The organism is Mycobacterium sp. MAA66 (assembly GCF_041261665.1).
Taxonomy (GTDB): domain Bacteria; phylum Actinomycetota; class Actinomycetes; order Mycobacteriales; family Mycobacteriaceae; genus Mycobacterium.
On sequence record NZ_JBGCCC010000004.1, the window covers coordinates 227958 to 282532 of the forward strand.

Annotated in this window: 65 protein-coding genes and 4 tRNA genes (2 of these 69 cut by a window edge); 38 read left to right on the plus strand and 31 right to left on the minus strand. The window is 64.4% G+C overall.

Features of this window, described 5'->3' with window-relative positions:
• From ABIA30_RS15345 to lmeA, 7 genes are all read right to left on the minus strand, one after another.
• Positions 1-127, minus strand: partial view of an FABP family protein gene (locus ABIA30_RS15345; protein ID WP_370066772.1) — the 5' end (the start) only. Its footprint begins 551 nt before the window's first position; only the first 127 of its 678 coding nucleotides appear in the window; its start codon is at positions 125-127; its stop codon lies off the left edge, out of view.
• A 227-nt stretch (positions 128-354) separates the two neighbouring features.
• Positions 355-657, minus strand: a complete 303-nt coding sequence (locus tag ABIA30_RS15350; protein ID WP_370066774.1) for a DUF1416 domain-containing protein — start codon at positions 655-657, stop codon at positions 355-357.
• A 1-nt stretch (position 658) separates the two neighbouring features.
• Positions 659-1495 (minus strand): sulfurtransferase, encoded by an 837-nt coding sequence (locus ABIA30_RS15355; RefSeq protein WP_370066776.1) that lies wholly within the window; start codon positions 1493-1495, stop codon positions 659-661.
• A 36-nt stretch (positions 1496-1531) separates the two neighbouring features.
• Positions 1532-2014 (minus strand): DUF4395 domain-containing protein, encoded by a 483-nt coding sequence (locus tag ABIA30_RS15360; RefSeq protein ID WP_370066778.1) that lies wholly within the window; start codon positions 2012-2014, stop codon positions 1532-1534.
• An 81-nt stretch (positions 2015-2095) separates the two neighbouring features.
• The gene (locus ABIA30_RS15365; RefSeq protein ID WP_353961945.1) at positions 2096-2188 is read right to left on the minus strand and encodes an Ms5788A family Cys-rich leader peptide; all 93 of its coding nucleotides are present in this window, start codon (positions 2186-2188) and stop codon (positions 2096-2098) included.
• A gap of 29 nt (positions 2189-2217) precedes the next feature.
• Positions 2218-2646 carry a TlpA family protein disulfide reductase gene (locus tag ABIA30_RS15370; protein ID WP_370066780.1) on the minus strand — a complete coding sequence of 143 codons (429 nt, stop codon included), beginning with the start codon at positions 2644-2646 and terminating at the stop codon, positions 2218-2220.
• Positions 2643-3440 carry a mannan chain length control protein LmeA gene (lmeA, locus tag ABIA30_RS15375; protein WP_370066782.1) on the minus strand — a complete coding sequence of 266 codons (798 nt, stop codon included), beginning with the start codon at positions 3438-3440 and terminating at the stop codon, positions 2643-2645. The genes ABIA30_RS15370 and lmeA overlap by 4 nt, the downstream gene beginning before the upstream one ends.
• A 142-nt stretch (positions 3441-3582) precedes the next feature.
• Between lmeA and ABIA30_RS15380 the strand changes: the two genes are divergently transcribed.
• The 3 genes from ABIA30_RS15380 (at position 3583) to pstS (ending at position 6562) form a co-directional block, all read left to right on the plus strand.
• On the plus strand, positions 3583-4365 hold the full coding sequence (locus ABIA30_RS15380; protein WP_370066784.1) for a winged helix-turn-helix domain-containing protein: 783 nt from the start codon (positions 3583-3585) through the stop codon (positions 4363-4365).
• A complete protein-coding gene (gene mshD, locus ABIA30_RS15385; protein ID WP_370066786.1) occupies positions 4362-5243 on the plus strand; it encodes a mycothiol synthase in 882 nt (293 codons plus the stop codon). The genes ABIA30_RS15380 and mshD overlap by 4 nt, the downstream gene beginning before the upstream one ends.
• A 200-nt stretch (positions 5244-5443) precedes the next feature.
• Positions 5444-6562, plus strand: a complete 1119-nt coding sequence (gene pstS / locus ABIA30_RS15390; protein WP_370066788.1) for a phosphate ABC transporter substrate-binding protein PstS — start codon at positions 5444-5446, stop codon at positions 6560-6562.
• 7 nt (positions 6563-6569) lie between these two features.
• Here pstS and ABIA30_RS15395 read toward each other — a convergent pair whose 3' ends face one another.
• Positions 6570-6725 (minus strand): hypothetical protein, encoded by a 156-nt coding sequence (locus ABIA30_RS15395; RefSeq protein ID WP_370066790.1) that lies wholly within the window; start codon positions 6723-6725, stop codon positions 6570-6572.
• Between ABIA30_RS15395 and pstC the strand changes: the two genes are divergently transcribed.
• Genes pstC through ABIA30_RS15415 form a run of 4 tightly spaced genes read left to right on the plus strand, consistent with a single transcriptional unit; the run spans position 6691 to position 10155 of the window.
• Positions 6691-7662 (plus strand): phosphate ABC transporter permease subunit PstC, encoded by a 972-nt coding sequence (pstC, locus tag ABIA30_RS15400; RefSeq protein WP_370066792.1) that lies wholly within the window; start codon positions 6691-6693, stop codon positions 7660-7662. The two genes, ABIA30_RS15395 and pstC, sit on opposite strands and share 35 nt — an antisense overlap.
• 1 nt (position 7663) lies before the next feature.
• Positions 7664-8566: a phosphate ABC transporter permease PstA gene (pstA, locus tag ABIA30_RS15405; RefSeq protein ID WP_370066793.1), complete on the plus strand. Its 903-nt coding sequence runs from the start codon at positions 7664-7666 to the stop codon at positions 8564-8566.
• A 19-nt stretch (positions 8567-8585) separates the two neighbouring features.
• A complete protein-coding gene (gene pstB / locus ABIA30_RS15410; protein WP_370066795.1) occupies positions 8586-9362 on the plus strand; it encodes a phosphate ABC transporter ATP-binding protein PstB in 777 nt (258 codons plus the stop codon).
• 58 nt (positions 9363-9420) lie between these two features.
• Complete coding sequence (locus ABIA30_RS15415) at positions 9421-10155, plus strand: winged-helix domain-containing protein (protein WP_370067116.1); 735 nt, start codon at positions 9421-9423, stop codon at positions 10153-10155.
• A 6-nt stretch (positions 10156-10161) separates the two neighbouring features.
• Here ABIA30_RS15415 and ABIA30_RS15420 read toward each other — a convergent pair whose 3' ends face one another.
• Positions 10162-11136, minus strand: a complete 975-nt coding sequence (locus ABIA30_RS15420) for a zinc-binding alcohol dehydrogenase family protein (protein WP_370066797.1) — start codon at positions 11134-11136, stop codon at positions 10162-10164.
• Between the two features lie 76 nt (positions 11137-11212).
• On the opposite strand from ABIA30_RS15420, the gene ABIA30_RS15425 reads away from it, so the two are divergent.
• A complete protein-coding gene (locus ABIA30_RS15425; RefSeq protein ID WP_370066799.1) occupies positions 11213-11719 on the plus strand; it encodes a MarR family winged helix-turn-helix transcriptional regulator in 507 nt (168 codons plus the stop codon).
• A 3-nt stretch (positions 11720-11722) separates the two neighbouring features.
• Here ABIA30_RS15425 and phoU read toward each other — a convergent pair whose 3' ends face one another.
• The 3 genes from phoU to ABIA30_RS15440 all read right to left on the minus strand — a co-directional run bounded on the left by phoU (position 11723) and on the right by ABIA30_RS15440 (position 14685).
• Positions 11723-12391 (minus strand): phosphate signaling complex protein PhoU, encoded by a 669-nt coding sequence (gene phoU, locus ABIA30_RS15430; RefSeq protein WP_370066801.1) that lies wholly within the window; start codon positions 12389-12391, stop codon positions 11723-11725.
• An 84-nt stretch (positions 12392-12475) separates the two neighbouring features.
• Positions 12476-13669, minus strand: a complete 1194-nt coding sequence (gene dusB / locus ABIA30_RS15435) for a tRNA dihydrouridine synthase DusB (protein WP_370067118.1) — start codon at positions 13667-13669, stop codon at positions 12476-12478.
• Positions 13670-13683: 14 nt separating this feature from the next.
• Positions 13684-14685, minus strand: coding sequence for an acyl-ACP desaturase (locus tag ABIA30_RS15440; protein WP_370066803.1), 1002 nt, complete (start codon positions 14683-14685; stop codon positions 13684-13686).
• A gap of 177 nt (positions 14686-14862) precedes the next feature.
• Here ABIA30_RS15440 and ABIA30_RS15445 point away from each other — a divergent pair, with 177 nt between their 5' ends.
• Positions 14863-15336 (plus strand): hypothetical protein, encoded by a 474-nt coding sequence (locus ABIA30_RS15445; RefSeq protein WP_370066805.1) that lies wholly within the window; start codon positions 14863-14865, stop codon positions 15334-15336.
• Here the strand turns inward: ABIA30_RS15445 and ABIA30_RS15450 are convergent.
• Positions 15330-15917, minus strand: coding sequence for a TetR/AcrR family transcriptional regulator (locus tag ABIA30_RS15450; protein WP_370066807.1), 588 nt, complete (start codon positions 15915-15917; stop codon positions 15330-15332). The two genes, ABIA30_RS15445 and ABIA30_RS15450, sit on opposite strands and share 7 nt — an antisense overlap.
• A 51-nt stretch (positions 15918-15968) precedes the next feature.
• On the opposite strand from ABIA30_RS15450, the gene ABIA30_RS15455 reads away from it, so the two are divergent.
• Positions 15969-16997, plus strand: coding sequence for an oxygenase MpaB family protein (locus ABIA30_RS15455; protein ID WP_370066809.1), 1029 nt, complete (start codon positions 15969-15971; stop codon positions 16995-16997).
• Positions 16998-17077: 80 nt separating this feature from the next.
• On the opposite strand, the gene ABIA30_RS15460 is transcribed toward ABIA30_RS15455, so the two are convergent.
• Positions 17078-17692 (minus strand): NADPH-dependent F420 reductase, encoded by a 615-nt coding sequence (locus ABIA30_RS15460; protein ID WP_370066811.1) that lies wholly within the window; start codon positions 17690-17692, stop codon positions 17078-17080.
• Between the two features lie 3 nt (positions 17693-17695).
• A complete protein-coding gene (locus tag ABIA30_RS15465; RefSeq protein ID WP_370066813.1) occupies positions 17696-18022 on the minus strand; it encodes a putative quinol monooxygenase in 327 nt (108 codons plus the stop codon).
• A gap of 82 nt (positions 18023-18104) precedes the next feature.
• On the opposite strand from ABIA30_RS15465, the gene ABIA30_RS15470 reads away from it, so the two are divergent.
• The 5 genes from ABIA30_RS15470 to ABIA30_RS15490 all read left to right on the plus strand — a co-directional run bounded on the left by ABIA30_RS15470 (position 18105) and on the right by ABIA30_RS15490 (position 21302).
• Positions 18105-18947, plus strand: a complete 843-nt coding sequence (locus ABIA30_RS15470; protein WP_370066815.1) for a MarR family transcriptional regulator — start codon at positions 18105-18107, stop codon at positions 18945-18947.
• Between the two features lie 318 nt (positions 18948-19265).
• Positions 19266-20042, plus strand: coding sequence for a TIGR04255 family protein (locus tag ABIA30_RS15475; RefSeq protein ID WP_370066817.1), 777 nt, complete (start codon positions 19266-19268; stop codon positions 20040-20042).
• A 260-nt stretch (positions 20043-20302) separates the two neighbouring features.
• Positions 20303-20554: a hypothetical protein gene (locus ABIA30_RS15480; RefSeq protein WP_370066819.1), complete on the plus strand. Its 252-nt coding sequence runs from the start codon at positions 20303-20305 to the stop codon at positions 20552-20554.
• Positions 20551-21009, plus strand: coding sequence for a hypothetical protein (locus ABIA30_RS15485; protein ID WP_370066821.1), 459 nt, complete (start codon positions 20551-20553; stop codon positions 21007-21009). The genes ABIA30_RS15480 and ABIA30_RS15485 overlap by 4 nt, the downstream gene beginning before the upstream one ends.
• Positions 21006-21302 carry a hypothetical protein gene (locus ABIA30_RS15490; RefSeq protein WP_370066823.1) on the plus strand — a complete coding sequence of 99 codons (297 nt, stop codon included), beginning with the start codon at positions 21006-21008 and terminating at the stop codon, positions 21300-21302. The genes ABIA30_RS15485 and ABIA30_RS15490 overlap by 4 nt, the downstream gene beginning before the upstream one ends.
• Here the strand turns inward: ABIA30_RS15490 and ABIA30_RS15495 are convergent.
• Both ABIA30_RS15495 and ABIA30_RS15500 read right to left on the minus strand, forming a co-directional pair.
• Positions 21299-21619 carry a DUF732 domain-containing protein gene (locus ABIA30_RS15495; RefSeq protein WP_370066825.1) on the minus strand — a complete coding sequence of 107 codons (321 nt, stop codon included), beginning with the start codon at positions 21617-21619 and terminating at the stop codon, positions 21299-21301. The two genes, ABIA30_RS15490 and ABIA30_RS15495, sit on opposite strands and share 4 nt — an antisense overlap.
• The gene (locus ABIA30_RS15500) at positions 21619-21921 is read right to left on the minus strand and encodes a DUF732 domain-containing protein (RefSeq protein ID WP_370066827.1); all 303 of its coding nucleotides are present in this window, start codon (positions 21919-21921) and stop codon (positions 21619-21621) included. Before ABIA30_RS15500 ends, ABIA30_RS15495 begins: the two co-directional genes overlap by 1 nt.
• 107 nt (positions 21922-22028) lie before the next feature.
• On the opposite strand from ABIA30_RS15500, the gene ABIA30_RS15505 reads away from it, so the two are divergent.
• The 4 genes from ABIA30_RS15505 (at position 22029) to ABIA30_RS15520 (ending at position 26620) form a co-directional block, all read left to right on the plus strand.
• Positions 22029-22199 carry a hypothetical protein gene (locus ABIA30_RS15505; protein WP_370066829.1) on the plus strand — a complete coding sequence of 57 codons (171 nt, stop codon included), beginning with the start codon at positions 22029-22031 and terminating at the stop codon, positions 22197-22199.
• A gap of 44 nt (positions 22200-22243) precedes the next feature.
• Complete coding sequence (locus ABIA30_RS15510) at positions 22244-22456, plus strand: hypothetical protein (protein WP_370066831.1); 213 nt, start codon at positions 22244-22246, stop codon at positions 22454-22456.
• Positions 22457-22569: 113 nt separating this feature from the next.
• On the plus strand, positions 22570-26076 hold the full coding sequence (locus ABIA30_RS15515; protein ID WP_370066833.1) for a phage tail tape measure protein: 3507 nt from the start codon (positions 22570-22572) through the stop codon (positions 26074-26076).
• Between the two features lie 49 nt (positions 26077-26125).
• Entirely contained in the window at positions 26126-26620 is a 495-nt protein-coding gene (locus tag ABIA30_RS15520; RefSeq protein WP_370066835.1) for a restriction endonuclease, read from the plus strand.
• Here ABIA30_RS15520 and ABIA30_RS15525 read toward each other — a convergent pair whose 3' ends face one another.
• From ABIA30_RS15525 to ABIA30_RS15565, 9 genes are all read right to left on the minus strand, one after another.
• The gene (locus ABIA30_RS15525) at positions 26621-26860 is read right to left on the minus strand and encodes a hypothetical protein (protein WP_370066837.1); all 240 of its coding nucleotides are present in this window, start codon (positions 26858-26860) and stop codon (positions 26621-26623) included.
• Between the two features lie 1281 nt (positions 26861-28141).
• A complete protein-coding gene (locus tag ABIA30_RS15530) occupies positions 28142-28861 on the minus strand; it encodes a hypothetical protein (protein ID WP_370066839.1) in 720 nt (239 codons plus the stop codon).
• A gap of 68 nt (positions 28862-28929) precedes the next feature.
• Positions 28930-29187, minus strand: a complete 258-nt coding sequence (locus ABIA30_RS15535) for a WhiB family transcriptional regulator (RefSeq protein WP_370066841.1) — start codon at positions 29185-29187, stop codon at positions 28930-28932.
• Between the two features lie 321 nt (positions 29188-29508).
• A complete protein-coding gene (locus ABIA30_RS15540) occupies positions 29509-31200 on the minus strand; it encodes a hypothetical protein (RefSeq protein ID WP_370066843.1) in 1692 nt (563 codons plus the stop codon).
• The gene (locus ABIA30_RS15545; protein ID WP_370066845.1) at positions 31197-31523 is read right to left on the minus strand and encodes a DUF2742 domain-containing protein; all 327 of its coding nucleotides are present in this window, start codon (positions 31521-31523) and stop codon (positions 31197-31199) included. Before ABIA30_RS15545 ends, ABIA30_RS15540 begins: the two co-directional genes overlap by 4 nt.
• Entirely contained in the window at positions 31520-31693 is a 174-nt protein-coding gene (locus ABIA30_RS15550; protein WP_370066847.1) for a DUF6011 domain-containing protein, read from the minus strand. Before ABIA30_RS15550 ends, ABIA30_RS15545 begins: the two co-directional genes overlap by 4 nt.
• Positions 31693-32067: a hypothetical protein gene (locus tag ABIA30_RS15555; RefSeq protein WP_370066849.1), complete on the minus strand. Its 375-nt coding sequence runs from the start codon at positions 32065-32067 to the stop codon at positions 31693-31695. Before ABIA30_RS15555 ends, ABIA30_RS15550 begins: the two co-directional genes overlap by 1 nt.
• Positions 32064-32288 (minus strand): hypothetical protein, encoded by a 225-nt coding sequence (locus tag ABIA30_RS15560; RefSeq protein ID WP_370066851.1) that lies wholly within the window; start codon positions 32286-32288, stop codon positions 32064-32066. Before ABIA30_RS15560 ends, ABIA30_RS15555 begins: the two co-directional genes overlap by 4 nt.
• An 89-nt stretch (positions 32289-32377) precedes the next feature.
• On the minus strand, positions 32378-32590 hold the full coding sequence (locus ABIA30_RS15565) for a helix-turn-helix transcriptional regulator (RefSeq protein ID WP_370066853.1): 213 nt from the start codon (positions 32588-32590) through the stop codon (positions 32378-32380).
• Between the two features lie 110 nt (positions 32591-32700).
• Between ABIA30_RS15565 and ABIA30_RS15570 the strand changes: the two genes are divergently transcribed.
• Both ABIA30_RS15570 and xerC read left to right on the plus strand, forming a co-directional pair.
• Positions 32701-33297 (plus strand): hypothetical protein, encoded by a 597-nt coding sequence (locus ABIA30_RS15570; protein ID WP_370066855.1) that lies wholly within the window; start codon positions 32701-32703, stop codon positions 33295-33297.
• Positions 33287-34456, plus strand: coding sequence for a tyrosine recombinase XerC (xerC, locus tag ABIA30_RS15575; protein WP_370066859.1), 1170 nt, complete (start codon positions 33287-33289; stop codon positions 34454-34456). Before ABIA30_RS15570 ends, xerC begins: the two co-directional genes overlap by 11 nt.
• 24 nt (positions 34457-34480) lie before the next feature.
• On the opposite strand, the gene ABIA30_RS15580 is transcribed toward xerC, so the two are convergent.
• A tRNA-Lys gene (locus ABIA30_RS15580) sits at positions 34481-34553 on the minus strand.
• A 132-nt stretch (positions 34554-34685) separates the two neighbouring features.
• On the opposite strand from ABIA30_RS15580, the gene ABIA30_RS15585 reads away from it, so the two are divergent.
• The 3 genes from ABIA30_RS15585 (at position 34686) to ABIA30_RS15595 (ending at position 34996) form a co-directional block, all read left to right on the plus strand.
• Positions 34686-34758 (plus strand) — tRNA-Glu (locus ABIA30_RS15585).
• A 34-nt stretch (positions 34759-34792) separates the two neighbouring features.
• A tRNA-Asp gene (locus ABIA30_RS15590) sits at positions 34793-34869 on the plus strand.
• Positions 34870-34919: 50 nt separating this feature from the next.
• Positions 34920-34996: transfer RNA gene (locus ABIA30_RS15595), tRNA-Phe, on the plus strand.
• A 144-nt stretch (positions 34997-35140) separates the two neighbouring features.
• Here the strand turns inward: ABIA30_RS15595 and ABIA30_RS15600 are convergent.
• A complete protein-coding gene (locus ABIA30_RS15600; protein ID WP_370066861.1) occupies positions 35141-37750 on the minus strand; it encodes a cellulase family glycosylhydrolase in 2610 nt (869 codons plus the stop codon).
• A 265-nt stretch (positions 37751-38015) separates the two neighbouring features.
• Here ABIA30_RS15600 and ABIA30_RS15605 point away from each other — a divergent pair, with 265 nt between their 5' ends.
• Entirely contained in the window at positions 38016-39680 is a 1665-nt protein-coding gene (locus ABIA30_RS15605; RefSeq protein WP_370066863.1) for a methyltransferase regulatory domain-containing protein, read from the plus strand.
• Between the two features lie 9 nt (positions 39681-39689).
• Here ABIA30_RS15605 and ABIA30_RS15610 read toward each other — a convergent pair whose 3' ends face one another.
• The 3 genes from ABIA30_RS15610 to ABIA30_RS15620 all read right to left on the minus strand — a co-directional run bounded on the left by ABIA30_RS15610 (position 39690) and on the right by ABIA30_RS15620 (position 41865).
• Positions 39690-40445: a hypothetical protein gene (locus tag ABIA30_RS15610; RefSeq protein ID WP_370066865.1), complete on the minus strand. Its 756-nt coding sequence runs from the start codon at positions 40443-40445 to the stop codon at positions 39690-39692.
• Positions 40445-41119, minus strand: a complete 675-nt coding sequence (locus tag ABIA30_RS15615) for an MspA family porin (protein ID WP_370066867.1) — start codon at positions 41117-41119, stop codon at positions 40445-40447. Before ABIA30_RS15615 ends, ABIA30_RS15610 begins: the two co-directional genes overlap by 1 nt.
• A 77-nt stretch (positions 41120-41196) precedes the next feature.
• Positions 41197-41865, minus strand: a complete 669-nt coding sequence (locus tag ABIA30_RS15620) for an MspA family porin (protein ID WP_370066869.1) — start codon at positions 41863-41865, stop codon at positions 41197-41199.
• Positions 41866-42380: 515 nt separating this feature from the next.
• On the opposite strand from ABIA30_RS15620, the gene ABIA30_RS15625 reads away from it, so the two are divergent.
• The 13 genes from ABIA30_RS15625 to ABIA30_RS15685 form a co-directional block, all read left to right on the plus strand.
• Entirely contained in the window at positions 42381-42878 is a 498-nt protein-coding gene (locus ABIA30_RS15625; RefSeq protein WP_370066871.1) for a hypothetical protein, read from the plus strand.
• 11 nt (positions 42879-42889) lie between these two features.
• The gene (locus ABIA30_RS15630; protein WP_370066873.1) at positions 42890-43570 is read left to right on the plus strand and encodes a sensor domain-containing protein; all 681 of its coding nucleotides are present in this window, start codon (positions 42890-42892) and stop codon (positions 43568-43570) included.
• A gap of 234 nt (positions 43571-43804) precedes the next feature.
• Entirely contained in the window at positions 43805-44497 is a 693-nt protein-coding gene (locus tag ABIA30_RS15635; RefSeq protein WP_370067120.1) for an MlaE family ABC transporter permease, read from the plus strand.
• A complete protein-coding gene (locus ABIA30_RS15640) occupies positions 44494-45324 on the plus strand; it encodes an ABC transporter permease (RefSeq protein ID WP_370066875.1) in 831 nt (276 codons plus the stop codon). Before ABIA30_RS15635 ends, ABIA30_RS15640 begins: the two co-directional genes overlap by 4 nt.
• 2 nt (positions 45325-45326) lie before the next feature.
• The gene (locus tag ABIA30_RS15645) at positions 45327-46634 is read left to right on the plus strand and encodes an MCE family protein (protein WP_370066877.1); all 1308 of its coding nucleotides are present in this window, start codon (positions 45327-45329) and stop codon (positions 46632-46634) included.
• Between the two features lie 24 nt (positions 46635-46658).
• Complete coding sequence (locus ABIA30_RS15650) at positions 46659-47687, plus strand: MCE family protein (protein WP_370066879.1); 1029 nt, start codon at positions 46659-46661, stop codon at positions 47685-47687.
• Positions 47684-48979 carry an MCE family protein gene (locus tag ABIA30_RS15655; RefSeq protein WP_370066881.1) on the plus strand — a complete coding sequence of 432 codons (1296 nt, stop codon included), beginning with the start codon at positions 47684-47686 and terminating at the stop codon, positions 48977-48979. Before ABIA30_RS15650 ends, ABIA30_RS15655 begins: the two co-directional genes overlap by 4 nt.
• Positions 48976-50229, plus strand: a complete 1254-nt coding sequence (locus tag ABIA30_RS15660; protein ID WP_370066883.1) for an MCE family protein — start codon at positions 48976-48978, stop codon at positions 50227-50229. The genes ABIA30_RS15655 and ABIA30_RS15660 overlap by 4 nt, the downstream gene beginning before the upstream one ends.
• Complete coding sequence (locus ABIA30_RS15665) at positions 50226-51338, plus strand: MCE family protein (RefSeq protein ID WP_370066885.1); 1113 nt, start codon at positions 50226-50228, stop codon at positions 51336-51338. The genes ABIA30_RS15660 and ABIA30_RS15665 overlap by 4 nt, the downstream gene beginning before the upstream one ends.
• A gap of 1 nt (position 51339) precedes the next feature.
• Positions 51340-52791, plus strand: a complete 1452-nt coding sequence (locus ABIA30_RS15670) for an MCE family protein (protein WP_370066887.1) — start codon at positions 51340-51342, stop codon at positions 52789-52791.
• 34 nt (positions 52792-52825) lie between these two features.
• Positions 52826-53266 (plus strand): SRPBCC family protein, encoded by a 441-nt coding sequence (locus ABIA30_RS15675; RefSeq protein ID WP_370066889.1) that lies wholly within the window; start codon positions 52826-52828, stop codon positions 53264-53266.
• Positions 53263-54339: a CaiB/BaiF CoA transferase family protein gene (locus ABIA30_RS15680; RefSeq protein ID WP_370067122.1), complete on the plus strand. Its 1077-nt coding sequence runs from the start codon at positions 53263-53265 to the stop codon at positions 54337-54339. The genes ABIA30_RS15675 and ABIA30_RS15680 overlap by 4 nt, the downstream gene beginning before the upstream one ends.
• 60 nt (positions 54340-54399) lie before the next feature.
• Positions 54400-54575: the 5' portion of an SRPBCC family protein gene (locus tag ABIA30_RS15685; RefSeq protein ID WP_370066891.1), read on the plus strand. 262 nt of this gene lie beyond the right edge of the window; 176 of the gene's 438 nt are visible here — the first part of the coding sequence; the start codon lies at positions 54400-54402; the stop codon falls past the right edge of the window.

The following is a 54575-nucleotide window of genomic DNA, read 5'->3' on the forward strand; positions in this document are numbered from 1 at the left end:
GCAGGTCATCGAAGGCCGGGATGTTGCGCGCCGAGGTCGCTTTGGCGCGTTCGGCGGCAGCGGCGATGGCGCGGTCGCCGGACCCGGCTGGCAGGCCTAGCTCGTCGGGCGCCTCGTCGGCCGTCACAACTCGTCGGTGATGAGCCGGTAGAGGGCGTACAGCGCAAACCAGGTGATGACCACCGTCGCCGCAACGAGGATGATCTCGAAGAAAAGAACCACGGTCGGAGTTTAGTTCCTCGGTGCCCGGCGTACCGAATTGGTCGCCTCAGACGCCGCGAGCGGGCGTCTTTGCACCTCCAGACACGGTGTGCCGGGTGCAAACACGCCCGCTCGCGAAAGCGGGGGTACTGCTCAGGCGACCTTGACGTCGACCTCGTGGATGCCGGCGCCGGACGGCACCACCACGGCGTCGCCGTTGCCGACCTTGGACAGTGCGCGCAGCGTCCAGGTGCCCGGGGCGGCGAAGAACCGGAAGTCACCCGTGGCCGACGCGACGACCTCGGCGGTGAACTCGTCAGAGCTGTCCAGCAGGCGCACGAACGCGCCGCCGACCGGCTGGCCCGCGCCGTCGACCACGCGGCCGGTGATGACGGTTTCCTTCTCCAGGTCAACGCTTGCCGGCAGCGTCAGTCCTTGCTTGGGTGCTGAGCACATATCACTTTCCCAACTCGATCGGGGCGCCCACCAGGGAGCCGTATTCGGTCCAACTGCCGTCGTAGTTCTTCACATTCCGATGGCCCAGCAATTCCTGCAGCACGAACCAGGTGTGCGACGAGCGCTCACCGATGCGGCAGTACGCGATGGTCTCCTTCTCGCCGTCGAGGCCGGCGTCGGCATACAGCTTGGCCAGCTCCTCGTCGGACTTGAAGGTGCCGTCGTCGTTGGCGGCCTTGCTCCACGGCACGTTGATGGCACTGGGCACGTGGCCGGGCCGCTGGCTCTGTTCCTGCGGCAGGTGCGCCGGGGCCAGGATCTTGCCGGAGAACTCGTCGGGCGAACGCACGTCGACCAGGTTCTTGGTGTTGATCGCGGCGATCACGTCATCGCGGAACGCGCGAATGCTGTTGTCCAGCGGCTTGGCCTCGTACGAGGTAGCAGGGCGGTTGACGGCGTCGGAGACCAGCGGGCGGTCGTCGAGCTCCCAGCGTTTGCGGCCACCGTCGAGCAGTTTGACGTCGGCGTGGCCGTACAGCTTGAAGTACCAGTAGGCGTAGGCCGCGAACCAGTTGTTGTTGCCGCCGTACAGCACGACGGTGTCGTCGTTGCTGATTCCCTTGTCGCTCAACAGCTTCGAGAACTGCTGCTGGTCGACGAAGTCACGCTTGACGGCGTCCTGCAGGTCATCCCGCCAGTCGAGCTTCACGGCGCCGGGGATGTGGCCCTCGTCGTCGTAGGCGGCGGTGTTCTCGTCAACCTCGACGAAAACCACGCCGGGGGTGTCGAGATTGTTCTCGGCCCATGCGGTCGAGACCAGGACGTCAGAGCGTGCCATATATGAAATCCTTTCGGTTGCTTAGGTATTGACGTTTCAAGCGGATTGGGTTGTAGGAGAAGCGGTGCGACGGAATCGCGCCACCAGTGGGTAGAGCTGGCAGCCCAGGCAGATCCCGAAGGCCGCGTTGAGAAACGCGGCGATCAGTGCGAACGCGGTCGCGGTCAACCCGACGGCCGTCAATCCGGTGGCGAAGCCGACGGTGCCGACCACCGCGAACAGGAAACCGACGAGCTGCGCGAACTTCAGCGGCGGCACCGGTTCCTTCTCGGTCACCGGCCCGAGCCGGGGTGCGATCAGCGCGGCGAAGATCCGGCCGTACGGGTGCCGGCGCGGGCCGCCGATGGCGCCGATGGCGAACACCACGGCCTGCAATCCGAAGATCACCGCGGCCGCGGCCGGGCTCACGGCCGACACCAGCAGCGTGGCGATGATGACGACGGTGGTCACCCACGCGGCGAAGCGGGGTCCGCGCACGTCGACCTGGTCAATCTGGGTGTTGGTGAAGTTGTTTGACATGGGAAATACTCCTGTTGTTGATGTGGGCAGACCACTAGGGCAGGCGCAGAGTGCGGCGCGAAAAAGCAACGGCGCGGCTACTCAGCAGCTACAACAACAACAGCAACAACCCGCAACGCGGCACAGATCAACTGCGCGACGCTTGGTGAGCAGGAGCTCCAGACGGGCTGACACGGCAGACAGCTTACCCAAAGATGCGGTGATCAAGCCAACAGCGGTTCCAGTGCCGACCGCAGGTCAGCGGCCTTGGGCACCCCTGCGGTGCGGTACCGCTGCTGCCCCGCGGCATCGAAGATGAACGTGGTCGGCAGTGACAGCACCGACAACCGCCGTGCCGCAACCGGATTGACGTCCATATCGATCTCGACGTGCGCCACCCCGCCCAGATCGTCGCAAACCTGGTCGACGACCCGTCGCACCGCAGCACACGGTCCGCACCAGGTGGCGCTGAAGTGCACCACGGTCGGTCCGGTGGTGGACAGGCCCAGATCGGAGTTGTCGACGTCGGACGTGGCCTGGGACGGCTCGACCTCGCGCATCAGGCCGGAGCGCAGCGCCATCAGCCGGCCGATCACGTATGCGACGCCGAGTGCGGCCACCAGGACCACCAGCACCAGAGCCGTGGAGTTCATGACTGTCTGAACCCCGAAAGCTCGACGGTTACTCCCGTGTCGATGCCTTCGATGATCACATCGGACCCGCGAGCGCCCTCACTGGTCGGTTTCAGCCCGAACGGCAGCGTCAGGCCGGGCATGGTGGTGGTGAACGCCCGCAGTACGGCGTCCCGCCGGTCGTCCGGCACGCTCTGGTCGGCGGTGCCCGGGCCGGTCAGCACCTCGGTCGCAGTGAACACCAGCGTCGATTGGTCGGTGCCGATCACCGACAGATCCACCGAGACACTGACCTTCTTGTCGAAGCCCGCGGATGACGGCGTCCCGGTGAACACCAGGCCGTGGCTTTCCGAGATACCCGACTCGGTGGTGCCGCCGGTCGCGTTGTTGGTGTCTTTGGTGGGCGCGTCGACCAGCAGGTCCTTGATCCCCATGAACCGCCCGATGTGGGTGGAGTCGATGATGATGCGGCTCTCCAGCTTTCCGGCGGTCAGCCGGGCGTCCGGCTCGATCAGCCAGCACGACTTCAGGTCGTGCACGTCGTACATGGTCGCTTCGAGCGATACCTTCCCTGCGACGGGGTGCGGGACGCCGGCGGCCTTGATCTCCACCTCGCGGTAGTGGCAGTCTGCAGCCTGCGGGCCGAACGGAAAACCGAGAATCGCCACCCACGGGTCGAACTGCAGGTGCGCGGCCGTCCGCACGCTGCGCGCCATCCGGTATTCGGCGAAGATCGCGAAACCGAAATCGGTGCCGACAAGTACCAAGACCAGCGTCGTCACCGCGGCGACAAGCCGGATCAGCACCTTGGGCATCCGGTCATTCTGGCCTACGCGACGCGGCATGGACCGCTCGCCACCGCTAATTCGCAGGTGGCACGCTATCGTTAGGTGATCGTAGGGCCGGAAACGTTGTCGTGTCCGGCTGTGAATCTGGGACGGGCGTACTGGAGGACCCTTGGATCTTCTGCTCCTGACCGTCGACCCGCATCCGGAAGCGGTGCTGCCGTCGCTGGCTCTGTTGCCGCACAACGTGCGCCCCGCACCGACCGAAGTCTCGTCGTTGCTGGAAGCCGGGTCGGCCGACGTCGCGATCGTCGATGCCCGCACCGACCTGGCCGCGGCCCGCGGTTTGTGTCGCCTGCTGGGTACCACCGGCGCCGCGGTTCCGGTGGTCGCGGTGGTCAATGAGGGCGGCCTGGTGGCGGTCAATATCGAGTGGGGGATAGACGAGATCCTGCTGCCCAGCACCGGCCCGGCCGAGATCGACGCCCGGTTGCGGTTGTTGGTCGGCCGTCGTGGCGGCGTCGCTGATCAGCAGAGCGCCGGCAAGATCACCCTCGGTGAACTGGTCATCGACGAAGGCACCTACACCGCGCGGCTGCGCGGTAAGCCGCTGGATCTGACCTACAAGGAATTCGAACTGCTCAAATACCTGGCGCAGCACGCCGGCCGGGTGTTCACCCGGGCCCAGCTGCTCCAGGAGGTCTGGGGCTATGACTTCTTCGGCGGCACCCGCACCGTCGATGTGCACGTCCGGCGGTTGCGCGCCAAGCTCGGCCCGGACTACGAATCGCTGATCGGTACGGTCCGCAACGTCGGCTACAAGGCCGTCCGTCCGGCCCGCGGCCGCAATGCGGCAGGGGCCACCGAAGATCCGGTGGATCCGGCCGATTTCGACGACGAGGACCCCGGCGACCTGGACGGCACGCCCGCACGGCAATCCCTGCCCGCCCAGTGACAGAAATCGGCTGGCATACCGGGCTCACCCTCGACCAACAGGCAGACATTCGGGCGCTGATCGACACGGCCACCGCCGCCGACGGGGTGGCACCGGTCGGCGATCAGGTGTTGCGGGAACTCCCTTTGGACCGCACCCGGCATCTGTTGGCGGATGACTCGGGGGTCTTGGTCGGCTACCTGAACCTTGCACCCGGCATGGCCGAACTGGTGGTGGCGCCCACCGCACGACGACGGGGTATCGGTGCCGCCCTGATCCGGGCCGCCCTGGCGGCCGGCGACGCCGAAACCCGCGTCTGGGCGCACGGCAATCTGCCATCGGCACAGGACACGGCCGCGGCGCTGGGGCTGGTCGCGGTCCGCGAACTGCGGCAGATGCGCCGCTCATTGGCCGACCTGCCGCCGGCTCCGAAAGGGTTTGCGGTGCAGACCTATCCGGGCCCGATCGCCGACGACGAGCTGCTGCGGGTCAACAACGCGGCGTTCTCGTGGCACCCCGAACAGGGTGGTTGGACCCGTGCCGAGATCGCCGAACGCCGATCCGAGCCGTGGTTCGATCCGGCCGGTCTGTTCTTGAGCTACGGCGGTGACCGCCTGTTGGGCTTCCACTGGACGAAGATTCACGCGGCAACTGAGGACGAACCCGAACTTGGTGAGGTCTACGTCGTCGGCGTGGACCCCGAGGCGCAGGGCCGCGGGGTGGGAGCGGCGTTGACTCTGGTGGGCCTGCATCACCTGGCGGACAAGCTGGGCCCCGACGGCGTCGTGCTGCTGTACGTCGAGGCCGACAACACCGCGGCGGTCAAGACCTATCAGCGACTCGGGTTCGAGCTGTACGCCGTCGATGTTGCATACGCCGGCGTTCAGCCAGCTGGCTGAAGACTCCAGGCGTCGCGCAGACACAATCCTCTCAGCGTGGTTCATCTTCCGTTCACGATCACGGGGGTGGTCATTCACGGGAGACGCTTAGGTTCTGGTGCCGGACGGAGACGGATCTGTCCCGCGGAAATTATTCCGCGCTCGGCTTGACCGGTGGCGCAAACGATGCGGTCGTCACCCCAACTCTGTGAGGGAGTTCTGTGAAGCTCAACCGATTTGGTGTTTCTGTGAGCTTGTTGGCCGCCGGCGCGATGGCGCTGTCGGCATGCGGCAGCGACAACAACACCGCCGCAGGCGGATCGAGCGCCGCCGCCGGCTCGTCGAAGGTCGACTGCGGTGGCAAGAAGACGCTCAAGGCCAGCGGTTCGACCGCACAGTCCAACGCGATGACCCGGTTCGTCAACGCCTACGAGCAGGCTTGCTCGGGCTACACCCTGAACTACACCTCGAACGGTTCGGGCGCCGGAATCAGCGAATTCGTCGGCAACCAGACCGATTTCGGTGGTTCGGACTCGCCGCTGAACGCCAAGAAGGGCGAGTACGACAAGGCCAAGGCCCGTTGCGGCTCGGACGCCTGGAACCTGCCGGTCGTGTTCGGCCCGATCGCCATCACCTACAACGTCCCGGGCGTGACGGCGCTGGCGCTGGACGGCCCGACCGCGGCCAAGATCTTCAACGGTGCCATCACCACCTGGAATGACCCGGCCATCGCCGCCCTCAACAAGGGTGTGACGCTGCCGGCCGACCCGATTCACGTGGTGTTCCGCAGCGACGAGTCCGGCACCACCGACAACTTCCAGAAGTACCTGGACGCGGCCTCCGACGGGGCCTGGGGCAAGGGTGCGGGCAAGGCGTTCGCGGGCGGCGTCGGCGAAGGCGCCAAGGGCAACGAGGGCACCTCCGCGGCGATCAAGAGCACGCCGGGTGCGATCACCTACAACGAGTGGTCGTTCGCCAAGGCCCAGGGGCTGTCCACCGCCAAGATCGTCACCTCGGCCGGACCGGACGCCGTCGAGATCTCCACCGATTCGGTCGGCAAGACCATCGGTGGCGCCAAGGTCAAGGGCCAGGGCAACGACCTGGTGCTCGACACCGCGACGTTCTACAAGCCCACCCAGACCGGTTCCTACCCGATCGTGCTGGCCACCTACGAGGTCGTCTGCTCGAAGTACGCCGATGCCGACACCGGCAAGGCAGTCAAGGCATTCCTGCAGTCGACGATCGGTGCCGGCCAGAACGGATTGGCCGATAATGGTTACATCCCGCTCCCCGCTGAGTTCCAGTCGAAGCTGGCCACCGCCATCAACGCAATCTCGTGATTTGAGTTCACATGGCACTGATGCCCAATTCCTCGGGTACCTCAGGTACCTCGGGGAAGCCCGAGATCTCGGGAACCCCGCGGGTGCCGTCGCAGGCGGCGGCACCCGCGTCGGGGGAGACTTCAAGGATGTCTGATCCGGCCGAACCCCCCAACGCATCCACCAGTCTCCGAACCGGCTCCGGCCGGTTCGGAGACCGGTTGTTCAAAGCCGTTGCTGTTGCCGCTGGTGGCACGATCGTTGCCGCCATCGCGCTGATCGCCGTCTTCCTGTTGATTCAGGCGGTGCCATCGCTGATGGCCAACCAGGACAACTTCTTCACCAGCACCCGATTCCTCACCTCTGACGGTGACCACCTGGCGTTCGGTATCCGCGACCTGTTCATGGTCACGGTGCTCAGCTCGGCCTTCGCTCTGCTGCTGGCGGTACCGGTGGCGATCGGGATCGCCTTGTTCTTGACCCACTACGCACCGGCGCGGCTGTCCCGGCCGTTCGGCATCGCGGTGGATCTGCTGGCCGCGGTGCCGTCCATCGTCTTCGGCTTGTGGGGCATCTTCGTGCTGGCGCCCCAGATCGAGCCGGTCGCGGAGTTCCTCAACAACAACCTGGGCTGGCTGTTCCTGTTCAAGCAGGGCAACGTCTCGCTGGCCGGTGGCGGAACGATCTTCACCGCAGGCATCGTCCTGGCGGTGATGATCCTGCCGATCATCACCTCGGTGAGCCGAGAAGTGTTCCGCCAGACCCCGATTCCGCACATCGAAGCCGCCCAGGCGCTGGGTGCCACCAAATGGGAAGTGGTGCGCCTGACGGTGCTGCCGTTCGGCCGCAGCGGCGTGATCGCCGCGGCCATGCTGGGGTTGGGCCGGGCGCTTGGTGAGACCGTTGCAGTGCTGATCATTCTGCGGTCCGCGGCCAAGGCCGGGAACTGGTCACTGTTCGACGGCGGATACACGTTCGCTTCCAAGATCGCCTCGGCCGCAGCCGAATTCAGCGCGCCGTTGCCGACGGGCGCCTACATCGCCGCCGGTTTCGTGCTGTTCGCACTGACCTTCGCCGTCAATGCCACGGCACGTGCCATCGCAGGATCGAGGGTGAACTGAGATGAGTGTCTCCGTATTGGACGAGCCGGTCAAAGGCCCGACGTTCTATCCGACGGGCGTGACCCGTCGGATCAAGAACTCGATGGCTACCGCACTGGTGACCGGCGCATTCGGGATCGCGTTGATTCCGTTGGCGTGGGTGCTCTACATCGTCATCGAACGCGGCTGGCGTGCGATCGTCACCTCGTCCTGGTGGACCAGGTCGCTGCAAGGCGTGCTGCCCGAGCAGTTCGCCGGTGGGGTGTACCACGCCTTGTACGGCACCCTGGTGCAAGCGGGAATCGCTGCGGTACTGGCGATTCCGCTCGGGGTGATGGCCGCGGTGTTCCTCGTCGAGTACGGCGGTGGCCGGCTGGCGCGCACCACCACGTTCATGGTTGACGTGCTCGCTGGTGTGCCGTCGATCGTCGCGGCGCTGTTCATCTTCAGCTTGTGGATCACCACCCTGGGCTTTCAGCAGAGTGCGTTCGCGGTCTCGTTGGCACTGGTGCTGCTGATGCTGCCGGTGGTGGTGCGTGCCACCGAGGAAATGCTGAAGCTGGTGCCCAACGATCTGCGAGAAGCGGGCTACGCCTTGGGACTTCCGAAATGGAAGACCATCGTGAGCATCGTGGTGCCGACCGCCCTGCCCGGCATCATCACCGGTGTGCTGCTTTCGATCGCCCGCATCATCGGCGAGACCGCGCCTGTGCTGGTGCTGGTGGGCTACGCCCGCTCGATCAACTTCGATGTGTTCGAAGGGAACATGGCCTCGCTGCCGCTGTTGATCTACACCGAGCTGATCAACCCGCAGCCGGCCGGCCAGCTACGCGTGTGGGGTGCGGCACTGACGCTGATCATCGTCGTCGCCGTCCTGATCCTCGCAGCCGCCGCGGCCACCCGACTGCTTACTCGTAAACGCTGAATCGACAGGAACATTCGTCATGGCCAAACGTATCGACCTCAAAGACGTCAACATCTACTACGGAGCGTTTCACGCGGTCGCCGACGTCGCGCTGTCGGTGCCGCCCCGCAGCGTCACCGCATTCATCGGCCCCTCGGGCTGCGGCAAGTCCACTGTGCTTCGGTCACTGAACCGCATGCACGAGGTGACCCCCGGTGCCCGCGTACAGGGTTCGGTGCTGCTGGACGGCGAGGACATCTACGGTGCGGGCATCGACCCGGTCGGGGTGCGCCGCACCATCGGCATGGTCTTCCAGCGGCCAAACCCGTTTCCCACCATGTCGATTCGCGACAACGTGGTGGCCGGCCTGCGATTGCAGGGGGTGCGCGACAAGAAGACCCTCGACGAGGTCGCCGAGCGCTCGTTGCAGGGCGCCAACCTGTGGACCGAGGTCAAGGACCGGCTGGACAAGCCGGGCGCCGGCCTGTCCGGCGGTCAGCAGCAGCGGTTGTGCATCGCCCGTGCCATCGCGGTGCAACCCGATGTGCTGCTGATGGATGAGCCGTGTTCGGCGCTGGACCCGATCTCGACGCTGGCGATCGAGGATCTGGTCTCCGAGCTCAAGCAGGACTACACGATCGTGATCGTCACGCACAACATGCAGCAGGCGGCCCGGGTCAGCGACCAGACCGCGTTCTTCAACCTGGAAGCCACCGGGAAGCCGGGGCGGCTGGTCGAGATCGACGACACCGAGAAGATGTTCTCCAATCCGGGCCAGAAGGCTACTGAGGACTACATTTCTGGCCGATTCGGATAGCAGTGTCGGTGCCTGTCACGGGGTGGATGGCGGCACGGAACAGGACGGGCGGCACGCGTTGACCAGCGAAGTGCGGCGGTCGGGTGCGGCGAGGGGGCCGGGTACCCACCGTGCGGCGTGGGGAGTTTCACGTGGCAGCTTGGTGCTCGCCGAAGTGGACTCGACGATCGCCACCGATCTCATGGAGGACGCTGCGCGTACCGGGATCGATACCGTCTGGTGCCGCAACGGTGCCGAGACTCTACTGGCCGTCGGCGCCGGTGTTCCCGATGTGCTCGTCCTCTCCGCCCGCACGGTCACGGTCGATGCGGCGAGTATCGCTGCCGCGGTGCGGGGCATGTCCGACCTGCCCATCCTGGTCGGCGCCGCACCCGGCGAGGGCGATTTGGTCCGCCCGGTGCTCGCGGCCGGTGCGTCGGCGGTTGTGGTGCGGCCCTACGACATTGCCACCATCGCCCGCTTTGCGCTCACCGGCGGGTCCGAGCCGGCAGTGCTGGTGGCCGGCCCGATCCACGTCGACCGGTACGGATACGAGACCCAGGTACGTGGCCGCGAAGTGCAGCTGACCCAACGGGAACTGGACCTGTTGGTGTTCCTGATCGAACGGCGCGGCAAAGTCGCCAGCAGCGAAGAGATCAGCCGCGCGGTGTGGGGACGCCCGTCGGACACCAACACGGTGGCAGTGCACGTCAAGCGGCTGCGCACCAAGCTGGGCAACGACCCCGAACACGGCGAGTTCATCCGGACCGTTCGCGGAGCCGGTTACCGCCTCGCGCCGTCGATCTGTGCGTGACCGGCGCTACGGCGTGATGACCACCCGGGTCCCGGAGGGTTCTTTTGCCGCCCAGACGTTTTCGATGTCCGCCAGGGACCGGGCCACTGTGGTCATCTGTAGCTGACCCGCGTCGAGCATGGCGAACATCTTGGGCAGCGCTTCGGTGCGGGTACGCGCCATCACGTCGAGCGGGACGCTGCCGAACCCCACACCCTGCAGGGTGATGCCCGAGCTGCGCAGTGTCGACGCGTCGATGCTGATCGTTTCGCCGGTCATGGCGCCGACCTGAACGAAACGGGTGGCGTGAAAGTGTGTCGACGGGTGTGCGCCGGCCAATGCCGCCAGCACCTGCTCCGCCGGCGTTCCCCACAGGTAGTCGATCACCGCGTCAAAGGGGCGCGCAGAGTGTTGTGTGGCAACGCTTTCGGCGAGGTCATCGGTGCCCAAGGTGATGACGTCGTCGGCGCCGACGGTGCGTAGCCAGTCCAGTCGATCGGTGTTGCGGCCCGCGACAACGACCCGCTCCGCCCCGAATACCGACTTGGCCAGCTGCACCGCCAGCGATCCGGTGACGCCGGTGGCGCCGAGGACCAGCACGTGGTCGCCGGGCTTGGTCTGCGCGGCGTAGTCCAGCGTCATCCAGGCGGACAGGCCCGGATTCGGCACTGCCGCAGCGGTTACCGAGTCGACGTGCTCGGGTACCGGGACCCCGCCGGCCGGGTTGACCAGTGTGCGCTGCGCCATCAGCCCGTACGGCGCCAACGACCCGGTGTAGACACGGGACCCGTCGCCCAGTCGGGCCACTCCGTCCACTCCGGCGATGGCGGGCAGCTGAATTTCCTTGCTGCTGTAATGCTTTCCCATGATGACCGCCCGGCTGAGGTTGGTGAGCGCGGATGCTTCGACATCGGCCACCTCCAGGCCGTCGCGTGGCTGCGGGTCGGGGAACTCGGTGTAGGCGGGGGTCTGACCCCATTCGTGGACGACGGCTGCCAGCATGTCACTCCTTGAGTGCGGGATATGGTTTCTATGGAAACTATATGTCGACTCGGGCGTGGATGGCAAGATGGTTTCCGTGAAAACCAAGTCCGCGCTGGTCGCCGAGATCAACGCACTGGTCGGCGCGGTGGGTGACAAGTTCGATGCCGAGGAAACCGACGCCGAGCGCGAGTACCTGGCCGAGAACTGCCCGCCGCGGCTGGAACGGGCGGTGCGGGTATTGCCCACGCTGAGCATGCATCTGCTGGCTGAGATCGGGGACGGCCCGATCAGCGTGGTCGGGCTGGCCGCCCGTGCGGGCCAACTCAAAGGCACCGTGTCCAAGCATGTGCAACGCCTGGTCGACTGCGGACTGGTGCAGCGCGCGCCAATCCCCGGTAACCGCAAGGAGTTAGCGCTCACGCCGACACCCGATGGACTGGTGGTGATCGATGTGCACCGGCGCATGCACGAAGAGATGGCGGCCGGCGTGGGCGATTTCTTGTCGCGCTACAGCAATGCCGAACTGACCGTGCTGGCCAGAATGCTGCAAGACCTGTTGGCTGCGGGCAAAGACGGTGTGCGGATAGTCCCGGCCCGGTAGGGGTCAGTGCGCCGCGCGCAGGTCTTCCTCGTCGGGGAAATGCCCGGTGACCTGGAAGATCACCCGGCGCGCCACCTCGACGGCGTGGTCGGCGAAGCGCTCGTAGAACCGGCTCAGCAGGGTGACGTCGACGGCGGCGGTCACCCCGTGCTTCCACTCCCGGTCCATCATCACGCTGAACAGATGCCGGTGCAGGTCATCCATCGCGTCGTCTTCTTCATGGATCCGCGCGGCCCGCTCCGGGTCCTGGGTGAGCAGCACATCTTGTGCGCTGTTGCCCAATTCGACTGCCAGTCGGCCCATTTCGGAGAAGTAGCCGTTGACCTCCTCGGGCAGCGCATGCTGCGGGTGGCGACGGCGCGCGATCTTGGCGACGTGCAGCGCCAACGCGCCCATCCGGTCCACATCGGCGACGTTCTGGATGGAACTCACCACCGCGCGCAGGTCGCCGGCGACCGGTGACTGCAGCGCCAGTAGTACGAAAGCCTGCTCCTCGGCGTGCGCGCTCATCGCGGAGATCTGCTCGTGGTCGGTGATGACCTGCTCGGCCAGCATCAGATCGGCCTGCAGCAGGGCCTGCGTCGCACGCTCCATAGCCGCACCGGCCAAACCGCACATCTCGCCGAGGCGGGCGGTCAATGTTTCGAGCTGCTCGTGGTACGCGGTACGCATGCCGACCAGCCTACGTTCTGACCATGATGAACATTGCGACATGACGGTGAACGGCCGGTGAATCCGCCCAGCTCAAAATATATCTCACCCGCCGGAGTTGGCCAGATCGGCGCCGAACGGCACCGTGCAGTCGTCGGGATCGTCCAGCCAGCCCTCGGGCAGCACCACCGAACCCGGTGAACCCTGCCGGCCGCGCGGGCCTTCGGCGCAGTCGGGGAACGGCTCGTCCGAATCCAGTTGGGTGAGCAGCTGATCCAGCTCTGCCAGGGTCTTGACCATGGCCAGGGAGCGGCGCAGGTCAGATCCCGCGGGCAGCCCGTGCAGATACCAGGCGATGTGCTTGCGGATGTCCCGCATGCCCTTGTCTTCGCCGAAATGCGCGGCCAACAGTTGGCCGTGCCGCCGGATGATGTCGGCGATCTCGCCGAGCGTCGGTGGGGTGGGACGTGGTTGGCCGCTGAATGCCGCGGACAGTTCGGCGAACAGCCAGGGCCGGCCCAGGCAGCCGCGGCCGATCACCACGCCGTCGCACCCGGTCTCGGCCATCATCCGCAATGCGTCGTCGGCGTCGAAGATATCGCCGTTTCCGAGCACCGGAACACTGGTGACGTGGGCTTTGAGCGCAGCGATCTGGTCCCAGTCGGCCGTGCCGGAGTAGCGCTGGGCGGCGGTACGCGCGTGCAGCGCGACGGCGGCGGCGCCCTCTTCGGCGGCGATCCGGCCGGCATCGAGGTGAGTGTGATGGGCGTCGTCGATCCCGACCCGGAATTTCACGGTCACCGGTATGTCGGTGTCCGCGGTCGCCCGGACCGCGGCAGAAACGATCTGGCCGAACAACTTTCGTTTGTACGGCAGCGCCGATCCGCCGCCGCGTCGGGTGACCTTGGGCACCGGACAACCGAAGTTCATGTCGATGTGGTCGGCCATGTCCTCGTCGACGATCATCTTGGCGGCCGCGTAGGTGGTGGCCGGGTCGACGGTGTACAGCTGCAGAGAGCGGGGTGACTCGTCCGGGGCGAACGTCGTCATGTGCATCGTGGCGGCGTTCCGCTCCACCAGTGCGCGGGCGGTGACCATCTCGCAGACGTACAGGCCGGAGACCGTGCCCACCCGGGCCAATTCCTGCTCGCGGCACAGGGTCCGGAAAGCGACGTTGGTGACCCCGGCCATCGGTGCGAGTACGACCGGGGAACGCAACGAGATCGGCCCGATCCGAAGGGATCGGGCCGTCGATGAGCCGCTTGCGTGAAGAGCAGACGACTCAGCCGTTTCCGCCAGGTCTCGTTGCGGACTTAAGACGTCGATGACGACACCAGGAGGTTCTTCATCGCCTTCTTCTCGGCGACCTTGCGCTCGCGCTCCATGCGGCGTTCCTTGGCGACCTCGAACTTGTCGCAGGCGTCCTCAAGCTCCTTGATGAGTCGGCCCAGGTCGTCACGCAGCCGCGCGGCCTCGCCGGTGAAGTCCTCGCGCTCGAAGATGCGCCACTTCTTGAGGATCGGCATCACCACGTCGTCGAGGTGGATCCGCGGGTCGTAGACGCCGCCGACGGCGATGACAACGGCCTTGCGACGGAAGTCGGGCACGGTGTAGCCGGGCATCCGGAAGTTGTCGAGCACCCGGTGCAGCGAGGCCATCGCCTGGTTCGGGTTGATGTCCAGACCGGCGGCCGACACGTCGCGGTAGAAGATCATGTGCAGGTTCTCGTCACCGGAGATGCGCTGCAGCAGCTGATCGGCAACCGGATCGTCGCAGGCCTTGCCGGTGTTGCGGTGCGAGACGCGGGTGGCCAGCTCCTGGAACGACACGTAGATGACGGAGTCGAACAGGCTCTCGGCGAACAAGTCGCCCTGCAGGTTCTGTCCCGGGGAGAAGCCGCGGGTGACCTGCTCGACGCGCAGTTCCTCCAACTGGACGGGGTCGCAGTTGCGGGTGACGACGAGGTAGTCCCGCAGGGCGATGCCGTGCCGGTTCTCTTCGGCGGTCCAGCGGTTGACCCAGTAACCCCAGGCGCCGTCCATGCCCATGTTCATGGCGATTTCGCGGTGGTAGGACGGCAGGTTGTCTTCGGTCAGCAGATTCTGCACCATGGCGGTCTGGGCAACCTCGGAAAGCTTGGCCTGATCGGGGTCCCAGTCCTGGCCGCCGAGGGCGTAGTAGTTCTTGCCCTCCTTCCAGGGGATGTAGTCGTGCGGGTTCCAGTCTTTGCGCATCGTCATGTGGCGGTCGACGAGCTGCTCGACGACCGGCTCGAGCTCGTGCAAGAGCCGTAGGTCGGTGTAGTCGGCTGTCATGGCGCCTCCAATGTCATCCGAAAGTTATCTGTATCCGTCGGTTGCACTCAAGAGTATCTGTGTCGACCGGTGACATTCAAGTTACCCGGGCGCGTGTCATCGTCTTGTGACGTGACTGACAATTTCTCGGTAGTATCCGTAGAGTTTGCTGGAATCTATTGAAAGGTGTCGACCGTTATGCGTCAGGCCGACCCAATGAAGTTCCTCGTTCGCGGCGCCGGGGTATTCGGCATTGCCGGCGCGCTGGTTTTGGCTGGTGCCGGGCCTGCGGTCGCCGATGATGTGGTCGGGCAGACCTTCCGCGACGCCAAACAGGCGATCGCCAACAGAGGTGGCAAGTACGACGTGTCGACGACCGTCGGGGACCGGCAGCGCCTGGACGATTGCATCGTCTCAGCGGCCCACCGGGCCACCAACCGCGATGACCGCGGCCGGTCGACCGGGGTGAAGGTACTGCTCGACCTCAACTGCTACGGCGTTTATGACGGTTCGCACTCGGGTTACTCGCTCGGTAGCCCCCAGGGTCGTCGAATACATGACGCGCAACTGGCGAAGGCTCAGCAGCTCGAGCAGGAGCAGATGGCGCGCGAACAAGCGGCGCTGGAGGCTCAGCAGCAGGCCGAATTGGAAGCGGAACAAGCCGCTCAGTGACGCGACGGTAGGCGGCGCAGGAGCATGTCGACGCAGTAGTCGACGAATTGTTCGCGTGTCGCCGCCAGCTTGCCGCCCAGGTAACCGGTGAACAGCGCCGTCAGTGCACCGATCATGCCGGTGGCCTCCATTGCCTGTATGGCCGGATCTGAGTCACGAAACATCTTGTGCTGCAACAGTTCGATGAAACTGGGCATCCAGTCGGCTCCGGACTGCGTCAGTACCGGCTCCTTGGTCGGCGCGATCAGCAACACCCGCCCGCGGGTGGGGTCGTCGACCATCAATGTGACGAACCGTTCGACCGCTTCGCGTGGGTTCTTCGACGTGCTCAGTGTGGCCATCGCATTGGCGCACACGTCGTCGTACACGGCACGGACGAAATCTTCGCGGTCGGTGAAGCTTTCGTAGAAGTAGCGCTCGGTCAGCCCGGCGGTGCGGCATACCGCCCGCACGGTGAGCGCGGGCTTTTCGGGCGCGCCGAGGATGGTCACGCCGGCGGCCACGAGCTCGTTGCGGCGTAAGGCTTGGCGATCCGACAGTGGGACACCGGACCAACGGCCCGGTCGTTGACCAGACGCCATGTCACCTCCTACGCTGATCGCTGACAACACTTGTAGTCAGAATAGCCGCTGATGTCCAAGAATAGAGTGACAGTGACGCAAAATACTGCTGAAACGTGCCCGGCTGCCGGCGCTCCTGCGCCGCCGGCGAGTGGTTGCCCGGTGTCCCCGGGTGGATACGACGCGGTGCCCCTAGGCCCGGATTCGTTGACGTGGAAGTACTTCGGTGACTGGCGCGGCATGCTGCAGGGTCCATGGGCGGGATCGATGCAGAACATGCACCCGCAACTGGGCGCCGCGGTCGAGGAGTACTCGATCTTCTTCCAGGAACGTTGGCCGCGGCTGTTGCGATCGCTGTATCCGATCGCCGGCGTGGTGTTCGACGGCGACCGTGCTGCGCTGACCGCCGGCGAGGTGCGCGACTATCACGTCAACATCAAAGGCGTTGACGCCCAAGGGCGTCGGTACCACGCGCTGAATCCCGACGTCTTCTACTGGGCGCACTCGACGTTCTTTGTCGGGACCATCATCGTGGCGGACCGATTGGGCGGCGGCCTCAGTGAGGCAGACAAGCGCCGGCTGTTCGAGGAACACAAGCAGTGGTACGCGATGTACGGCATGAGCATGCGCCCGGTTCCGCAGACCTGGGAAGACTTCCAGGAATACTGGGATCACATGTGCCGCAATGTCTTAGAGAACAACAAGGCTGCCCGGGATGTGCTGGATCTGTCCGAGTTGCCCAAACCGCCCTTCGCGCAGTTCCTGCCCGACTGGTTGTGGGCCTGGCAGCGTAAGCACGTCCTGCACCCGCTGTTCGTCTGGTTCACCGTCGGGCTCTACCACCCGGCCGTGCGCGAGCTGATGGGCTATTCCTGGTCGGACCGCTCCGAGCGGCTGCACTGGCTGTTGGGCAAGGTGATCGGGCGGTTGTTCTCGTTGGTGCCGCGGCGCTATCAGCACCACCCGCGTGCCCGGTCGGCCTGGGACCGCGCCCGCGGTCGCGTCCCGATGGACGCCCCGCTGGTGCACACCCCGGCCCGGAACCTGCCGCCGATCGGGCATCGGGAGAACGGGATGCACTACTGCCCGGCTGTCGACTGATGGACGGCTGATTCGGCCTCACTCGGACGAGGGGCCGGGTGAGGCCGAATCAGGCGAGTACGTGTTGTCCGACAAGCATTTCAGGAGCTGCGCAGGACTCCGAATGCCCAGTCGGTGCCGATTCCGCGGCGCAGTGCCAGGTGAATCCACAGCAATGCCAGCGGCTCGAGGAGTCGCGCGGCTGTGAGGTCGCCGGCGTCGAGGACTTCAAAACCCAACTCACGTACCAGTTGTGCCGCAACGCCCTTCGCATCCGAGTCGTTCCCGCAGACGAACATCACGGGAGTGGCCGGCCGCGTCGGTACGTCCATCATCGGTGCGCCGATCTGGTTCATCGCCTTGCACACCCGCGCCCCGGGTGCCCATGCCGAGATCTGTTCGGCGCCGGACGTACGATGACCCAACTCGAGCGCGCTCATGTCCGGCGTCAGGGGATTGGTGCAGTCGATGACCACCTTGCCGGTCAGGTCGCCGCAGGCCGTGACGGCCGACTGCGTGGCCTGCCATGGTGTGCACAACGCCACGACCGCGGCTGCGGCTGCTGCATTCGCGTTGTCCGCTACGTCGGATTCCAACGTTGCATGCTTAGCATTGCCGGGATCGCGTACACCATAAGTGATTTCGTGTCCCCGCCGCTGCCAAGCCCGGCCCAGGGTACGGCCGACGTTGCCGGCGCCGATTACCGCGATGCGCATCGGTCAACCCTCCAGTTCCGAGGCGTAGTGCTGCATCTCCTCGATCTGGTCGACAAAGGGCGCGACAAGCGTGAAGAACGCGCGGAACTGCGCGCTGTGGCGGAACTTGTCGAGATGATCTGCGACCGACGTCCATCTGATGCGCAAAATCCAGCGGTCTGACTCCTCGACGCAGTGGGTCAACTCGACGCCGAGGCAGTATTCGCTGTCCCGCAGTGGGGCGAGGGCAGCCCCATAGGCCGCGACGAAGTCGTGGGCGCGTTCGGGCGGAATTCGGTAGCGGATGTATTCGATGACGGATCGCGGCGTGGGCGGGCTGGCGATATTCATATGGTAACAATGCTTGAATTCAAGCAATGTTGCAACGGATTGTGCCGAAAAAATGCGGTGACCTGCCGGTATCGTCGTCGTCGTGGATGAAGTGCGTCGGACCTATGGCATCCCCGAGTGCGAGGCGACGTGGGACAGCGTCGACTACCTGCTTGCCGATTGGGCCAGAGAGCGTCCCGACCTGGATTTCAGCCCGCTGGCGGTCATCAACCGGATGGGACAAGTGCGTCGGCAATTTGAGCAGCGCATGGGCGAGGTGTTCGCTCGGCACGGGCTGACCGCCGCGGACTTCCTGGTGATCGTCACTCTGCGCCGCGCCGGGCGGCCGTATCGCATGCCGCAGGCTCGTTTGATGAATGCCTTGGGACTCACCTCAGGCACGGTGAGTCTTCGTCTTGACCGGCTGGTGAAAGCTCAGATTGTGGTGCGCGAACCCGACCCGGATGACCGGCGCGGCAGCCTCATTCGGCTCAGTGACGACGGGCTGCGGCTCTTCGATGTGGTGGCACCCGAGCACCTGGCCAACGAAGATCGCCTGCTGTCGGCGCTCTCCGCCGACGAACGCGATGAGCTGACGGTATTGCTCAGGCATCTGCTGGTCTCGCTGGAGCCGGCGCGACCGGCGCCGGCCGCGCACCTTGGCATGTCGGTGGAGTCCGCGATCCGGGCCCGGAGTCTGCGCGGCGCAGTCGGACTGAGCGACACCGCGGGTCTGCTGCTCGCCTCCGTTGATCCGGATAGCCCAGCGGCAGTTGCCGGTCTTCAGCGCGGAGATCTCGTGGTCAGCATCGGTGGTGCGGCGGTGCGCAATGTGGAGTCGCTCACCGCGGCGCTTGCCAGGCTCGGGGGTGGCGAGGCGGTTGAACTCGCAGTGCTCCGCGGTGATGATCCACACCAGGTCGAGTTGCGGCGACCGTTGTCATGACGCTGTCTTGTGCCCCCACCAGGGCTCGAACCTGGGACCTGCGGACTCTCAAACGGGGTTGACCTGCGATTCCCGCGCATTCCCTATCAATGCCTGTGATCAGGGGGATTGAGGTCTGTGAGGACCCAGGCGGTACTGGCGGGAACGGCAGGTTATGGGTTATTTCGGATGAATAAACGATGAGTTCTACGGGCAAACTTGCGGCCTCGATGACGGCGGCACCTCATGACGACTGTTCGTTTCGTCCCCGGGTGACCGCCGCGCTGAACGAGGGGGAGAAGCTCCGCGTGGGAGGCAGGTGCACTTACCATGTGCGCTATGCCCCCTACGCCCGCCGAGCTGCCCTCATTCACGCAGCCGCCCGTCGTCGAGGTCGCCGTGGGCGTGCACTTTCTGCAGCTGCCGGGGCTCACCGCGTTACCGCTGGTAGATCTGGCAGATACATGGAAGTCCGACTATCCGATCCGTCAAGAACAGCCGCCGCTGCCACCGGTGTTTGCGGCTCCCGGCGCGATGGGCTTTCAGGTGGGCTCACCTCCGGTGCGGTTATGGCTGACATCCTCTGATGACTCGGTACTTCTGCAGCTGCAGCGTGATCGGCTGTTGCTGAACTGGCGCAAACTGACGGAGGCATCTGACTATCCGCGGTACCAGCGGCTGCGCGACGAGTTCACGGGATGTTGGGAACATCTCGCGGCCGAAGTAGGTATGCACGAAGAATACGGAGTTCTGCAGCCGGCGATGGCCGAGGTGACCTTCCTCAATCACATCCCGGCACCGAGCCCAGCTGACCTTGGCGAAATCTTGTCTGCTCTGCAGCCTGGATGGGCTCCGAGTCAGCATCTTTCAACGTCATTGCAGGTCGAGGAGCAGATTGTCGACGCGATCGGCAACGTTGTGGGCCAATCGACAATCGGCGTCGCCTACCGTAACGGCGGATTACAGTTAGAAGTGACGTCAAAGGTCAGCCTTGATGGGTTTCCGTCCGATACGAGCGCTATCTTGGGCGCCCTTGACGTTGCGCACGCCGCCGGCGTGATTGCTTTCGACGCAGCTACCACTGAGCAGGCTCACAAGGTTTGGGGGAAGCAGTGACCATCACAATGAATGATCATCTGGCACCTCGGTCCGTCCTGGCGCCCCGACTCAGCCAGGATTCAGCTACCCGTCAATGGGCGATGGACTGCGCTCCGGAAGTTCCGACACCGACTCAGGTCGTCAGTTACGCCCAACGCGAACTGGCTGCGCTGCAACGTCTCCCGGGGGATTGGGACGGTGGCCACAGCATTCCCCTTCGCGCGCAATTCGCGTCTTTGGCCTTGGTGCTCGTCTCAGAACTGACATTCCGGCCAGCAATGGCCACCCCGCAGTTCTCGCCACTGCCCGACGGCGGGGTGGTGATCACTTGGCTTGTTGATGGTGACGACCTCACTATTACGGTAGACACAGACGAAGTCAGTGTCGTCGGAACCTGGGAAGGCGGCCGAGAAGCCTTCGGTTACGACCTGATTGAGCGCCCGGGGCTTTTGCTGTCAGCGATCGATGAATCTCGCGTCTTCCTGGACAAGATCAGCGCGAACGTCCGTCACCAACTTCGCGCCTGGTGAAACCCGACGAACCGGACGTCATTGCGGCCAGTGAAGTGATCTACCGGCGCGCCCCGAGGATCCCGCACCCGCAATGGACAGTCGTGGACCAAGGGACCAAAGCCATGTACGTCACATTGGCCGCACTGAAATGGGATGAAGACGGAATTTCCTGTTATCGCAAGGGAATTCTCGTCGACCACGATCTTGAGTGGCCCGCTGTTAAACGCAGCCCAGAACACGGCGTTTTCAGTCTCCTGGTCTCCAATGTGCGCCATCACGGTTTGGGAGCTGCTTTCGACCCTTGGCCGCCGGAGGACGAACCGCACCCCAGTGACGTCGCGCACTCGCTGATAGTCGACTGCGGCATGCCGAGCAAAGAAACCAAGTCTGCGAGAACGAAACTCGGCCGTACGGCCGTGATCGTCCACACCGGGTCACCGTCGGAGCCCGGAATAGTAGACGGACCGGTTTGAAGACGTACAGCTTGCCCGAGGTGGCCGAGGTGGCGTTGCCCGCCGAGTGGACTGACTCCATTCGCTGGCTGGCGCGTCGACTTAACCGCGGGGAACTGTCCGGTTACCGGGTGGGGCGCACATGGCGGATGACCGAGGACGACGTCGCCTATCTGATCGCAAGCCACCGCAACGCACTCCGACCCGTGGTGCCTGAGGCTTCTCCGGAACCCGTCACGGATGCTGGTGTGGATAGCTTCTGGGACAGCCTCTCACCCCGATCGCGGGCCCGCTACCGCCGGCTCGACGGCTAGCGTCCGTCGTCGGCACCGGGGCAGTATGCAACTTCGGAATCAAGGATCATCGCCTGCGCCTGGTCCCGGGTGAGGGTGGAGTTTTTCTGCAGGACCAGCGTGGTGAGTCGATCACTGCTGTCACCGTCTTGAAGTGCTGAGCAGATCGCTAGGGCGGCTTCACGGGCGTGCGCGACGGTACTTGTCGATATCCCGTCCCTGGATAGCAGGTCCATGAGGGTGTCATCATCGTCGGTGTTCGCGGCCGCCAGAGGTGTGACGAGCAGCGCCGCGGCCAGGACACCTACTGGAACGCTGGCAATCTTTAACCTAAGCATCAGAGCGGCCCCCACGGACCTTTCTCCGGGCAATACGCCCGAATCCCATCCGCAACCAAATTCCCCGCCTGCTCAGCCGACATCCCACGAGCACGCAACCCCAGAATGAAACCCGTCATCCCAATCCCACCGTAGGCATCACACGCAGAGTGGCCATCAGCCACCAACTGACCCGGATCACCCTGAATGCCATTCGCCGACAACGCAGCCAAATACTTCGCATCCGGCGGATCAGCGTGTGCCAGAGGGGCACAAACCATCGCAGTGACAGCGACCATGGTTGCCAGCAAGCGAGTCGACATGAGCGGACTTTACGCCGCAGTCATTGTGACGGTCGACGAAAAGCGAATGGATCCTGTCGGACTCCGGTCGTAGCATCGCGGTGTGAGTTCTTGAGGAGGTGACTGCGGTGGGAGCATTGGACGACGGCGACATCGGTTGCCGCCCGGTCACTGATCTTGGTGACATCGCTGAATCGCGGAAGAACTACCTCGCGATGGGTTACCGGCTGCCTCTGCAAGACGCTGAGCGCGCCGCCGGCCTGACCGACGCCGATATGCCGTCGCAGGTGCAGCCCTGACCGCGACGCGCCCTGCGCAGGACCTGAGCAAGGCCCTCCGCGACGTGCTGCCGGTCAGCAATCGGCTCGTCGACCACTTCATGGAGGCGGCCGAGTGGGGCGAGGCCATCCTGGAATGCCTGGCGACGTTCTCCGCCGAGCAGACACCGCTGCCGGCCGATTCCCGCGCAATGGTCCAGGCATACCTCGCCGATGACCGCCCGCACCCAAGGCTGAAGCGGTACGTCCAGTACGCGCTCGACCGCGTGCCGGTCTAGCCATTCAACCCTGCCGCTGGTCGCCTACTGAGGCGCAAGGGGTTTCGTGCGCATGTCGGTAAAATTGAGTCTAAACATCAAGTGCTGCAAGGCATGACGATCGGAATTGGCTCATGGCTCTGGCGAATAGCGGTAAGGCTCTTGCATCCGGTTGGATTGAGCTGTCCGTCAAGTATGGGTCGGCCATGTCGCAGATCGGCAAGGACTTCGACCAGCTGCAGGACAAGGCCGGGGAGGCCGGTAAGAAGGCCGGCGAAGCTGCTGGCTCGCAACTACATTCGGGGATCGTTTCCCACATCGAGCGCGCCGCGCGGGACGCTGGGACAAAGCTCGAAATCGGGATCACCGCCGGGATGAAGCAAGCCGGAGTGAAATCAGCTTTCGAGCTCGATTCAGCTGGTGTGGACATGGCGCGCCGGGCGGACCGCCTCGGCGCGAAAGTCGGCTTCGCCATGGCACGGTCGATCACCGCGCCTTTGGGCGGCCTCGCTGCTTTCGGCCGGCGCGCGGGTGAGCAGTTGACCACCGGTTTCAAGGAAACTGGTGAGCGGCTGCACGAGCACCTTGGTAAGAGCCTGGACAAGGTCAAAGAACGCGCGGTCGACACGATGGGTGAGATCACCCCGGGTCTAGGTGGACTCGCTGGAGGACTCGCGGCGATTGGCCCGGAAGGCATGGCAGCTGGCGCTGGCATCGCCGCGGTGGCAGCACCTTTCGCTGTGCTCCTGGATGTCGGCCATAAGTGGGAAGGGCTGCAGTCCAAGCTGCAGTTCTCGACCGCGATGAGTAGCGATCAGATCCAGAAGAACCTGTCGATGATCGGGCAGATCGGCAAGGACATCCCGGTCAGCTTCGAGCAGATCGGTGACGTGTTCGGCGACGTCACCAAGAACCTGCATCTGACTGGCGATGCGCTCAAGACGGTCGCGAGCCAGGTTTCGGTGTTCCAGCACCGGACCGGCGAAGCGGTGGATATCGAAGGCCTCGGCGGCCTCAAGCGCGTCCTGAAGATGGGTGACAACGAGGTCCCGCAGCTGCTTGACCAGCTGTACACCGCCAACACCAAGTCCGGTGTCGATATCAACAAGATGATCGACGTCCTGGGCCGTTCCGGTCCGCTGCTCAAGCAGTTCGGGATCGATGCGGGCCAATCGGCAAGTCTGCTCACCCAATTCGACGAGGCGGGCATCGACGTCAACAAGGTCATGCCGACGATGGCGCACGCGTTCACGGTGTCGGCCAAGGCCGGGCAGCCGTTCAACAAGTTCGTCAACGATCAGATCGAGAACATCAAAAAGCTCGTCGCCAGCGGTGATGAGGTGGACGCGGCGAAGGTCGCGAACAAAGTGTTCGGCACAGGTCTGCGCGGTGGTGGCGCGTCGGTCATCACTGCCATTCAGAACGGCGCCGAACTCAACGCCGGCGCCGGCGACGACGGACCGCGAAAGTCGATCCTCGACGAAGGCCGCAAGTCCGAGACCCTCGACGACAAGTGGCAGCGGATCAAGAACCAGGCCGAGGAAGCGTTGCGGCCGATCGCCAGTCCGTTGATGGACGGGATCGTGTCGGGGTTCGAGGCGCTCAGCAAATCCATGCCAGGGATGATTTCCACGCTCAAAACTGCGTTCGGATACGTTGAGCCGGCAGTGAAGGGTGCCTTCAACATCCTCAAACCAGTGTTTGAAGCGGGGGTTTCCGTGGTCAAGCTGGTATGGGACGGACTCAAAGGTTTTTGGCATGCGCTGCAAGACATTTGGCACGGGGACTTCAAACAGTTGTGGTCCGATGTCAAGAACGCCGCCAGCAAGATGTGGGACGACGTGAAAGACGCCGGCGTCCATTTGTGGGAGGGCATCAAAACGACAGCACTGGATGTATGGCACGGTGTCGCCAACACCGCAGGCAAAGTGTGGGACGCGGCAAAAGTAGCTGCCGTCAACGTTTGGAACGACATCAAGAATGTAGCCATCGGGTTGTGGAACGACGTCAAATCCGCCTTCGAAGCCGCCTGGAACGGCGTCAAATCGGTGTTCAACTCGCTGGGCGATGCGATCACCGGAGTGGTCAACTTCTTCGCTGATCTGCCCGGCAAGATCTTGAATGGCATCGGCGACCTCGGCAGCTCGATCGCCGACAAGGTCAGCGGTTTCTTCTCCAACCCGTTCGCCAGCCACCGTGCTATGGGTGGCCCGCTCGGGTTCGCCGGTGGTGGATCGTTGGATGCTGCCCCGGGACCGATCGGCCGCGACAGTGCATTGTTCTGGGGCGCCCGCGGCGAGCATGTACTGACATCTGGCGACGTGAAGCAGATGGGCGGCCACGCAGGGGTTTTCGCGTTCCGCAAGGCACTGCATCGCGAAGACGGCGGACCCGTCGGGCCCGACGTCCAGGCCGCGATGTCCATGGACGGCACCGGCTACTCACAAGGCTCCCGCAACGACTGCTCCGGCATGGTCGGCCGCGTCATCACCTCAGCTATGGGCCAGCCCATCACTAGCCTGCCGTCGACGCAGAATATGCGTCAGTGGCTCGCCGCCCGCGGATTCAAGGACGGCATCGGAGGCCCGGGCAGCATCTCGGTTGGTTGGTACAACCACGGCAGCGCACCCAACGACGGGCACGCCGCGATGACCCTGTCCAACGGCATGAACGCCGAATCAGGTGGCTCCCATGGCAACTTCCTCGTCGGAGCCGGCGCGGCGGGCGCATCCAATCCTCAATTCACCGACCACATGTACCTCCCGATGTCTGCGCTGTACGGAGAGGGATCACCGTGGGGCGGCGTCTCGTCGGCATTCGAAGGGTCCGGCGGCGGCGGTGTCGGCGGTGGTTCTCGAGGAGGCATTCCGGCCGGCGCGACTCCCGCGGTAGGACCGCACGGCGAACTGGGCTACATGACGGCGCCCAACCCGGAGAAGGTCAGCAAGGCACAGGATCGCGTCGACAAACTCAACGACGAAATCAGCAAGCTGGAAGACAAGAAGGAGCACCTGGGGCCGAAGGTCAAGCAGGCCGAGCGCGACAAGCTCGACCACGAAATCTCGGTCAAGAAGGCCGACCTCAAAGAGGCTCAGGACAAGCTCGGGGAAGCCCAGCAGGGCGAATTCCACAAGGCGAAGTCTGAAGGGGAGAAGAAGGAGAAGAGCCCGTTCGACTTCGCTGCCCTCGGCGACATCGGATCTAAGGGGATCGCGGAATCGGTTCTTCCTGACGGGTTTATGAACCCGTTCGACACCACCGCGGCGCACGTCGGATCCGGGCTGTTGGGGTTCTTCAGCGGTCTGGACCCTGATCCGGTCTCGCGCGGCATCCTGGGCGTCGGGGCAGGAGCGTTGAGCGGCAAGGGATCTGCGGTCGCGACGGCGTTGAAGGATCTGCTCAGCCCGAAGGCACTGGAGGGAGATGCACGGCTGGCCGGCGGCCGCGGGTCGATGGGTGACCCCGCCGGCGCCGACGGCGGCACGGTCATCAACAACAACAAATTCGGCCCGGACTACTCCGGCGCCACGATCGGCCATGACCCCGCCGAGCACCAGCAGGCCGTCCAGAACGACTCGAACGCCGTGCAGCGATCGACCGCCTTCAGCACGCAGCGGATCGGAGTATCTGCGTCCTCATAGGCCGATACCCGAAGCGACCGCGTGTTTACCTGCGGAGTAAAACTGAAGCGTGACCGAGGAAAAGCCCACGACCTGGCGAACGTACGAAGAAGTCGCCCAGTACCTGCTCAATGACATGAGCGACAAGTTCGGTCTAGACAGCGTCGAAGGCAAACAAGCCCTTCAAGGATTCACTGGCACGACATGGGAAATCGACGGCAAAGGCGTCAAGGACGACGGCGACGCCATCATCCTCATCGAGTGCCGCCGGTATCTAAAGGACAAGCTCAACCAGGAAGCTATCGCCGCAATTGCCTACAGAATCGGAGACCTCAACGCAGCGGGCGGAATCGTTGTAACCCCGATCGGCGTACAGAGCGGCGGCGAACTGGTTGCCAAACACGAGAACATCACGATCGTGCAGCTCAACGCCGACGCGACCACCACCGACTATGTACTGAAGTTCCTGAAGCAGGTCTTCATCGGCGCGTCGGCATCAGCTGTCGCCACCGTCACAGCAACCGTAACCGCAGTGGTGACACGAGCCGGCGTCGAGCAACCCTAGTCAGCTGGCCCGAGCGGCCTTGGCGTCGTCAGCATTCCGCCAACCGACGTAGATGTCGTCAAGCTGCCACCGCGCGACGCGGGCGAGCACCTTGTGACCTGGTAGATGCGAATCCTGCGGCCAGTGCGCCGGCTCCACAAGCGCCCACTGCAGGTACGCGTCGAATAGAGCGTCGACGTAGCCGCTGTCCGGCGAGATGGCCTTTACAGCTTCGTCTAGGTCCTGGAACTTTAACGTCACCGGCTGACCGTCGGCTATGGCCTCAAATTCGAACACTTTCATGCCCCTCTCGGGAGATGCCGCCGCTACTGGCGGGATGGCGTACGGCAAATGCTCGCCAAATTTTATCAATTTTGAGCACCTTCGGTACCGAGCCACGATCCTGTAAATGGCTCTTGAAGTGCCGTTTTGGCGCCGCGTCCCCAAATGCGCGAAAAAGTCCCGGAACCCGTACAGACCCTTTTCAGCAGTGCCGGCCGGTGCGCGGCGAAGGGGGTGGGGGCCTCCCCCGGCCCCGGGTGGCGCGGCCCGGCAGGCGGGTCGGTGGGTGGTCAGTTGCAACACCTCACGATCGCGGAGGCCTGGCGAGGTCCCACGCTTGGTGTCCATGCTATCCCCTGGGGTACCCCGCAGTGGATAGCTGCTGCGATTGTTGGCGGTGGTTGCGTTGGGGCCCTTGGCTGTTGGGGTCCTGTCTTGTGGTGTGCGTGGCTGGGGCCTGGCCTCAGGTGTTGCGCGCTTGGTCTTCATCACCTCGTCGGCCCGGCTGTGCCGTTCATGGCTGGCGCTTGTAGTTCATGGGGTTGTCCGTGCCGTGAGAGCAACCGCGGTGATGAGCACCACGGTTGCCTAGGACGGCGCAGACAACCGGGCCGACTGTGAAGGGTTTGGAGGGGTCGCGTTTGAAACGTAATCATTGGACATCAGGGAGGCCAGTGACAAGTTGTCACTGACCCCGGTGACCGTGATCATCTCCTGTGCGCCAGAGGGGGTTTCACGCTTCGTTGGGGTCTGGTGGCCGGGGGTGGTCACATGTGGGTGCTGCTGTCTGGGGTGGTCACCGGTGAGCGTTGACGAGGCGGGACGCCAAGCCCCCGTGGCACGGGGGGGACGTCCCGCCTCAGATTGAGTGTGGCACTGGTGAGCAATAGAAAAAGGCGGCCCGCGAGCCCCTGTGAGACAGAGGAGCCTGACCGCCTTCGTACGCCAGTGTGGCACCGTCGTGCGTATCGATCAACCTGTTACTCCCTGGTGGCATGGATCTGGAGCATGGGGATGGTGAGGCGGTCGCCGTCTAGGTTGGGCGGGCATTCGGGGCATAGCGGCCGCCAGTCCATGCACATCTTCGGTGCGCGGGGCATGGCGATCCCTCCGAGTCGGGGTGAAGAACCCCGCGACACCCCGCCGACCATGCAGGTTGCCGGCCGGGGTGTCGCGGGCGCGGGCGCTCAGGCCGATGACGCGGCCGAGCTGCGCCGCGATTATGTGGTGAATATCCCGATTCACCACAAGCCTTCGGTGCTATCGGTACGGTTTCGCGTTGATTTGGGTGGGGTCAACGCATTCCACTTCGCTGCGTGCGCCGGTGGTGAACTGGTGCAGGAGCTTGCCGGTGTTGTGGGCGACCACTGATTGCTGCTTGGTAGCGATGGCGGCTGCTTCGGCGGCGGCAGGGAATTCAGGGACGACCTCGCCGAACGCGTCCGGGAGCCAATCGGCCGGGACGGCACGCTGTTGGAGGTAGGAGGGCAGTTCTTCGGCGAGCACCGGAACATCTTCTGGCCGTGCATTTTTGATCAGTTGGCGAGCTCCGGCAACGACGCCAGCGCCGTTGTCGGCGTCCAGGGTCGCTTTGGTGCGAGCCCAGGTGCGTTGGGCGTGGAGCTGGCTGGCTGTGTCGCTGGTTGTGTGCAGCCCGGCAATGATGGAGTCGCGTGCGTCGCGGGCCGCATCCGCGGCGTCATCAACGGCATCCTTGGTGGCCCGTACCTGACGGGCGGCGGGGGTGTCGGCGAAGGACCGCAGTGACGCCACTACGCCTTCAGGTGACAGGGCGCCGCGTTCGGCGAGTTCGTTGACTGCGGCGATGTGCTGTTTGTGGAGCTTGTCGGCGTGTTGCGCTGCCTGCCAAGCCTGTTCGACGGGGGTGCCGGTCAGGGCAGCGGCCGGTGCGTCGGCTGTGACTGTCTGTCCGTAGCTTTTGCCGATGCCGCCCGGCTGAGTGTCGTTGATGTTGGACATGGTGGTTTCTCTCCTATTCGGGTAATTCAATATCATCGTATTATTTTGTGCTGCAAGGTTATTCGATTCTATTCGAACAGCAGCAGCTCCTGGGTTTCGATTTCGTGTAGCTCCCCGGCAACCAAACCGAAAACCGTTCGCGAGGGGAGCGTTTCGGCCCACGCCGCGCAGGCTGTCCGGGCGGGGCAGCGTTGACAGATATCGCGGGCCTGATCGATGTCGTCACCGTCGAATATGCGGGGGTCGACGGTGGCGCACGATGCTCCGTCGAGTCTGGGTGTGCCGCGGAGGATCTCGCCGAGCAGCACGAGCCACGGGGCGTCCACGTCGCGCCAGGCAGTTGCACCCTGGCCGGGCTTGCATTGCCGGCGGTTGATGCGCTGCGAGTCGTAGCACCGTCGACAGACGCCGTGAGCGTACGCCTTTCCTTGGCATCCAGCCGTGTCACACATCAGCATCGCCTTGTGCGTGGATCGGCTCGCTGAAGTCTCGGGGCTCGGTCAATCTCGGCGCGCGGCACCGCGTCACGCATGGCACTCGGCGGGTGCGGCCGCGATCGATGGTGCACCACTGCCCTGGCTCGGCGCCGCACATCGGACACAGCCGGTCGATTGCGTCTTCATAGGCCGCGACGATTGGACGCCGGCTCATCGTGCTCTCCGTTTGCCGCCTAGGAAGGAGTTCCACGTGGTGTCGCCGTCCACGCGCGGATGGTGGCGCGGCAGCGGTGTGCCGTCGAAATCTGTCACGGACTTGGGGTTGGCCCGGTTTGCTGCGTTCTCCGCTGACCTGACGTCCGCCTCGGTCCTGGCGGGCGTAGTCGTCGCCGGTGCACCATCAGCGTGGTCGTCACAGAACGGAACCCGGGCGGCTGTGGGTAAGTCCACGTAGCAAACGCTGCATTGAGTGGGTCTGGGTGGTTTCACGGCTTCGGGGTCCGATTCGTCGGTGGGTGTTGATTCGACTGGGGATTCGTCGCCGGAATCACTCGACCTGTGCTTATCGGCGGTGTCGACAGTCAGGGAAAGTACACCTGTACTTTCAGGTACACCGTCACTGAGCTGCGGAAAGGAAGGGTGTACCTCGGGTACAGGTGTACTTTTGTCGAAGAGTCGATACCGCACACCGTTCTTCACTTCTATCTTGCAGATCACGCCGTCGTCAGCTAACTCGGCAACTGCAGCTCCGAAGTCACCTCGGAGGTCAGCCTTGAGCTTTTGACGAAGGTCTGCGGCGGACTGTTCCCCAGCTTTTTCGAGCCATCTGACAATGGCCTTCCGTACCCGCTGTAGTTTGCGATCTGACACGATGTCGTCACGGTCGGCGATGGCCAGGGCGCGTGCGCGATTCGCTGCGCGGGAGGCGGAGGACCGTTCGCGTTGCACCCATGCGCGGGTTTCGTCGGATACCTCCATGACGACTCCGGCCAACTGCCAGTCGTCGTCGGAGATAGCGGGCAGATCGCGTCCGTCGAGGACCATGAGCGCCGCGGCGACCTTGAGGCGGACCAACAGCTTGTGCCCATCGAGCGCTTCGACTTCGCCGCGGTGCATGGCGAGTTGGTGGGCGTCGATGGCGTCCCGGGCAATTTGCGGCACGGGCAGATCGCCGGAGAACTTTGGTGCTCGGACGACGACTGGTGCTGGCTCGTCGGGACGCTCGTCGGGCATATCAGCATCGAGCACCGGCAGCCAGACCATCCGCTGCGGTGTCCCGCCGGCCGCGCCGTCGAGTAGGACGCCGGCCCGTCCCGGCTGGACACCGAAGATCAGGCCGGCGCGGTAGGAGTGAGCGGGGACGCGGGTCCGGGTGTGCGCTTGGGCGTTGGTGAAGCCCAGCTGTTCACCCGAGAACACCTTGCGTAGCTCTGATTCGAGCGTCGATCCTGATCGCGCGAACAGTCCAGCGGCGGTGTCGATCTCGGGAACGGAGAACACCGCGGTCCAGATCTCTTCGCGGTGTGGCGGATCTTCCTCTCCGGCCTTCTTCTTCGTTGGGGTTGGGGGCATGAATGTGCGGGCAATGCCCTCCCCAGATCCGATAGGAAACTCGGGTAAGTCGACGGGTTCTCCTGTGTGCAACTGGAATTGGATGGCGTCGCGGGCTGCAGCTTCGCTGGTGCCTTTACCGGCACCGGAAGGGCCGGTGAGTGCGACGAACAGGTTGAGTGAGCCGCGGCCGCCGACGTGTGGCGGGAGTGCGACGGCTGGCGGGATGACGCCGTTGGCATAGACCAGGGCTACTCCGAGGACCGCCCACGGGCAGCGGCGCCGGGCGCGCGCGAATGTATGGATGTGGGTGAGCACGGTTCTGGCGGTCCAGAACGTTTCGGTGTTCAAGCGATCCTCCGGGGAATGTACGCGCCAGCTCGGATGGCCTGTGCTCGACGGCGGCTGTATCGGCGCACGTCTGCCCATTCCTGGCTCACGGCAATGGATTTAGCGGCACCGTCGAGATGTTCTTGCTGAATCTGCAGATCCAGGGCTTGGTATCGGGCGGCGTCGAGCAGCGCGGCCCATTTGGCTGGGTCGGTGTCTTCGAGTCGAGCCCAGAGGAGGGTGCCGGCCGCGGGCCACGCCGGCACCTCCCGCAGGATCGGTGCAACAAACTCATGGACAATTAGGAAGTCCACTTGTCTTGTCGTTGTGGGTAATTCGGTCATTGGCGTGTTGCTTCGGCTTGCGCGCAAGCGGGACCGATGCCAGCGGTGACGGATTGCGGGCTGGTCAGCCAGCTCCCGCAAGCTCGGCAGCGCCTGGCTATTCGCCAGTCGTCGCTGTCATCGAACGCGGGCTTACCGGCGGTCGTCGTCTTCTTTTCGAGCTTCTTCACTAGCTGGCCTCCAGGAGGTCAGCTGCCAGCTGAGGGGGCAGCAGATCCAAGGTCGCCTTGGTGGCGTCCATGATCGCTTTGTCGAGCAGGCGGGAAAATTCGTAGGCCTCGTTGATCCGCAAATCCACCTGCGCGTCACGGTTTTTCGATCCGCCCTCGATGTGCACGGTGATGCTCGGAGCGGCTTCCCCGTCGGCCGCGTTGAATCGCACTCCGGTGCCGATCGAAAGCGGGTTGGAATCAGGGCCAAGGGCGTAGTGGGCTCCGTTACCGAGCGTGGCTCGCTGGTAGATGGCGCTGTAGTGGTCGTCAGAGCAATCCGGCGAACCCCCGTGGCACCAGTCGTATCCGGCGCTGCATGATTGGGCGCTCACGCGGTCACCTCGATGACGGTGGCGGCGAACTCACGGACGATCTGTTCCCGAGTTTCGGGGTCTGTCGTGTAGTACGTGATCGTGATGCGGGAGCCTTCGGCTTCGCAGTACACGCGGCCGCCGGCCAGCGGTCGGCACGCCGACGCGGCCGCCAAACTGTCCGCAATCTGGGTGGAGATCGGCTGCGGCGCTCCGACTGCGGGATCGGTTATCGTGGGCATGGACAAACTTCCTTCTTGACTGGTTGGTGGGTTGTTTCCATGAATGGCTCCGGTTGCCCCCGGGGCCATTCGTCTATCAGGGGTGCGCATCAGGCAGCTCCGCCTGGCGCCAGCTGTTCGTTCTCCCAGGCGATGACGTCGCTCAAGCGGTAGCGGACCGGTCCGCCGCCGAATCGGTAATAGCGTGGTCCGCGGCGCAGGTTGGCCCACTGCGCCAATGTCTTGGATGCAACCTTGAGTCGGGCGCTGAGCTCCGCGCGCGTCAACCAGCAGTCCTCCTCTTGGTGCGTTGATGTCGCCACAATTCCTCCTTTTGCGTACAACGGCGCAGTTCTTGTCTATTCTCGCGCCGTGCGTTGCAAACTACGCCCTTCTAGCGGATGCACGCAAGAACCCGAGTAATCTGCGTGTCATGGCGCAAGTTGAGAGGCTTCGGCTTAACTGGGTATCGGTCCCTCCGCGCGATTGGGCGGAGGAGCAGACGTACCGGATCGCTATGGAGGTCAAACGTCTTCGTGACGACAAGTCGGCCCAGTGGCTTTCAGATCGAACGAAGGCGCTTGGGGCAGAGATATCGCGCGCAGTGATATCCGATCTTGAAACCGGGCGCCGCAGATATGTCACAACAGCTGAACTGATTGTTTTGGCCCGCGCACTAAACACTGTGCCTGTGTCATTGCTTTATCCGCCCCCGTATGATTCTGCGATCCAGATCCTCCCGAATGCGGAAAACGATGTATCCGCATTGTTTGCGGCACAATGGTTTTCGGGCCTACTAAGCCCCTTTGAGACGCGGATGCTTGTAGGTGGCGAACATGAAGAACTCGACCGAAATATCGCACCACTGAGGAACTCTCGTGAGATATTCGAGCTTGAAGAACGGCTGATCGAAATGCTGCGAATGCAACCGACGGCACGCGACACTGTGGTTGCGGGCGCACTTGAAAGTCAGATCGCCAGCGTCAACTCAAGGCTCCGGGAACTCAAAAGGGGCTTCGATGGCGGGTAGACCTCCGCTAAGGATCGGCCAGCACGGCAAGATCACCCGCACTTCACTCGGCGGGGGAGTGTGGTTGGCGCGCTGCAGGTTTCGCGATGCCGACGGGCTGACCCGGATTGTTGAACGCCGTAGCCCAACCGGTCAGGTCGATCAGTACGGCAAAATGGCCGAAGATGAGCTCATTCAGTCGCTGAAAGTCCGCAGCGCACCGGGCATTTCAGGCAAGATCAAGGCCGAAACGAAGCTATCGGCGCTCGTTCAACAGCATCTGGACAACCTTAACGGTAAGAATCGGTCGCCGGCGACGATGACGACCTACCGCAGCGCTCAACGCAAGCTGATGAAGTACAGCGATAGCCTGCGGGTCTCGGAGGCTAAACCTGGCCGACTCAACGAGGTCATCGACTCGGTGCGCAAGACGCATGGCGCGAACATGGCCCGCCACTGTCGGACTCTCCTGCGGGGTGCGATGCAGCTCGCAGTGCTTGACGAGGTGCTGCCGGCCAATCCTGTGGCCCAGGTCGACCGGATCGAATCGGCGGTTCGGCCGAAGGGTGCCAGGGCGCTCGACGACGCGGAGCTCCGGGCGTTGCTGTCCACTCTGCGGGCGTCAGATGAGTGCGTGCGGATGGACCTGGTCGATCCGGTGACTGTGCTCATCGCCACGGGGATGCGGCGAGCTGAGCTGCTGGCGCTGCGTTGGGAGGACTTCGACGAGAAGGCAGGCACGCTCACCGTGGCCGGCAAGTTGGTGCGCATCCAGGGCGACGGGCTGCGCCGGTTGGATGGTGGAAAGACGGCATCTGCGGCCCGCACCGTGCCGGTAGCAACGTTCGCAGTCACCGCGCTCAGTGGCCGCCGCGGCCGCGCGTTCTGGGGCGAGCAGCCGATGATCTTTCCGTCTACCGCCGGCAGTTGGCGCGATCCAGACAACTTCAATAAACAGTGGCGGAAGGTCCGCGATGACCTCGGCGTGCCTGATGTGACGAGCCACAGCTTCCGTAAGTCAGTGGCCACCCTGATCGACTCAGCGGGCCTGTCAGCGAGGGTCGGAGCGGACCAATTAGGGCACTCGAAGGTGTCGATGACGCAGGACCGCTACATGGGTCGGGGGAAGGTACACCCCGAGGTAGCAGCGGTTTTGGACCGCGCTATATCCGATGAATAAACGATGGCCTTGCGGCCATTTTTGTGCCCCCACCAGGGCTCGAACCTGGGACCTGCGGATTAAAAGTCCGTAGCTCTACCGACTGAGCTATAGGGGCGTGGCTGACAGGATACTTCGTCCTGCATTCGGCGCTTGCGGGGGCGCGGTTTGGAGCGCGGGGCAGTCGTGCCCTAAGCTATCGAAGCTCCCAACGGAAACGTTGTGAGTCCCCCGAAGAGATTCGGATTAGGCCCCCATCGTCTAGTGGCCTAGGACGCCGCCCTTTCACGGCGGTAGCACGGGTTCGAATCCCGTTGGGGGTACGCAACGTGGAAACACGTAGCATGCAGTATGTAAGGCCCTGTGGCGCAGTTGGTTAGCGCGCCGCCCTGTCACGGCGGAGGTCGCGGGTTCGAGTCCCGTCAGGGTCGCCATCTCGGCGAAGCCGAGTGGTCGCTATTGCGGCAAGGCATTCGTGCCGTCCGGCCAGGTAGCTCAGTTGGTACGAGCGTCCGCCTGAAAAGCGGAAGGTCGCCGGTTCGATCCCGGCCCTGGCCACCAAAAAATCCCGCCGGCTACGGCGGGTTTTCTGTTTCTGCGGTCACGTGAGTCGACCGCGGCTCTTGCCGGAAAAGTCCGCCGCGGTGTCTGGCGGCCGGTAGTCCACATGGCCGATCCACGACCGTGTGGAGGCCCCGGATAGGCCTACGCCGGCTTCGCGGTGACCACGACCTTGATGGTGCTTGCTCCGGTGTTGGAGGCGATGATCAGCAGGGGTGCGTTGTTGTCTGAGATGACTGTTCCGCCGGTGACGTTGACGGTGTAGCCGCCTGGGAATTCGACGTTGGGTACCGAGATGAGGGTCTGTGATCCGGCGTCGAATGTGCCTGAGCCGTCTGCTTTTTGGGTGCTGTAGCTGAAGGTGAAGACGCTTTTGTTCCAGTACCAGGATGTCGGCGTGCCGGAGATCGCCTGTGGGTAAGGGGCGGCCAGGTTGTTCAGGGCGGTGGTGTTGACGTTGTCGCCGGTGGGCGGCAGGTTCGGGTCGTACACCAATGATTCAGGCTTGAGTGATCCGCTGGTGGTGATGTCGCCCGAACCGGAGTAGGCCCATTCGGTCCAGCTGATCGCGTGCGCGTTGGCTGAGCCTTTTTCAGGGTTGAGGTCGTACCCGGCTTGGCTGGCGCCGAATTCGTCCATGATGACCGGCATGTTGTTGGCCTTGCCGTAGGCGTAGGCCACGTTGGTGGCTTGACTGGATATGAATCCACAGATGCCTGCGGTGGCTTGGCCCGCGCAGTAATTGTGGTAAGCGAGAATGACTTTCGAGTCGTAGATCTTCCCCAGGCTGATCGGCAGGCCCGCGATCGCGGCGAATTGTGACGTCGCCGGGTTTTCGGGTTCGATGATCAGGGAGGTGTTGGGGTCGACGGCGCGGATGGCGGCGGCGACCTGGTTGTACATCGGCGCCAGCTGTTGGTCGCCGAAGAAGGGGCTGCCGAGAATCGTCGGTAGCCACGATGACCCGACGAACGGCTCGTTCATGACGTCGTAGCCGATCACCGCGCTGTTGCCGCTGAATGTGTAGGCGATGTGCTCCCAGGCCTGGGCGTAGTTGTCTTCCAGGCCGGTGCCGTCGGGCGCGGATGCGTTGTTCCAGAACTCATCCCAGGCGTGGGTGCCTGCCTCGTTCAGATAGTTGCTCAGCGGGAAGCCGTAGTTCTTGTTGGGCAGCCCCCCGGTCAGGGTGGCCCACGCCGGGGCGCCTTCACCGCCGACAGCGCTGCCGTACAGATCCTGGTGCATGTCGATGATGCTGTAGATGCCATGTGCGGCAAGGGTATTGACGGTCTGCTGAATCGAGTTGAGGTACGCGGTGTCGAAGACGCCGGGTTCGGGTTCGACACCGGCCCAGATGACGCCCACGCGCACGACGTTGAAGCCGTTGGCGGCCAAGAATGCCGCGTCATCGTCACTGAAGCCATCGGACGCGGGCGTATACGGATCGAGCTTGTACACCTCGTTGAATCCGTGCAGGACGACGACTTGGCCGTCGCTGTTGGTCAGGGTCATGCCAGTGGGGGTGATGGTCAACAGGCCGCCGGAAGTGTTTGAGCTGGCGACGCCGCCGGTGCCGGATTTGCCGACCATGCCGTGCCCGCCGAGCAGTCCGGCGTTTCCTCCGGCACCGCCCAGGGCGGCCAAAGCTGTTGCCGTGCCGCCGATGCCGCTGTTTCCAGCGTCGCCTCCGGCACCACCGCTGCCCAGCCATCGGGTGCCACTGCCGCCGTTCCCGCCGCGGCCGCCGTCTGCGCCGTCGCCGCCGTCACCACCTGTGCCGCCGATGCCGAATACCAAGCCGTAGGCCGAGCCGCCCTTGCCACCGGCGCCGCCGAGTGCGCCGTCGTTGGTGCCGCCGGCGCCGCCGTTGCCGCCGACACCCATCACCAGTCCGCCGGCGCCGCCGTTGCCTCCGGAGGCCCCGGCTCCGCCGGTCCCCCCTTTGCCGCCGTTGCCCAGCAGTCCGCCGGTGCCGCCGTTGCCGCCGATGGTGCCGGTTTGGTCGGAGGACCAGCCGGCCCCGCCGTCGCCCAGCAGCCAGCCTCCGGCGCCGCCGTTGGGGTGAGTCTCGGTGCCGGCCTTGCCGTTTCCGATCACATACGACCCGGCCAACCGATTGATCACCCGGTCGACTTCGGCGCCCAGGGCGCTGGAGATCCAGAGCTGCCCGAGGGTATGCAACGGCGTGTACACCAGTACCCGGAACCAGCCGGGCAAGCTGGTCGGCGCCGAGATCTTGGTGACCGCAGTGGTCGTCGTCGTGGTACTGCTGGCCGAGGAGGTCTGCACGACGGCCGCTGCGGCCACGGCCTGGGTGGCACCTGCCTTGGCGGCGGTCACCGCGGCAGCGCGGACCGGTTGGCGGCCGCCGGTGGGTGTCTGGCTTGGCGTCGTGACCGTGGTGGCAGCGGGCGTTGCCGTGGCTGCGGGGGACTTGCCCGGGGCCTTCTTATTGGAGCTGTGGACCTTCGTAGTCGATCTGGCGTTGGCGTCGGCGGCCGACTGTCCGGCTGTATCGGCGTTGGCGCCCTTGGGCTTTGATCCGGTTGAAGGCACGGCGGACTGTGCTGCTCGTGTGCCCGTGGCATGGTCGGCACCGCTGGTGCTCGACGAGGCTGGCGCTGCAGAGTGGTGGCTGTCCGCCGAACCGTCCTTCTCCGCCCAGGCCATCCCGGCGCCGGAGGCCACCCCGGCACCGATGCCCAGGGCAACCGCCAAACCGCCGACCCGACCGATATAGGCACCCGCGCTCATAAGTTCACTTATACGGGACCGTGGCTCGCTACCAGTGTGCTTTCGTGCGGCAAAACTGCGAAAAAGCTGCGATGATGCGCCGATCGCCGCCAACTGGCCTCGCGGTGAGTGCTAAATATTCACCTGTTGGTCAGCAAATTGTCCTGCAAGATTCCAACGCTTGACACCGATCTCAGTGGTCAGGCGCGCCGGTGAATGTCGTGCATAACCGTCCTGCTGCGGCTTGCATACGCCTCTGATTACGGCAGTCGCACAGTACCCGCAGGTGGTGGTCGCAATCTGGATCGGAAATGCTGATCCGGCTATGGATCGAGAACTAGAGATGCTGCGCGCCAGCTACGACGAATCGCCCTACCCGCTGAATTCGTATCCGGAGTCGGCACCTGGGCAACTCGCAGTTGTCGCTCACCTGTTCGGATTGGATGTTCCGCCGGTCGCCGATGCCCGCGTGCTGGAGATCGGCAGTGCGTTGGGCGGGAATCTCATTCCGTTCGCCGCGCAATATCCGCGGGCGCATGCGGTGGGCGTGGATCTGTCGCCTGGACAGACCGAGCAGGCTCGTCGCTATGTGCAGGCCGCTGGATTGGACAACGTGACGCTGGTCGCCGGCGACATATCCGACCTCGACGTGGATGCCCTGGGCTCATTTGATTATGTCGTTTGCCATGGCGTGTACAGCTGGGTGCCCGAAAAGGTCAGGGAATCAATACTTTCCGTGATGCAGCAGGTGCTGTCTCCGGACGGCGTCGGGTATGTGAGCTACAACGTCTATCCGGGATGGAAATCCAAAGAGATTGTGCGTGAGGCAATGTTATTCGCATCGGCCGACTCCGATACGCAGGCGGCTCGCGTACGGGCCGCACGCGAAGTGGTCGAGTTCCTGGGCGAGATGGCACTTCCCGGTAGTGCGACGGCTCGCGCGGTGACAGACCACCATGCCGCGGGCACGCGTGCCGACTACTACCTCCTGCACGAGGAGCTCGAATTATTCAATACACCTTGCTATTTCACCGAGTTCGCGAGCAGGGCCCGGTCGTATGGCTTGGCCTATCTGTCCGAGTCGCAACCGGAGTACATGTTTGCCCGGAATTTCGGTGCGGATCTGGCTGGTCGCTTGACGGCCAGATGCGGTGATGACCACGTGCTGCTGCAGCAGTATCTGGATTTGGCAATCAACCGATCATTCCGGCAGTCGTTGTTGGTACATCAGGAGCGAGCGGTTGATGTCCGGCACAGCCTGGACCGCAAGCGCTTCGATACCCTGCATTTCGCGGCTTGGTTGCCGCCGGTGGACGGTGAGACCCGACTGGACGGTTCGGTTCAGGAATTCCGGGGTTCTGATAGCGCGACATTGGTGACCTCTGACTCTGTGCAGAAGGTCGCCCTCGACGTGCTCAACGCCAGTTGGCCATGGACCCTGTCGTGGGCCGAATTGATCGACTCGGTGGGGGAGTCGCTGCCGTTCCCGCGCGGTGCCGAACGGTTGGCAGACCGGATCGAAGCACTGTTGGAATTGTTGATTACCCAGGGTCAGGTGCGGTACCGGCTGGATCCGGTACGGCCACAACAGGATTCGACGCTCCGCCTGGATGAATCGGCGAGGCGGCTGGCTGTAGGCACCCGAGAGGACTCGGATGCCTACAGCTTCACTGCGTGGCACGAGATGGTCGTCTTGGCACCGTTTGACCGGTACCTGCTGCCATTGCTGGACGGGACTCGCGACCGCGCAGACCTGGTCGACGCCATGTTGGGATACGTTCGCCGCCATGCCGTCGAATTCCGTCGTGCGGCTCGGCAGCTGACCGATGACGGGGAACTACGCGAGGTGATCGCTACGCAGATCGATCGGCTGCCTTACCGATTGGCCGGTATGAATCTGACCCAAGCCGCCGATGTGCCGCCCGATGAATGGCAATCCACCTCGGCCTGACTCACCGCACTAAAGTGCTGGCGGTGTACCGGGCGCGGGAGGCCCGTCAGGTGCGGGCGGCGTGCCCGGCACAGGAGGTGCGGGATCTGGCGGTGTGTAGTACTGCCCGAGCCCAGGCGGAATGTTCGTTCCGGGTGGCGGCGCGGTGCCGGGTAGCGGTTCGCCCAGCTGCTGCTGAGAAAGCTGGCTGAGGGATCCACCCTTCAGGCGCCCGTCGTGGTACATATCGATGTACCGGTGGAACAAATCGTGCGGGCTGATGTCAGCGTTTTCCTGACCTGGGTCAACCCCGAATTGCTGGCACTGACCGGGTGCCGACGGCTTGAGGCATTCCGCGGGGCCGTAGGCGTTGTTGAGGGGATTGAGGTTCGGCACTGTGCCGGTGCCAGCGCCGGGCGCTGAGGGTTTGGCGTTCTGGCCCAGCACGGTACTGGGGCTCAGTCCGGGTGTGCCGACGGGCATACCCAGGAGGCCGGACGGCGGAGGCGGCGCTGCCGGATCGGGATTGGTGTTGCGCTGCCCGAGCAGATTGATTCCCTCAGGTCCCAGAGGAGCGCCGATGAGGGGCATCTTGGCATCGGCCATGGGGGCCGGCCCCAAAACTCCCGCGACCTGGTTGGCGATCGCATCGGTGCGGTCGTCGGTTCCAGGGGTCGGAACTGGGTCGGTCCAGTCGGCGGATGCCGGCCCGGCCAAGGTGATGGCCGCCGCGGCGGCGAGTATGCCTGCCGCCGCGGCCTTGGCCATCATTTCACTGCTGAGCATCAGACCGTCTTTGTGAGGCCGTAGTAGGCGACGACGTCATCGGTGTCGGTGGTCGAGCTGGTCAGCGTCGCGTAGGACCGCAGGAACGACTGGCCGACGCAGCCATCGACCTTGACGTGGGTGTCCTTGAGCGTCACGCGGACCGGAGCGGCCTTGAAGGTCTTCTTGTCGACTGGGACCTGGATGACCTGGCCGGGCTTGGGGTGGATCTCGATGGTGCCCGACAGCGGGAATGTGACGCTGGTCGGGATGGCGCCGGTGAACAGGGTTCCGGTACCCGTTGAGATACCGGCCTGGCCGATCAGACGGAGCTGCCCGAGCTCGATGCCGCAGCCGATCTGGTAACCGGCCTCGAGCGTGCCGCCTGCCAGCTTGGTTTTGCCGCCACCGGTGACGGTACCGCTGAAGGTGCCGCCCACCAGGTACTCGCGGGAGCTGACCGCGGTGGTCAGCGGGGCGATCGGCAACTGGGTCTCGTTCTCGGCCTTGACGGTCAGGACCCAGCCGTCGGGCGTGGTGATGGTGGCCGGATCATCCGAGGCAACGACACCGTTGTCCGGCGGCGGGCCGTCGTCACCGGCGGGCGGTGGCGGGGCAGGCTGGGCCTGTGCGAGCGATGCAGCAGCCGGAAGCAGCATGCACGCCGCGGCCAAAACGGCGAAAGGTTTCAACATGATGGTGACAACGCCCTTCGTGGTGTTAGGTCTGAGTTGGTTGAAAAGTTCTGGAGTGCAACGAAATGCAGCGTTGTCTAGACGGACTTGGTGACACCCAGGTAGGTGATCACGTCGTCGGTGTTGTCAGTCGAGCTGGTCAAGGTGGCGTACGAACGGATGAAGGACTGGCCGGCGCAGTAGTCGGTCTTGATCCGGACGCCGGTGATGCCGATGCGGGCGGTCGTGCCCTTGAACGACTTCTTGTCGATCGCGACGGTGGTCACGGTGCCGGGCTTGAGGTACACCTTGGCCTGCAGGCTGATGCCGCCTGCCCAGGTGGGCCCGGTCAGGCCGATACCCGGGGTGAAGGACGCACCGGGGTTGACCTCATATTCGTCGTTGATGATGCCGCAGCCGATCTGCTCGCCGGCTTCCAGCGTGCCGCCGGTCAGCTTGGTCTTGCCGCCGCCGCTGATGGTGCCGGTGAAGGTGCCGGCGACCCAGTACTCACGGGAGGTAAGGGCGGTGGTCAGCGGGGCGACCGGCAGCTGGGTCTCGTTGCTGCCGACCACCGACAGGTGCCAGCCGTCGGGGGTGTCCAGGATTCCGGGAGGGCCCGACGGAACGGCGCCGTCGCCTGGGGGTGGCGGCGGGGGCGGTGCCTGATTGCCGGCCGGCTGGGCGGCGGGGTCAGCCGCCGGATCGGCGATTGCGTGCGGCGCGGTACCCACCGGAAGCAGCACGCAAATGGCTGCTGCCAACATGGCATAACGGTTCGACATGGTAATGAGCGCGCCTCTCGTGGTCGGTGCAGCTTTCCTGTGGATCGCTGTGTGTTGCTGTATATCTGTCGCGACGGAGCATCTAATGGTTGGGTTGCCGGACGGTAAACGGCCTGCAAATACTTACCACCCCAGTCATCAACTAGTTGGGGAGTCTATGAAAGGTCCGGTGCGACCGCAGCATTGGCGGTATAGAGGGGTGTTGGTCGATGTCCTGGTCATCGCCGCTGCGTGAGGCATAATTCGAGTCATTTGGGCGATGCCGGCAATACAAATGACGGTGATTAGAAATTGACAGTTCGCCTTGCGGCTACCGTACGGTCATCTGAACGGCTGACCGTTGGACTGCCAAATGCGGTAATGCGGTATGCCCGACATGGGCGCGGCACCTGGCGCTTGGTGCTGGGGGACCGAATGACTTGGAGGAAACGTTGAAGTCTTCACGCGTATGTGCACGACTGGTGGTCGCGTCCGTGGCGGTCTGCGGAGTCGCGGCAATGTCGCTGCCCGTCGCCGCAGCCGACCCATCGGACCACTCCGCCCCGGTGTCCACCTCCGCGGACGGTTCCGCAGCGACAGCTCCCGTTGCCGTCTCGCCGCAACTGCAGTCGGAGACCGTCACCTCCGCCGACGCCGACCCGGCCGCGGTTGTTGCGTGCAGTAAGTTCGCCGAAGCGCTCGATGCCGCGTCGGATGGCTACGGGAGCTACGCGGACAGCTTGGATGATCGCGATGGGACCGCGAACATGAGCAATGCCGTGGGTCGCTCCAGCCTGCGTGAGTCCGCTTCTGCCGCAATGGATGCCGCCAATACGCCCGGCCTGTCGCCGGCGATCGGCGACCCGATGCGGGCCTGGTCGATGGGTGCCGCCAAGTTGATGGTGAAGGTCAGCCTGAACATGACTGGCGACACGCTGGACTCCACGGCCGCCGAGGTCAACAACAACGCCGAGGCCGTGCAGAAAGCCTGCGCGGCGGCGGGCACGCACGCCTGATCACCCGAGCGATGAACCGATTGACGATGGGCGCGGCTGCGCTGTGCCTGCTGGTGGCTGCGTGCGGCGGGAAAACCGGTACGCCCACACCGTCCACACCCACGGCACCGCCGACGGTTGCCGAGTCCGCCATCGACTCGCTGTTGTTGGCGCCGGCCGTGCTCAACCAGGTCATGGGCACTACTGGTCTCACGGCCAAACCGCCGATCGACCACATGGACGACCACCGGAACATGCTGCCCAACCTGAACTGCCTGGGCGTCTGGCAGATCGACGAGGCACAGATCTACGGCAAGACGTACACCGCGGTTCGTCAGCAGACACTGCGCGTACCCGACACCGACCAGTGGGACTCGTTGGTGGCGCAGTCGGTGGTCTACTACCCGACCGCCGCTCCGGCCCGTGAGTTCTTCGATGAGTCGGCCGAGCGGTGGTCCAAGTGCACCAACCACCACGTGAACATCACGTTAAATGGCAAGCCTTTGCCAAAATGGCTCTCCGGCGACTTGGGGCGCACCGATACCCAACTGACCATGCCGATCACTCGGGGGACCGGCGACCAGACCAGATGGTGCCAGCACGTCCTGCGACTGGCCGGCAACCTGGTGATCGACGTCGAAGCGTGCGCGCCGAAGGCCGGTGTCACGGCCGCCGCTGAACTCGCGGACAAGATCGAAGCGGCAATCCACTAGGCGTCAACTGTTTCGGCTGGCCTGATTCGATCAATGTGAACCTAACCAGCTAGGCGGTTGCAGCCTGCGGCAACGCAATTGACGTGGGCATTTCGGCAATTTCTGCCTTTGACGGCAATTTTCAACTGTCTTAACGTCCGCTCGGTGAATGCATCGGCACCAGCGGTCGCAGTCGCCAAACCGTTCGAGGCGGTCGGCGACTTCTTCGTGCTGGCGGCTGAGACCTTCGTGGCGATGTTCCGGCACCGGTGGGCCTGGCGCGAGCTGATCGAACAGATCCGTTTTGTCGCAAGGGTTTCCATCTTTCCGACCATCATGCTGTCGATCCCGTACACCGTGTTGATCGTGTTCACCCTGAACATCGTGCTGTTGGAGATCGGTGCCGGTGACCTGTCGGGTGCCGGCGCGGCTCTGGCGTCGGTGACCCAGGTGGGCCCGGTGGTCACAGCCATCGTGGTCTCCGGTGCGGGCGCCACCGCCATGTGCGCCGACCTGGGCGCCCGCACCATCCGGGAGGAGATCGACGCCATGAAGGTGATCGGTGTCGACCCGGTGCGGGCGTTGGTGGTGCCGCGGGTACTGGCCGCCACCTTCGTCGCGCTGATGCTGTATTCAGTGGTCGCGGTCGTCGGATTGAGCGGCAGCTATGTGTTCGTGGTGTTCGTCCAGCATGTGACACCTGGCGCGTTCGTCGCTGGACTGACCCTGCTGACCGGGTTGCCACAGGTGATCATCTCTCTGGTCAAGGCATTGTTGTTCGGGCTGTCGGCGGGCCTGATCGCCTGCTACAAAGGGCTTTCCGTCGGCGGTGGGCCAACCGGGGTGGGCAGCGCGGTGAATGAAACCGTGGTGTTCTCGTTCATGGCGCTGTTCTTGATCAACATCTTGGCCACGGCGCTCGGCGTCAAGGTGGCGCCGACAGCATGACAGATACCTCACCGAAAACCGTTGATCGACTGACTGATTCGGCCCGGCGGTTGGGCGAACAGACCGCATTCTACGGTCACGCACTGTGGTCTACCGCCGATGCCGTGCGCCACTACCCGGCGGAAGTGTTGAGACTCATCGCGGTGATGGGCATGGGCACCGGTGCATTGGCGGTGATCGGCGGCACCGTCGTCATCATCGGGTTCCTCACGCTGTCCACCGGCGCCTTGATCGCGGTGCAGGGCTACAACACCCTGGCCAACGTCGGCATCGAAGCGATGACGGGCTTCCTGTCGGCATTCCTCAACGTGCGGTTCATCGCACCCGCCACCGCCGGGGTGGCGCTGGCTGCGACCATCGGCGCCGGTGCCACCGCGCAACTGGGCGCCATGCGGATCAACGAGGAGATCGATGCCCTGGAGGTGATGGGTATCCGTGCCATCACTTATCTGGTGTCGACCCGTATCGTCGCCGGGGTCATCGTGGTGATCCCGCTGTACACCGTCGCGGTGTTGATGTCTTTCTTGGCAACACGTTTCGGTACCACCGTGGTGTACGGCCAGTCCCGCGGTGTGTATGACCACTACTTCACCACGTTCCTGCGGCCCACCGACCTGTTCTGGTCGTTCTTGGCCGCGTTGTCCATGGCGGCGGCGGTGATGGCCGTACACACCTACTACGGTTTCACCGCTTCCGGCGGCCCGGCCGGGGTGGGCGAGGCCGTCGGGCGCGCGGTGCGAACATCGGTCACCGCAACGGTTTTCGTCTTGTTGACCATCACGCTGTCTGTATACGGGCAGTCCGGCAATTTCAATCTGTCGGGATAGCGATGGACAACCGACCTCGCCGAACGGCGATCGATCCGATCTGGTGGGCCCCGGTGCTGCCGTTGGTGATCATTGCGCTGATTGCCCTGACCGCGGTGTTCTTCTCCGGGACCCTGCGCGCGTCGGTTCCGCTGACCCTGGTGTCCGACCGGGCCGGACTGGTCATGGAAAACGGCGCGAAGGTGAAATTGCGCGGGGTCCAGATCGGTGAAGTCGCGAACATCGGTCCGGGTGATTCGGCGCACTCGAAGTTGGCGCTGAAGATCAACCCGGACCAATTCGGTTATCTACCAGCCAATGTGGAAGCCGAGATCAAGTCCAGCACCGCATTCGGGGCCAAGTATGTAGACCTGATCGTGCCGGACTCGGCCGACGCCGCGCGGCTGCGACCGGGTGCGGTGCTGCGATCGCGCAATGTCACCACCGAGGTCAACACGGTCTTCGAGAACCTGGAGTCGGTGGTTCGCGCCATCGACCCGGCCAAGCTGAATTCGGTGCTGTCCGCCGTCGCAGAATCGTTGCGCGGCAAGGGGGAAGTAATTGGTCAGGCCATCTCCGGCGCCAATCGGGTGCTGTCGGTGGTCAATCCACGGCTCGACACGATACGTACTGACTGGCGGCTGTTCGGCCGAACTGTCGGCGCGTACTCCGATGCGGCGCAAGATATTCTGACCATCCTGGATTCATTCAGCACTACGGCGAAGACCATCAGCACCAACGCCGGGGCCCTCGATGACCTGCTGTTGTCGGCGGTCGGCTTTTCGGGCGCCGGCGTGAGCGTGGTCGGGGGCAACGAGCCGACGTTCGTCCGGGCGATGAATCTGGCCGACCCGACGACCGCCCTGCTGCTGAAATATTCGCCGACGTACACCTGCCTGTTCCAGGGCGCACAGTGGTTCCTGGAACACGGCGGCAGGGAAGCCATCGGCGGCAACGGAAAATCGGTCGTCATGGATGCCGCCCTGTTGCTGGGCGACGACCCGTACCGGTATCCCGACAACCTGCCGAAGGTCAATGCCACCGGCGGGCCGGGCGGTAAGCCGAGCTGCGGGTCGCTGCCCGACGTCAGTAAGAACTTCCCGGTGAAGTCTCTGGTCACCGACACCGGATTCGGCGACGGACTGGACCAGCGACCCAACCCCGGTATCGGATTCCCCGGTTTCGCCAACTACTTCCCGGTCACCAAGGCGGTGCCCGAGGCACCGATCATTCGGTATCCCGGTGGCCCCGCCCCTGGCCCGATACCCGGACCGCCACCGCCGGACGGTCCTCCGCCGCCACCGGTCGAGCCCGGGGTTCCGGCTCCATGATCATCACGCGCACAAGGAATTCCGATGAGAGGTAGAAGCGCCCGGTCCATCGTCTGGGTGGCGGCGTTCACCGCGATATGTCTGGTGTTCACCTTCATCCTGGTGACGGTGTTCGGACAGTTCCGTTTCGACTCGCGAACCACCTATCGAGCTGAGTTCCACAACGTGTCCGGACTCAAGGGCGGCAACTTCGTCCGCATCGCCGGCGTCGAGGTCGGCAAGGTCAAGGACATCACCCTGCATCGGGACGGCACCGTCACGGTTGACTTCGCCGTGGACCAGGGGCTGCCACTCACCGAGGGCACGCGCGCCGTCGTGCGCTACGAAAACCTCATCGGAGACCGGTATCTGGCACTGGAAGAGGGCGCCGGCTCACCCCGTCGCCTGCAACCCGGGCAGGCCATCGCACTGGACCACACTGAACCCGCGCTCGATGTCGACGCGTTGATCGGAGGATTCCGTCCACTGTTCCGGGCACTGGACCCCGACCAGGTGAACGCGCTGTCCGCTGAACTACTCAAGGTGTTCCAGGGACAGGGCGGCACCATCGGCTCGGTGTTGGCCCATACCTCGGAACTGACCACCACCTTGGCCGGACGGGATCAGTTGATCGGGCAGGTGATCACCAACCTCAACACCGTGCTGGATCGCTTTGGTACCCGTGACGCGCAGTTCGGCCAAGGGCTGGACAAACTTTCGCAACTGGCACAGGGTCTGGCCGACCGGCGCAACGACCTGGCCAACGGCATCGGTTACCTCAATGCCGCCACCGGTTCGATCACTGACCTGCTGGTGCAGGCCCGCCAGCCCATCCGGGACATGGTTACGCAGACCGATCGTTTCGCCGGCCAGGTGATGGCCGACCACGACTACGTCGATGATCTCGTCAAGACCCTGCCCGACACCTACCAGATCCTGGCCCGGCAAGGCCTCTACGGCGACTACTTCAGCTTTTACCTCTGTGACCTCGTGCTCAAGCTGAACGGGAAGGGCGGGCAGCCGGTGTACGTCAAACTCGCCGGCCAGGACACGGGACGGTGCACACCGAAATGAGAAGGCCGACAATCAAACCGCTTGCCGAGCAGAACCGGGTGGCCGTCGGGCTGGTCGGCACCCTGGTCGTGCTCGCCGTGGTGGTGGCGGCGTTCAGTTACGACAAACTGCCGTTCGTCAAAGGCACCTCGGATTACGCGGCCTACTTCGCCGAGGCCGGCGGCATCAAACCCGGCAGTGACGTACGGGTCTCCGGTGTCGGCGTCGGTCGGGTGTCGAGTATCCACCTGGAGGGCACGAAGGTCCGGGTGGACTTCACCGTCCGCAACGGCGTCGAACTCGGTGACCGCACCGAGGCCGCGATCAAGACCGAAACGGTGCTCGGCACCAAGATGCTGGAACTCACCCCGCGCGGCGACGGCCGGCTGAGCGGACCAATTCCATTGGAACGCACCATCTCTCCATACGACCTGCCCACCGCACTGGGAGACCTGACCACCACGGTCAGCGGGCTGGACACCACGCAACTTTCTTCGGCGCTCACCACCATGGCCGACACTTTCAAGGACACCCCACCAGAACTGAGGCTGGCGCTGCAGGGGGTCTCACGGTTCTCCGACACGCTCAACAATCGGGACGCCCAGTTGCGCAACCTGCTGGCCAATGCCAACAAGGTCACCGGCGTGCTGGCCAAGCGCAGCGACCAGATTGCCCAACTCGTGCTGAACGCCAACGCATTACTGGGTGAGCTGCTCACTCAGCGCGAGGCGCTCAACAGCTTCTCGGCAAACCTGACCGCGGTGTCGCAGCAGTTGTCCGGTTTGGTCGCAGACAACCGCGACAAGCTCAAACCGGCCCTCGATCAGCTCAACGGCGTGCTCGGCATTCTGGACAACCGCAAGCAGGAGCTCAAACGCACGCTGTATCTGTTGCGTCGCTATGCCATGTCGTTCGGCGAGGTACTCGGTTCTGGGCCGTTCTTCAAAGCCGGCCTGGTGAACCTGATTCCGGGACAGTTCAGCCAGCCGTTCATCGACGCCGCGTTCTCCGACCTCGGGCTGGACCCGAATGTGCTGCTGCCCTCGCAGTTGGTCGAACCCGGCACAGGTGAGCCCGCCACCCCGCCGCTGCCGATGCCGTACCCGCGGACCGGCCAGGGTGGGCCGCCCAATCTGAATCTGCCCGACGCGATCACCGGAAACCCGGGCGATCCCCGGTACCCGTACCGAGAGCCGCTGCCGGCGCCGCCACCGGGTGGTCCGCCACCGGGTGCGCCCGAGGGATCCGGTCCGCCGCAATCTGCTCCGTCGGATGTGCGCAGTGATCCCTTGCCGGCGAATGGAGGCCAATGACCATGAGCCACAAGCACCTACGGCTCGGCACCGCGCTCGTGCTGATCGTGAGCCTCGCCGTCGCGGTCACCGTGGTGGGCACGTCGTGGTGGAGCCACGTCGCGCGCACCACGTACACCGTGTACTTTCCCAACACCAACGGGCTGTACACCGGCGACGAGGTGCGCATCCTGGGTGTCGCGGTAGGGACCGTGGACGAGATCGAACCGCAGCCGACATCCACCAAGGTCACCTTCTCGGTGGATGCCCAGTACCCGCTGCCCGCTGACGTCAAGGCTGCGGTGCTGTCTCCCTCACTGGTCACCGCGCGCGCGATCCAACTGGTCCCGGCCTACTCGGGTGGACCGAAACTGGCTGCCGGAGCCACCATTCCGAAGGAACGCACCGCGGTGCCCATCGAATGGGACGACTTCCGTCAGCAATTGCGGAAGCTGACCGATTCGCTGCAACCCACCGAGGCCGGCGGCCCCAACTCGGTAGGGGCATTGATCGACTCCGCTGCCGACAACCTGCGCGGCCAGGGCGATACCGCCCGTGACACGGTGATCAAACTGTCGGGGGCCATGTCCGCGCTCGGCGACCATAGCCGCGACATCTTCAGCACTGTGAAGAATCTGCAGCTGTTGGTGTCGGCGCTGTCCTCCAGTAGCGATCTGCTGGCCGACTTCAACCGCAACATGGCCGAGGTCAGCACCGCGTTCGACGGACAGCCCGGGCAGATTGCCGCTGCCGCAAAGGGACTCGATGTGGCGGTGGGCGACCTGCGCGGATTCATCGCGGACAACCGGGAATCGCTGGGCACCACAGTCGACCACCTCAACGCGATCACCACCGCACTGAACGACCGGCGCACCGACGTCAAGCAGGTGCTCCACATCGCGCCCACGGTGTTCCAGAACTTCATGAACATCTACCAGCCGTCGCAGAGCGCGGTTACCGGCATCATGGCGCTGGCCAACTTCGCCGACACCATCAAGTTCATCTGCGGTGGTATCGAGGCCGCGTCCCGGATGAACAACGGCACTTCGTCGAAACTGTGCGTGCAGTACCTGGCGCCCATCGTGAAGAACAGGCAATACAACTTCCTGCCGTTCGGCGGCAATCCGTTCGTCGGAGAATCGGCCCGGCCCAACGAGATCACCTACAGCGAGGATCGGTTGCGTCCGGATGGGCCGCCGCCGGTCACGCCGGTCGATCCGGGTCGCGGACTGGCCGGGCTGATGATGCCCCCCTCAGGCGGCACACCGTGAAGCGTGTCCTGGTGGTGCTCATCGCGGTCCTGAGCCTGGCAGGCTGCCAATGGCGTGGCCTGAACTCGCTGAGCCTGCCCGGAACCGAAGGCAGCGGCGACGGTTCCTACACCGTCTCGGCCCAACTGCCGGATGTCGTGGTGATCCAACAGAACACCCGGGTGCGGGTCGGCGACGTCAACGTCGGAAACGTCACCAAGATCGAGGTACAGGACTGGCACGCGCTGGTCACCATGCGGATCAACGGCGATGTGCACCTGCCCGCCAACAGCACCGCCAAGGTCGGACAGACCAGCTTGCTCGGCTCCATGCACATCGAGCTGGCACCACCCAAAGACGAACCGCCGCAAGGACAACTGCACGACGGCTCGCTGATCCCACTGGACCACGCAGCCACCTATCCAACCACCGAACAGACCCTGGCCTCGGTGTCGGTACTGCTCAACGGTGGGGGGCTGGGGCAATTGCAGGAGATCAACCAGACCTTCGCAAAAGCGTTGGCGGGCAGGGAAACGCAGATGCGGGACCTGCTCGGCCAGCTCGACACCTTCATCGCGGGACTCAACGCCCAGACCGACGACATCATCACCGCCACCGACAAACTCAACGGCTTGGCCGGTCAGGTGGCGGCCAGGGATGCCACCGTCGACAAGGCGCTCACCACCATCCCGCAGGCCCTGGCGGTGTTGGCCGGTCAGCGCACCAAGATCGCCGATTCCGTTGCCGCCCTGGGCAGGTTCAGTGCCGTAGCCACCTCGACGATCGCCCAGAGCAAAGACGCACTGGTGGACAACCTGCGCAACCTGGCTCCGGTGCTGCGGTCGCTCGCCGATGCCGGTCCGGCGCTCACCAAGGGCCTGGACTTCCTTTCCACTTATCCCTGGGTGAAGAGCACCGTTCCCAACTGGTTCCGTGGCGACTTCGCCAACATCACCATGGTGCTGGACCTGACCCTGAGCCGGATCGACAGCAGCCTGTTCACCGGTTCCAGGTGGGAAGGCAACCTGACCGAACTCGAAATGCAGTGGGGCAGAACGATCGGGCAGATGCCCAGCCCGTACACCGCGGGTAACCCGCTGATCGCGCCGTACCATCAAGGGGGGTACTGAGATGCTGCGGTTGTCCCGCAAGGTCTGGACCCAGCTGGCTGTGCTGACCGTCATCACCGTGGTGTCCGTCGGTGTGATGGCGTTCGGCTTCGTGAAAGTCCCTGCGCTGCTGGGCATCGGCCGCTATCAGGTGACGGTGGAGCTGCCCGCGGCAGGAGGCCTGTACCCGACGTCGGTGGTCACCTATCGCGGCGACGAGATCGGCCGCGTCACGGCGGTCGACGTCACCGGCAGCGGTGTACGCGCGACGCTGACGTTGAACTCTGACAAGGCGGTGCCCTCGGACGTCACGGCCGCGGTGCACAGCCGGTCAGCGATCGGCGAGCAGTTCATCGAACTGAGCCCGCAAGGATCGGGGGCCAGTCGGCTCCGGGACGGCGACGTGATACCGGTCGGCAAGGTCAGCATCCCCGCTGATATCGGGAGTCTGCTCGATGCCACCAACCGTGCGCTGCAAGCCATTCCGCCGGACAACCTACGCACCGTCGTCGACGAATCGAGCAAGGCTGTCGGTGGGTTGGGGCCCGAGTTGGCCCGCATCGTCGACGGCTCGACGGCACTGGCGATCGACGGTGGCAACACGGCGGATCAATTGGCGCAGCTGATCGACCAATCGCCTCCGGTGCTGAATTCCCAAGTGCAGACCGCAGATTCGATTGCCTCCTGGGCCGCGCACCTGGCGTCCATCACCGGTCAATTCAAGGCCCAGGACGCGGCGTTCGGTGACCTGCTGCGCCAGGGTGCGCCCGCGCTGAACGAGGGCAAGGGACTGCTGGATCGGGTGGCGCCGGCGCTACCGGTGCTACTGGCCAACATGGTCAGCCTGGGCGACATCGCGGTCACTTATCGCAACGACATCGAACAACTGTTGGTGCTCTACCCGCAGGGCACGGCGGTCATGGGGGCGATCGCCGTCGCCGACTCGAACGTCAAGTCCCCGTACAAGGGTATCTACCTGGACTTCAACCTGAATCTGAATTACCCGCCGCCGTGCAACACCGGCTTCCTGCCGGTGCGGGAACAGCGCATCCCGAGTCAGGTCGACGCCCCCGACCGGCCGTCGGGCGAGCTGTATTGCCGGGTGCCGCAGGACTCGGACCTCAATGTCCGTGGCGTGCGCAACATCCCGTGCGAGACGAAGCCCGGCAAGCGGGCGCCGTCGGTCGAGATGTGCGAGAGCGACCAGCAGTACGTCCCGCTCAACGACGGTTACAACTGGAAGGGCGATCCCAACGAGACGCTCTCCGGGCAGGACATTCCGCAGTTGCCGCCGGGGGTGGCGGCGCCGGGTGAACCGCCGCCGCCACTGGGTCATCAGGCGGCGCCCAGCGCGCCGGTGGTGGCCGTGCCGTACGACCCGCTGACCGGAAGCTACGTCGGTCCGGACGGGCGCAGCTACACCCAAGGCGGGCACATCGACCGCTGGCAGTCGCTGCTGGTTCCACGGTCCTGATCCGGGACCGCCGCGCGTGGTCTATCGTCGCGCCATGGCTGTCAGTGCTTCCCACGAAGTGACCATCGAGGCATCTCCACAAGAAATCATGGATGTCATCGCCGACCTTGAGCAGACGCCGGTGTGGTCGCCGCAGTACACCAAGGCGGAGATTCTCGAGGCCTATGACGACGGCCGGCCGAAGCGGGCCAAGATGACCATCAAGGCCGCCGGCATGTCCGATGACCAGATCCTGGAATACACCTGGACTGACCTCAAGGGCAGCTGGGTACTGATCACGTCGTCATCGCTCAAGCGGCAGGAAGCCTGCTACACGCTGACTCCGGCCGGCGACAAGACCAAGGTGAAGTTCGAGATCACCGTCGACCCGGTGGTGCCGATCCCTGGCTTCCTGCTCAAACGCAGCGTCAGTGGCGGCGCCGAAACCGCCACCGAGGGCCTCCGCAAGCACATGACGAAACTCAAGAAGGGCTGAGCGTGGGACCACTGGACGGGGTCAAGGTCATCGAACTCGGTGGCATCGGCCCCGGGCCACACGCCGCAATGATGCTGGCCGATCTCGGCGCCGACGTGGTGCGGGTGCGGCGCCCGGGCGGTCTGGCCATGCCCGCCGAGAACGTCGACCTGTTGCATCGGGGCAAGCGCGTCGTGGACCTGGACGTCAAGTCGGAGCCGGGCAGGCTCCTGGAGCTGGCCGCGAAAGCCGATGTGCTGCTTGATCCGTTCCGTCCCGGTACCTGCGAGAGACTCGGCATCGGCCCGGCCGAGTGCGCGGCGGTCAACCCGAGACTGATCTTCGCCCGCATCACCGGCTGGGGTCAGGACGGGCCGATAGCCAGCACCGCGGGCCACGACATCAACTACCTGTCGCAGACCGGTGCGCTGTCGGCCATCGGCTATCGGGACCGGCCGCCGGTGGCCCCGTTGAACCTGGTCGCCGATTTCGGCGGCGGCTCGATGCTGGTCCTGGTCGGAATTGTCGCGGCACTCTACGAGCGGGAGCGATCCGGCCGTGGCCAGGTGATCGACGCCGCGATGGTCGACGGCGTGAGCATGCTCGCGCAGATGATGTGGACCATGAAATCCACCGGCACCATGAAGGACCAGCGGGAGTCGTTTCTGCTCGACGGTGGCGCCCCGTATTACCGGGTGTACGAGACCTCGGACGGCGGCCACATGGCGGTCGGGTCCATCGAGCCGCAGTTCTTTGCAGAGTTGCTGCGCGGACTTGGGTTTGAGCCCGACGAGGTACCCAATCAATTCGATCTGGCGCACTACGACCAGATGCGTGAGGCGTTCGCCGGCAGGTTCGCCACCAAGACCCGGGCGCAGTGGACAGAGATCTTCGCGGGCACCGACGCGTGCGTAACCCCGGTGCTGAGCTGGACCGAGGCCGCATCTGGCGAGCATTTGCGGGCGAGGTCCACGATCGTCACCGTCGACGGTGTCGATCAGTCGGCTCCGGCGCCCCGATTCTCCCGGACCGCAGCAGGTCCGGTTGGTAAACCACCACAACAAAACACGCCGATCGGCGACCTGGGTTGGTAATCGGTAACAGTTTGCTAGCAATGCCTGCGATGAGTCCGTAAGGTTGCTAAGTTAATTTGCATGGTTGTAAGAGCGTCACGCGAAGTGGTGTTCGACGCCTCGCCGGAAGCCATCATGGATGAGCTGGCAGATATCGACGAGGTGCCGTCGTGGTCCAACCTGCATCGCGAAGTCGAAATCCTGGACCGGCATCCGGATGGACGGCCTCATCACGTCAAGGCGACGGTGAAGATCAT

What these genes read in the sequence shown, in the direction of transcription:
- ABIA30_RS15350 (WP_370066774.1), bottom strand. Translation starts at nt 657, where the DNA reads ATGTGCTCAGCACCCAAGCAAGGACTGACGCTGCCGGCAAGCGTTGAC.
- ABIA30_RS15355 (WP_370066776.1), bottom strand. Translation starts at nt 1,495, where the DNA reads ATGGCACGCTCTGACGTCCTGGTCTCGACCGCATGGGCCGAGAACAAT.
- ABIA30_RS15360 (WP_370066778.1), bottom strand. Translation starts at nt 2,014, where the DNA reads ATGTCAAACAACTTCACCAACACCCAGATTGACCAGGTCGACGTGCGC.
- ABIA30_RS15370 (WP_370066780.1), bottom strand. Translation starts at nt 2,646, where the DNA reads ATGAACTCCACGGCTCTGGTGCTGGTGGTCCTGGTGGCCGCACTCGGC.
- lmeA (WP_370066782.1), bottom strand. Translation starts at nt 3,440, where the DNA reads ATGCCCAAGGTGCTGATCCGGCTTGTCGCCGCGGTGACGACGCTGGTC.
- pstC (WP_370066792.1), top strand. Translation starts at nt 6,691, where the DNA reads ATGTCTGATCCGGCCGAACCCCCCAACGCATCCACCAGTCTCCGAACC.
- pstA (WP_370066793.1), top strand. Translation starts at nt 7,664, where the DNA reads ATGAGTGTCTCCGTATTGGACGAGCCGGTCAAAGGCCCGACGTTCTAT.
- pstB (WP_370066795.1), top strand. Translation starts at nt 8,586, where the DNA reads ATGGCCAAACGTATCGACCTCAAAGACGTCAACATCTACTACGGAGCG.
- ABIA30_RS15420 (WP_370066797.1), bottom strand. Translation starts at nt 11,136, where the DNA reads ATGCTGGCAGCCGTCGTCCACGAATGGGGTCAGACCCCCGCCTACACC.
- phoU (WP_370066801.1), bottom strand. Translation starts at nt 12,391, where the DNA reads ATGCGTACCGCGTACCACGAGCAGCTCGAAACATTGACCGCCCGCCTC.
- ABIA30_RS15440 (WP_370066803.1), bottom strand. Translation starts at nt 14,685, where the DNA reads ATGACAGCCGACTACACCGACCTACGGCTCTTGCACGAGCTCGAGCCG.
- ABIA30_RS15445 (WP_370066805.1), top strand. Translation starts at nt 14,863, where the DNA reads ATGCGTCAGGCCGACCCAATGAAGTTCCTCGTTCGCGGCGCCGGGGTA.
- ABIA30_RS15450 (WP_370066807.1), bottom strand. Translation starts at nt 15,917, where the DNA reads ATGGCGTCTGGTCAACGACCGGGCCGTTGGTCCGGTGTCCCACTGTCG.
- ABIA30_RS15455 (WP_370066809.1), top strand. Translation starts at nt 15,969, where the DNA reads ATGTCCAAGAATAGAGTGACAGTGACGCAAAATACTGCTGAAACGTGC.
- ABIA30_RS15460 (WP_370066811.1), bottom strand. Translation starts at nt 17,692, where the DNA reads ATGCGCATCGCGGTAATCGGCGCCGGCAACGTCGGCCGTACCCTGGGC.
- ABIA30_RS15465 (WP_370066813.1), bottom strand. Translation starts at nt 18,022, where the DNA reads ATGAATATCGCCAGCCCGCCCACGCCGCGATCCGTCATCGAATACATC.
- ABIA30_RS15475 (WP_370066817.1), top strand. Translation starts at nt 19,266, where the DNA reads ATGCCCCCTACGCCCGCCGAGCTGCCCTCATTCACGCAGCCGCCCGTC.
- ABIA30_RS15480 (WP_370066819.1), top strand. Translation starts at nt 20,303, where the DNA reads ATGGCCACCCCGCAGTTCTCGCCACTGCCCGACGGCGGGGTGGTGATC.
- ABIA30_RS15495 (WP_370066825.1), bottom strand. Translation starts at nt 21,619, where the DNA reads ATGCTTAGGTTAAAGATTGCCAGCGTTCCAGTAGGTGTCCTGGCCGCG.
- ABIA30_RS15500 (WP_370066827.1), bottom strand. Translation starts at nt 21,921, where the DNA reads ATGTCGACTCGCTTGCTGGCAACCATGGTCGCTGTCACTGCGATGGTT.
- ABIA30_RS15515 (WP_370066833.1), top strand. Translation starts at nt 22,570, where the DNA reads ATGGCTCTGGCGAATAGCGGTAAGGCTCTTGCATCCGGTTGGATTGAG.
- ABIA30_RS15530 (WP_370066839.1), bottom strand. Translation starts at nt 28,861, where the DNA reads ATGTCCAACATCAACGACACTCAGCCGGGCGGCATCGGCAAAAGCTAC.
- ABIA30_RS15545 (WP_370066845.1), bottom strand. Translation starts at nt 31,523, where the DNA reads ATGACCGAATTACCCACAACGACAAGACAAGTGGACTTCCTAATTGTC.
- ABIA30_RS15560 (WP_370066851.1), bottom strand. Translation starts at nt 32,288, where the DNA reads ATGCCCACGATAACCGATCCCGCAGTCGGAGCGCCGCAGCCGATCTCC.
- ABIA30_RS15570 (WP_370066855.1), top strand. Translation starts at nt 32,701, where the DNA reads ATGGCGCAAGTTGAGAGGCTTCGGCTTAACTGGGTATCGGTCCCTCCG.
- xerC (WP_370066859.1), top strand. Translation starts at nt 33,287, where the DNA reads ATGGCGGGTAGACCTCCGCTAAGGATCGGCCAGCACGGCAAGATCACC.
- ABIA30_RS15600 (WP_370066861.1), bottom strand. Translation starts at nt 37,750, where the DNA reads ATGAGCGCGGGTGCCTATATCGGTCGGGTCGGCGGTTTGGCGGTTGCC.
- ABIA30_RS15610 (WP_370066865.1), bottom strand. Translation starts at nt 40,445, where the DNA reads ATGCTCAGCAGTGAAATGATGGCCAAGGCCGCGGCGGCAGGCATACTC.
- ABIA30_RS15615 (WP_370066867.1), bottom strand. Translation starts at nt 41,119, where the DNA reads ATGTTGAAACCTTTCGCCGTTTTGGCCGCGGCGTGCATGCTGCTTCCG.
- ABIA30_RS15620 (WP_370066869.1), bottom strand. Translation starts at nt 41,865, where the DNA reads ATGTTGGCAGCAGCCATTTGCGTGCTGCTTCCGGTGGGTACCGCGCCG.
- ABIA30_RS15625 (WP_370066871.1), top strand. Translation starts at nt 42,381, where the DNA reads ATGTCGCTGCCCGTCGCCGCAGCCGACCCATCGGACCACTCCGCCCCG.
- ABIA30_RS15630 (WP_370066873.1), top strand. Translation starts at nt 42,890, where the DNA reads ATGAACCGATTGACGATGGGCGCGGCTGCGCTGTGCCTGCTGGTGGCT.
- ABIA30_RS15635 (WP_370067120.1), top strand. Translation starts at nt 43,805, where the DNA reads ATGTTCCGGCACCGGTGGGCCTGGCGCGAGCTGATCGAACAGATCCGT.
- ABIA30_RS15640 (WP_370066875.1), top strand. Translation starts at nt 44,494, where the DNA reads ATGACAGATACCTCACCGAAAACCGTTGATCGACTGACTGATTCGGCC.
- ABIA30_RS15645 (WP_370066877.1), top strand. Translation starts at nt 45,327, where the DNA reads ATGGACAACCGACCTCGCCGAACGGCGATCGATCCGATCTGGTGGGCC.
- ABIA30_RS15650 (WP_370066879.1), top strand. Translation starts at nt 46,659, where the DNA reads ATGAGAGGTAGAAGCGCCCGGTCCATCGTCTGGGTGGCGGCGTTCACC.
- ABIA30_RS15655 (WP_370066881.1), top strand. Translation starts at nt 47,684, where the DNA reads ATGAGAAGGCCGACAATCAAACCGCTTGCCGAGCAGAACCGGGTGGCC.
- ABIA30_RS15660 (WP_370066883.1), top strand. Translation starts at nt 48,976, where the DNA reads ATGACCATGAGCCACAAGCACCTACGGCTCGGCACCGCGCTCGTGCTG.
- ABIA30_RS15670 (WP_370066887.1), top strand. Translation starts at nt 51,340, where the DNA reads ATGCTGCGGTTGTCCCGCAAGGTCTGGACCCAGCTGGCTGTGCTGACC.
- ABIA30_RS15675 (WP_370066889.1), top strand. Translation starts at nt 52,826, where the DNA reads ATGGCTGTCAGTGCTTCCCACGAAGTGACCATCGAGGCATCTCCACAA.